Here is a 56436-nt window from a genome sequence, read left to right on the forward strand (position 1 = left end):
CGGTTACATTCCGAACCCGGAAGCTAAGCCTCACAGCGCCGATGGTACTGCAGGGGGGACCCTGTGGGAGAGTAGGACGCCGCCGAACAATCATTGCTGAAGAACCCCCATCCGGTTTCCGGATGGGGGTTCTTCGCGTTTCCCGGGACTTTCTCCCGGCGTGCTTTCCCGGATCGTTTCCCGGAAGCCGGCCGGCTCCCCGTCGCGTGACCCCGTGCGACGACCATATGACCCCCGAGTGACCCCCGCCGAGTGGCTGGTCCACCGTCAATATGTCGCTAAAACCGCCCGATCGGTGGACTGATCAGCGGAAAATCGCTGCTCACGCCGTAGTCTCGAAGGGAGGGGGAACAGATGTCCGGGGGTGGCTCCCGGGCATGGCCGGATCAAGAATGGTGCTCATGGGACGAGGCAGGCTGCGCATCTACCTCGGGGCGGCCCCCGGGGTCGGCAAGACGTACGCCATGCTCGCCGAGGCGCACCGGCGGCACGAACGCGGCACGGACGTCGTGGTGGCGTTCGTCGAGGACCACGGCCGCCGGCGTACCGCGGACATGGTCGCCGGGCTGGAAGTCGTGCTGCGGCAGCAGGTGGTGCACCGCGGCGCGAGGTTCTCCGAGATGGACCTGGATGCCGTCCTCGCCCGCCGTCCGCAGGTGGCGCTGGTGGACGAGCTGGCTCACACCAACGTCCCCGGCTGCCGCAACGAGAAGCGCTGGCAGGACGTCGAGGAGCTGCTGGCGGCCGGGATCGACGTGATCTCCACCGTCAACGTGCAGCACCTGGAGTCGCTGGGTGATGCCGTGGCCGGCATCACCGGGGTGCGTCAGCGCGAGACCGTCCCGGACGAGGTGGTCCGGCGGGCCGATCAGATCGAGCTCGTCGACATGTCCCCGCAGGCGCTGCGGCGACGGCTGGCGCACGGGAACGTGTACGCGCCGGAGAAGATCGACGCCGCGCTCGCCAACTACTTCCGCCCGGGCAACCTGACCGCGCTGCGCGAGCTGGCGCTGCTCTGGACCGCCGATCGGGTGGACGAGTACCTGCAGAAGTACCGGGCCGAGCAGGGCATCGAGGGCACCTGGCAGGCCCGGGAGCGGATCGTGGTCGGCCTGACCGGCGGGCCCGAGGGGGCGACGCTGATCCGTCGGGCGGCCCGGATCGCGGCCCGGGTCTCCGGCGGTGAGCTGCTCGCCGTGCACATATCCCGTTCGGACGGCCTGGTCGGCCCCGGCTCGCCGCAGACGCTGATCGAGCAGCGGGCGCTGGTGGAGAGCCTCGGCGGCTCGTTCCACGCCGTGCTGGGCGACGACCCGGCCGGCGGTCTCCTGGACTTCGCCCGCGGTGTGAACGCCACCCAGATCGTGCTGGGCACCAGCCGCCGGCCCGGCTGGCAGTACCTGTACGGGCCGGGCGTCGGCACCACGGTGACCCGGGAGGCCGGGGACATCGACGTCCACATGGTCACCCACGAGCACGCCGGGCACGGACGCGGCAGGATTCCCGTCCGCCGGACCACCGACCTGGGCCGGACCCGCACCGTCGCCGGCTGGCTGATCGGCCTGGCCGGTCCGCCGGTGCTGGCGGTCGTGCTGACGGCGATCGGCGGGCTGGGGCTCTCCACCGACATGCTGCTGTTCCTGTCGCTGACCGTGTGCGCGGCGCTGGTCGGCGGGCTGCTGCCGGCGGTCGGTTCGGCGCTGGTCGGTTCCTCGGTGCTGAACTACTACTTCACGCCGCCGCTGCACACCTTCACGATCAACGAGCCGCAGAACATCATGGCGGTGGCCATATTCACCATCGTCGGCATCTCGGTGGCGTCCGTGGTGGACCTGGCGGCCCGGCGGACGCACCAGGCTGCCCGCAGCCAGACCGAGGCGCAGACGCTCAGTGCGCTGGCCGGCACTGTGCTGCGGGGCGCGCCGAACGGGGACGGGGTCCTGACCGCGCTGATGGAGCAGGTCCGGGAGACCTTCGGGCAGGAGAGCGCCGCGCTGCTGGAGCGCCCGGATCCGCTCGGCCCCTGGGTGCCGGTGGCCACTGCCGGGCCGCGGCCGCCGGAGCGGCCGGAGGAGGCCGACGTGGACGTCCCGGTCGGCGACAGCCTGGCGCTGGTGCTGCGCGGCCGGGTGCTGCCCGGCGCGGACCGGCGGCTGCTCGGGGCCTTCGCCGCGCAGGCCGCGGTGGTGCTGGAGCGCCGCCGACTGGCCCGGGAGGCCGCCTCGGCCCGCCGGGAGGCCGAGGGCAACCGGATCCGGACCGCCCTGCTGGCCGCCGTCTCGCACGACCTGCGCACCCCGTTGGCGGGGATCAAGGCCTCGGTGAGTTCGTTGCGTGCGGCGGACGTCGACTGGGACCCGGAGGACGAGGCCGAACTGCTCGCCGGGATCGAGGCCGGGGCCGACCGGCTGGACCACCTGATCAACAACCTGCTCGACATGAGCCGGCTGCAGACCGGGACGGTCACCCCGCTGATCCAGGAGACCGACCTGGACGAGGTGGTGCCGTTCGCCCTCGGCGGGGTGCCGCCGGAGTCCGTCCGCCTGGACGTCCCGGAGACGCTGCCGATGATCCGGGCCGACGGCGGGCTGCTGGAGCGCTCGCTGGCCAACCTGGTGGAGAACGCCGTCAAGTACAGCCCGGACGGCGTCAAGGTGCTGATCAAGGCCGACGCGCTGGAGCAGCCGGGGCTGCCGGGCCGGGTCGAGCTGCGGATCGTCGACCGCGGGCCGGGCGTGCCCGAGGACGCGAAGGAGAAGATCTTCGCGCCGTTCCAGCGCTACGGGGACGCGCCGCGCGGCGCCGGGGTGGGCCTCGGGCTCGCGGTGGCGCGCGGTTTCGTCGAGGCGATGGACGGTAGCGTCACCGCCGAGGACACCCCGGGCGGCGGACTCACCATGGTGGTCAGCCTGCCGGCCGTCGAACGGCCGCCGGAGCCGGAGGAGCCGGGTGAGCCGCACGGCGACGGGAGCGGTCCGCTCTCGGAGCTGATCACATGAGATCCGGCGGCCCGCCCGCCGCCCCGTGCCGCACGCAGTGCCGCACGCCAGTTCCACAGCCCCCAAGTCCGACAGCCCCAAGTCCGACAGCCCTGAAAGGCGGAGCCCGTAAATGACCCGGGTCCTCGTCGTGGACGACGAACCGCAGATCGTCCGCGCGCTGGTGATCAACCTCAAGGCCCGCAAGTACGAGGTGGACGCGGCCCACGATGGCGCGAGCGCCCTGGAGCTGGCCGCGGCCCGCCACCCGGACGTGGTCGTCCTCGACCTGGGCCTGCCCGACATGGACGGGGTCGAGGTGATCCGGGGCCTGCGCGGCTGGACCCGGGTGCCGATCATCGTGCTGTCGGCCCGGCACGCCTCGGACGAGAAGGTCGAGGCCCTGGACGCCGGTGCCGACGACTACGTCACCAAGCCGTTCGGCATGGACGAGCTGCTCGCCCGGATGCGGGCCGCGGTGCGCCGGGCCGAGCCGGTGGCCGGGGAGGCGGACTCGCTGGTCGTCACCGAGAGCTTCACCGTCGACCTCGCCGCCAAGAAGGTCAACCGGGACGGCGCGGACGTGCGGCTCACCCCGACCGAGTGGCACCTGTTGGAGGTCCTCGTCCGCAATGCCGGGCGACTGGTCAGCCAGACCCAGCTGCTCCAGGAGGTGTGGGGCCCCGCCTACCGCACCGAGACCAACTACCTGCGGGTCTACCTCGCCCAGCTGCGTCGGAAGCTGGAGCGCGACCCCTCGCACCCGCGCCACTTCATCACCGAACCGGGAATGGGATACCGGTTCGAGAGCTGACCGCCGTTGCCCCCGGCGGCTGAACGACCTGCCGCCGGGGGCCCGGAAACCGGTACCCTTCCGACATGAGTGGTGACAACAGCAGCGGCCAGCCGCAGGGGCGGTTCCGCCGCATGCTCAGCCGGCTGACCTCCTCGACCGAGGAGCTGGAGGCCGAGGACCTGCGCCAGGAGAGCGCCGCGGAGTCGGGGTGCACGCCGATCGCCGGCTGCGCGGACCGCGCCCTGGTCACCGTCGCGGGCACGCTGCGCACGGTGACGCTGCGCCCGCGGGCCGGGGTGCCGGCCCTGGAGGCCGAACTCTTCGACGGCACCGAGGCCCTGGACGTGGTCTGGCTCGGCCGTCGCTCGATCGCGGGCATAGAGCCCGGCCGCAGGCTGGTCGCCAGCGGCCGGATCGGTCACGCGCGCGGGCGCCGCGTGCTGTTCAACCCCCGCTACGAGCTGCGTCCGGTCGGACACGGGAGCGAATGAGCGTGAGCAACCAGCCCGGCGGCGATGCCGCCCAGCTCGACCTGTCCCACGACGCGGCGGCCCGGGACGCCGCCCGCAAGGCCGAGGAGGCCGCCCGTCAGGCCGCCTCCAAGGAGGCCGCCGACACCGTCCTGAAGGCCTTCGGCGGCGTGCGCGGCATGATCGACATGACGCTGCCCGGCCTGGTCTTCATCGTCACGTACAACCTCACCCACCAGGTCAGCACCTCGGCGTGGGCCGCGCTCGGCCTGAGCGCGCTGTTCGTGGTGGCCCGGCTGGCGAAGCGGGAGACCATCCAGCACGCCTTCAGCGGGGTGTTCGGCGTCGCGCTCGGCGCCTGGATCTCGATGAAGAGCGGCCGGGCCGAGGACTTCTACCTGCCCGGCCTGCTCTGGAACGTCGGCTACTGCATCGCCCTGGCGACCTCCGCGCTGGTGCGCTGGCCGATGATCGGTGTGATGCTCGGCCCGATCACCGGCGAGATGTTCACCTGGCGCAAGGAGAACCCGGGCCGGCTCGCCGCCTACACCAGGGCGACCTGGGCCTGGGTGGTGATCATGGGCCTCAAGCCGGTGATCCTCTTCCCGCTGTACTTCACCCACAACGTCAACCTGCTGGGCTGGCTGAAGGTCGCCCTGGGCATCCCGCCGATGCTGCTGGCGATGTACGTCACCTGGCAGATCCTGCTGAAGGCGCCGCCGCCGATCAAGGCGCAGCTGGACGACGACGACGAGGAGGAGCCGGCGAAGTAGCCGCCTCCGCACACGGCCGAGGGCCCGCACCCATCAGGGTGCGGGCCCTCGGCCGTGGTTCCGTCGTCACTGGGCGCCGGTGGTGGCCGACAGCAGCTCCTCCAGCTCCTCCTCGCGCTCCTGCGCGGCGACGAAGAGCAGCTCGTCGCCGCCCTCCAGGGTGTCGTCCTTGCCCGGCACCAGCACCCGGCCCTCGCGGATGATCGTCACCAGCGCGGTGTCCGGCGGCCAGGCCACGTCGCCGACCCGGGTGCCGACCAGCTCGGTGTCGGAGGCCAGGGTCAGCTCGACCAGGTTGGCGTTGCCCTGGCTGAAGCGCATCAGGCGGACCAGGTCGCCGACGCTGACGGCCTCCTCGACCAGGGCGGACATCAGGCGCGGCGTGGACACGGCCACGTCCACGCCCCAGGACTCGTTGAAGAGCCACTCGTTCTTGGGGTTGTTCACCCGGGCGACCACCCGCGGCACCGCGTACTCGGTCTTGGCGAGCAGCGAGACGACCAGGTTGACCTTGTCGTCGCCGGTCGCGGCGATCACCACGTGGCAGCGCTGCAGGGCGGCCTCGTCCAGCGAGGTGATCTCGCAGGCGTCGGCCAGCAGCCACTCCGCCATCGGCACCCGCTCCACCGAGATGGAGTTCGGGTTCTTGTCTATCAGCAGAACCTCGTGGCCGTTCTCCAGCAGCTCGCCCGCGATCGAGCGGCCCACGGCACCGGCCCCGGCAATGGCGACCCGCATCAGTGACCCTCCTCCTTCGGCCCCTGCGCGAACGCGGCCTCGACGGCCGTCAGGTCGGCCCGGCGCAGCATCACCTGCACCAGGTCGCCCTCCTGCACCACCATCTGCGGCGTGGGCAGGATGCCCTCGCCGAGTCGGGTGACGAACGCCACCCGGGCGCCGGAGGCCTCCTCCAGCTCGCCGAACCGGTGGCCGATCCAGCGCGGGTCGTACGCGACCTCGGCCAGCTGCACGCCGCCGCTCGGGTCCTGCCACAGCGGCTCGGCGCCGCTCGGCAGCAGCCGGCGCAGCATCTGGTCGGCGGTCCAGCGGACCGTCGCCACGGTCGGGATGCCCAGGCGCTGGTACACCTCGGCGCGGCGGGGGTCGTAGATCCGGGCGGCGACGTTCTCGACGCCGAAGTTCTCCCGGGCCACCCGCGCGGCGATGATGTTGGAGTTGTCGCCGCTGGAGACCGCGGCGAACGCGCCGGCCTCCTCGATGCCCGCCTCGCGCAGGGTGTCCTGGTCGAAGCCGACACCGGTGACCCGGCGCCCGTTGAACCCGGCGCCCAGTCGGCGGAAGGCGGTCGGGTCCTGGTCGACCACGGCCACCGAGTGGCCCTGTTTCTCCAGCGCTCTCGCGAGGGCCGAGCCCACGCGGCCGCAGCCCATGATGACGATGTGCACCGGCGCTACCTCACCCGTTCCGTCGGGGTACTGACCTGCGCAAACACCGTTCATCTCCCTTTCCCGCCCGGTCGTCCGGGGCGAGCGTTCTCGTGGGGCGCCGGCCCCGGCAACACCTCACAACCCGAGTGTTGCCCACCGACTCGTATCCGACACGCTAGCCGGTCCGTAGAACGCAGTCGCGACGAAGGGGGGGACAAACGGCGGAGCCTTGACCGGGGAGCCCCTACGATTCCTTAACGTGCCTATGCCGAAAGACCTCCCGAAACGCATCCTGATCGGGCGCGCGCTGCGCAGCGACAAGCTCGGTGAAACGCTGCTACCGAAGCGGATCGCGCTACCCGTTTTCGCCTCGGACGCGCTCTCCTCGGTCGCGTACGCCCCCGAGGAGATCCTGCTCACCCTCTCCGTCGCGGGCGTCTCGGCGATCCACTTCTCCTGGCAGATCGGCGTCGTCGTGGCGATCGTGATGCTCGCCGTGGTCGCCTCGTACCGGCAGAACGTGCACGCCTACCCCAGCGGTGGCGGTGATTACGAGGTCGCGACCGTCAACCACGGGCCGGCCGCCGGTCTGGTCGTCGCCAGCGCGCTGATGGTCGACTACGTGCTCACCGTGGCCGTGTCCACCACCTCGGGCGTCGCCAACGTCGTGTCCGCCGTCCCCGCGCTGCGGGGCCACGAACTGACGCTGTCGGTGATCGTGGTCGTCGTGCTGATGGGCATGAACCTGCGCGGTGTGCGCGAATCCGGAACCGCCTTCGCCGTTCCCACCTACGCCTTCATGATCGGCGTCATAGGCATGGTCGGCTTCGGGTTCTTCCGGCACTTCGTGCTGGGCCAGGACATGCCCGCCGAGAGCGCCGGTTTCACCCTCACCCCCACCCCCGGCAACGAGTCGGTGGCCGGATTCGCCCTGGTGTTCCTGCTGCTGAAGTCGTTCTCCTCCGGCTGTGCCGCGCTCACCGGTGTGGAGGCGATCTCCAACGGCGTGCCGGCCTTCCGCAAGCCCAAGAGCAAGAACGCCGCGACCACGCTGCTGATGATGGCGAGCATCGCCGTGGTGATGTTCATGGGCATCATCTGGCTGGCCCGCCTGACCGGCGTCCAGATGGCCGAGAACCCGGCGGAGCAGCTCGGCGGCGCGTCCGCCGACTACCACCAGAAGACCGCGCTCGCCCAGATCAGCGAGGCCGTGTTCAGCAACTTCACGCCCGGCTTCTACTTCGTCGCCGCCGTGACCGGCCTGATCCTGGTGCTGGCCGCCAACACCGCCTTCAACGGCTTCCCGGTGCTCGGCTCGATCCTGGCCCAGGACCGCTACCTGCCCCGCCAGCTGCACACCCGCGGCGACCGGCTGGCGTTCTCCAACGGCATCATCCTGTTGGCGATCGCGGCGATCCTGTTCATCTTCGCGTTCGACGCCGACCCGAACCGGCTGATCCAGCTCTACATCGTCGGTGTGTTCGTCTCGTTCAACATGAGCCAGTCCGGGATGATCCGGCACTGGACGCGGCTGCTGCGCACCGAGACCGACCCGGCCGAGCGCCGCCGTATGCAGCGCAGCCGGGCGATCAACGCCTTCGGCCTGGTGATGACCATGGCCGTGCTGATCGTCGTCCTGGTCACCAAGATCGGCCACGCCTGGATCGCGATCGCGGCGATGGTCGTGCTGTTCGTGATGATGAAGGGCATCCGGCGCCACTACGACCGGGTCTCCGAGGAGCTCATCGCCGCGGAGGAGCCCGACGACGTGGTGCTGCCCACCCGGGTGCACGCCATCGTGCTGGTCTCCAAGCTGCACAAGCCGGCGCTGCGGGCCCTCGCGTACGCCCAGCTGGCCCGCGCCCACACCCTGGAGGCCGTCACGGTCAACGTGGACCCGGCCGACACCGCGGCGCTGCGGCAGGAGTGGGACGAGCGCGGCATCGATGTGCCGCTCAAGGTGCTGGACTCGCCGTTCCGCGAGATCACCGGACCGGTCCTGGACTACGTGAAGAACCTGCGGCGCAGCAGCCCGCGGGACGTGGTCGCGGTCTACATCCCCGAGTACGTGGTCGGCCACTGGTACGAGCACCTGCTGCACAACCAGAGCGCGCTGCGGCTCAAGGGGCGCTTGCTGTTCAAGCCCGGTGTGATGGTCACCTCGGTGCCCTGGCAGCTGGAATCCTCCGAGCGGCGCAAGCCGCAGAAGGCCTGGTCGGCGCCGGGCGCCGTCCGGCGTGGCGAGCCTCGGGCGCCGAAGGCCGTAAAGTCGAAGGATTCCGTCTCCACCGGTGCGAGTGCCGGTGACTCCTCCGAGCTCAGCAAGGACTCCTCCCAGTGACCCGCAACACTCCGCCCCGCTCCTCGGGCTCCTCCGGCAAGGGCTCCCGCCGGGGCGGCTCCCAGCCCGGGCAGGTCGCCCGGCCGCGCTGGGGCCGGCCGTCCCGTCCGGAGGCCACCGACCGTGACGGCCTGACCGCGCGCACCGCGCCGATCGTCCCCGGGGAGCAGGTGCCGTCGGAGGACCGGAAGCCGGGCCGGGACACGGCGGGGAAGGGCGCGGGGAAGGGCGCTGCCGAGAAGGGCGCCGGCAAGGGCCAGGGTGGCAAGGGCGCCGGGAAGGGCGCGGCCGGTGCCGCTGGTGCGGGCGGTGCCGCCGGTGCCGCTCGGAAGGCGCCGCGCAAGCAGGCGGTGCGGCCGCCCAAGGCGCTGCGCACCGCCGCCGCGCGGGCGCCGCGGCCCGAGGCACCGACCGGGGAGCCGCTGGCCGGACAGCGGTACGAGGTCGAGGTCGGCCCGGTCGCGCACGGCGGCGGCCACTGCGTGGCCCGGCACGAGGGCCGGGTGCTGTTCGTGCGGCACGCGCTGCCCGGCGAGAAGGTCGTCGTGCAGGTGACCGACGGCACCACCACCTCGCGGTTCCTGCGGGCCGACGCGGTGGAGGTCCTGGAGCCCGCCAAGGACCGGATCGAGGCGCCCTGCCCGTTCTCCGGCCCCGGCAAGTGCGGCGGCTGCGACTGGCAGCACGTGACCCCCGGTGGGCAGCGCAAGCTCAAGGCGTCGGTGCTGACCGAGCAGCTGGCCAAGCTGGCCGGGCTCACCCCGGCCGAGGCGGGCTGGGACGGCAGCGTCGAGCCGGTCGGCGGCAAGCTCCCGGCCGGACAGGTGCCGGCCTGGCGCACCCGGGTCCAGTACGCGGTGGACCCGGAGACCGGGAAGGTCGGCCTGCGCAAGCACCGCTCGCACGAGGTGCAGCCGGTGGACCGCTGCCTGATCGCCGCCGAGGGCGTCAGCGAGCTGGGCATCGAGTCCCGCGACTGGCCGGGCGTGGCGAGCGTCGAGGTGATCGCCGCGACCGGTTCCTCGGACCGCCAGGTGGTGCTGACCCCGCGCGACGGCGCCCAGCTGCCGCTGGTCGAGCTGGACAAGCCGGTGTCGATCGCCCGGATCGACGACCAGGGCGACGTGCACAAGGTGCACGGGCGCAGCTTCGTGCGCGAGCGGGCGGCCGGGCGGACCTGGCGGGTCAGCAACGGCGGTTTCTGGCAGATCCACCCGGAGGCGCCGGACACCCTGGTCGACGCGGTGCTGGACGGCCTGGACCCGCAGTGGGGCGAGAACGCGCTCGACCTGTACTGCGGCGTCGGCCTGTTCGCGGGTGCGCTGGCCGACCGGGTCGGCGAGGAGGGCGCGGTGCTCGGCATCGAGTCCGCCAAGCAGGCCGTGGTCGACGCCCGGCACAACCTGGCCGCGCTGGACAACGTGCGGATCGAGTGCGACCGGGTCGAGACGCTGCTGCCGCGCACCGGCATCACGGCGACCGACCTGATCGTCCTGGACCCGCCGCGCTCGGGCGCCGGGCGCGAGACCGTCGCGCACCTGGTCGGCCTGGAGGCGCGCCGGATCGCGTACGTGGCCTGTGACCCGGCGGCGCTCGCCCGCGACCTGAAGTTCTTCCGCGAGGGCGGCTACCGTCCGGTGTCGCTGCGGGCCTTCGACCTGTTCCCGATGACCCACCACTTCGAGTGCGTGGCGATCCTGGAGCCGACCGGGGAGTGACCCGTTCGGCCGGTGTCCGGTCGGACCCAGGAGGCGGTGCCCGCTCGACGGGTGCCGCCTCCTCGTCGTTGCGGGGCGCGGTGGGGCGGTCGTGGTCGCTGGTCGGGCTCGGTCAGGTCGGGGCGGGTCGAAACCGCCGGCCGTGGGTCGGGCCGGGCTGGGGCGGGTCAGGCGCGTCGTGGTCGCGGGACGGGGCGGTCAGGGCTCGTTGCGCTCCTCCTCGTCCACGCTGTGCGGGAGGTGGATGCCGTGCTGGGAGGCGAGCCGGAGGAGCGAGGCGATCCGGCCCTCGTACGCCTGGACGCCGTCGGCGTCCCCTTCGGCCCGCGCCGCCGCGAGGTCCCGTCGGGCCTGGGCGAGCTGCTCGCGCAGCTCCTGGTCGAACATGGCTGTCATTGCCGGCCTCCACACCGGTCGGTGCCGCTCAGTGGAACGCTCAGGGGAGATCAGAGTCCCGGATGGTGAAGGACTCTTCAAGTCTCGCTCGTCCTGCCGGGGGTGGGGCGGCGGTGGGCGGGTATGGAAGATGGGCGGTCCCCCCGCGGCCACGGACGGCCACGGACGACCGCGGGGCGGCCACGCACGGTCGCGGGGCGGCTCCGGCCGCGGCTCGGACGACGGTGCCGGTGAAGGTTCCGGTGACGGCTTCGGTGAAGGTTTCGGTGACGGGGAGGTTGCGAGGGGGCGTGCGGCAGGTGTGCGGGCGGTGGGCGTGCGCCCTTGTTGTGCTAGCACTTCGGCGCTAGCTTGAAGGGCATGGCCAAGAAGCAGCTGAACGTCCGCGTGGACGCCACGACCGCGGAGATGGCCCGGGAACGGGCGGAGCAGCAGGGGATCAGCATGAACCAGTACATCGAGCGCCTGGTCCAGCAGGACATGGGCGAGTCCGGACGCGCCTTCGTCGACGCGGCGGCGCAGTTCATGAAGGAGTACGAGACCGCGTTCCTCGCCGAGTTCGGGGAGCCGGGCGACCTCCAGGACGTGCGCCGTTGAACCTGGAGGTCGACCTCTCGTGGCTGCTCATGACCGCCGAGCAGTACACGCCCGGTGATCCGCAGGTCACCGACTACGGCTCGCTGCTCGCGGCCGTCACCCGGCACCAGGCCGAGATATTCGACATCGCGGTCTACCCCGAACCGCAGGACCGTGCCGCCGCACTGATGCACCAGCTGATCCGGGTGCCGGCCCTGGAGAAGACCAACGAGCTCTTCGCGACCGCCGTCGCGTACGCCTACCTCGTCGCCAGCGGCTGCACCATCGCCACCACCGCCCGCGAGGTGCGCAGCCTCTCCCGGGCCATCCGCGAGGGGCGGCTCGGGGTGTCCGGCGTCTCCGAGCGGCTGGCGGCGTGGGTGGTCGACGAGGCCGAGGGGGAGGGCGTCAGCGGTACGGACGAGGAGGACGAGGACGACGACTGACCGCCGCCCGCGCCGTCCCGCCGTCCGCGTCCTGTTCCCGGCCGTCCCCACGTGCCGTGCCGGGGGGCGTGTTCGCTGCGCCCCGCGGCCCGGCCGTGGTCCTCAGGCCCGGGGTGACGCTGCCTCCGCGATCAGGGCCGTCGCGAACGGGCGGAAGCCGGCCCGGCGGTAGATCCGTGCGACGTCCTCGTCGGAGGCGGACAGGAAAACCGTCCGTACGCCGTTGGCCCGGGCGTGCGCGACCAGGGCCGCCGTGACCGCGAGCCCCAGGCCGCGCCGACGGGCGGAGGGCAGGGTGCCCACGCCGACCACCTCGCCGACCGGGCCCACCGGGTTGTACTGGCCGGAGCACAGGACGGTGCCGTCCTCCAGCGCGGCGGCCTGCACGGTGACGCCGTCGGAGATCCGCTGCGCGATCCGCGCCACCCCGCCGTCGGCCGTCAACGTGGCCGTGCTCGCCGCCAGTTCGTCCGCGCCGGCCGCGCCGATGGCGGTGCCCGGGGCGCCGAAGGCCACGTGTGGGACGGCCACCGCCTGCGCCAGCTCGGGCGCGTCCGCGGCCAGCACCCGCACTTCGGTCCGCTCCGCCGTGATCGGTGCCGCAACCGACTCGTCCTGCGGACCCAGCACCAGCAGCGGGTGCTCGTGCACCGTCAGACCCGCCGCCTCGACGGCCGCGCGCAGGGCGGGGTTCTGCTCCGCCACCCACTCGAAGGCCTCCGGCGCGCCCAGCTCGCGCTGCCGCTCCAGCACCCGGCGGACGTCCTCGGCGGTGGCGGCCGGGCCGTCGTGGCCGAGCGTCGGGCGGGCGTAGTAGTGCCATCCGGTGTCCGCCGCGCGGACGAAGAGGGTCAGCGGGCCGAAGTCCTCGGCTCGGGCGGAGCTGCGCGGCGCGGCGTCGTAGTAGCGCTCGATCTCGTCGAGCAGCGGGCGGTCGGGAGCTTGATCGGCAGGAGTCACGGCGTGCATCCAAGCAGGGACCCGGGCGTGCCTGCCACCGGTTTTGCGGCGTGTTCCGCGGCGTGCCGGTCCGGCCGGCGGGGGTCGTGCGTCGCGCCCCGGACGGCGATTGTTGCCGAACGCTTACCGGCCCGCAGCGATCTTGTGCGCACACAGCGTGCATGCTGATGCTTTTACAGCTCTGCCGAGGGGGACGGCGGACGTCTGCACTCGGCGAGGCAAGGGGGAAGACAGGCCCATGAGGCTCTGCTTTCTGGTGGAGGAACACTACCGGCACGACGGCATGCCGCTCGACGTGGCGCGTCAGCTCACCGCGTGGGGGCACCGGGTGGACGTGCTGCGCCCCGGGGACTCGCTGCTGGCGATCTCCGAGGCCGTCCGGGCCGGCAGCCACGACGCCTGGGTGCTCAAGACCGTCTCCGGCGGCCCCGGGCTGACCCTGCTGGAGGCGGCCGCAGCCGTCGGCCTCACCACGGTGAACGACGTGCGCTCGATCCGCGGCGTCCGGGACAAGGCACTCGCCGCGGTGATCGGCAGCACCCGCGGGCTGCCGGTTCCGATGACGTACGCCGCCGCGCGGTGGGAGCGGCTCGCGGAGATCCCGGCCGCCGAGTACCCGCTGGTGGTCAAGCCCGCGGACGGCAGCTCCGGGCGTGCCGTCCGGCTGGTGCACAGCCCCGACCACCTGCTGGAGGTCGGGCCGGAGCTGGTCGGGGAGGGGCTGCTGATCGCGCAGCCGTACGTGCCGAACTCCGGCACCGACCTCAAGGTGTACTGCGTCGACGGCGAGCTCTTCGCGACGGAACGTTCCTCCCCGCTGCACCCCGGGCAGGGCGTGCGGGAGCGGCAGGTGCCGCTGCCGGGGAGCGTCGCGCGGATCGTGGCGCAGGTCGGCGAGGTCTTCGGGCTGGACCTGTACGGGGTCGACGTGCTGCTCGGGCCGGACGGGCCGGTGGTGGTCGACATCAACGACTTCCCGAGCTTCCGGCAGGTGCCGGACGCCGTGGCACGGGTCGCCCAAGCAGTACTGCGGCTCGCACGCAGCGGGACGGCCGTCTCGGTGCCCGGCGCGCCCGCGGCCGCGCTGGTGTCGGCGGGCGGTGCGCCGTACGGGCAACTGGGCCAACTGGGCTTCGGTGAAGGGGACTTGCTGTGAGGATCGGGCTGATCGCCGGGGATCCGGGGCACCCGGTGCTGGCGGCGACGGCCGCGCTGCTGGTGGAGCGGGGCCACGAGGTGGTGGCCGTTCCGCCCGCCGGGCCTGCGGGGGAGGCCGCGGAGGCGGAGGGGCTCGGGCCGACGGGGGAGGCCGCGCCCGCGGAGGAGCTCGTGCCGGCCGGGGAGCTCGCCGACGTCTACCTGCTCAAGGCCCGTACGCCCCGGGCGATGGCGCTGGCCGGCGAGTTGGAGCGCCGGGGCGCGCCGGTGGTCAACTCGGCGGCGGCGACGGAACTCTGCCAGGACCGGGTGCGGATGGCCGGCCTCGCGCGGGCCGCCGGACTGCCGTTCGCGGCGACGGCCGCCGCCGGACTGCTGGGCGAACTCGCCGCACCCGCCTACCCGTTCGTGCTCAAGAGCCGGCACAGCCGACGGCACGACCTGGTCGCGCGGGTCGACGGCCCGGCCCGGCTCCGCGAGCTCGCCGAGCGTTGGGCCGACGAGCCCGTCGTCACCCAGCCGTTCGTCCCCGGGACGGGGTGGGACCAGAAGCTGTGGGTGATCGACGGGCAGGTGTTCGCCGCCCGGCGACGGTCCGAGCTCGCCTCCGGGTCGGGGGAGCCGGGGCAGGCCGCGGACTGGGAACCGCCCGCCGAGCGGGCCGCGCTCGCGCTGCGGGTGGGTGAGGTGTTCGGGCTCGACGTGTACGGGGTCGACCTGCTCGACGGGCCCGCCGAGCCCGTCATCGTGGACGTCAACGCCTTCCCGGGGGTCCGGGGCAGGCCCGGCGCGCCCGAGGCGCTCGCCGCGCTCGCGCTGCGGGTCGCGGCCGAGCGGGCGCGGCCACTCGCGGGGCAGGGGCACGGGCAGGGGCGGTAGGCGGCACGGGAGGTGGGCGGGGCGCGCGGTAGGCGGGGCGGGGCGGGGCGGGGCGTCGGGCCAGGTGCCGGGCCGCTTCGCGCGCGGTCGGCCCGGGGCGGTGGGCGGCCCGGGTCGTTAGGCTGGCTGGCGCCCCGACCCGCCGGGGCGTACGGCGAGAGAAGACGGAACGTTGCTGCAGGACATCGAGCGCTACCTGGCCTGCCCCCTCTGCGCGCAGCCCCTCACCCGGCACGACCGCAGCCTGCGCTGCCCCGCCGGGCACAGCTTCGACCTCGCCAAGCAGGGCTACGTCAGCCTCCTCGCCGGCGACGCCCACACCGGCACCGGGGACACCGCCGAGATGGTCGCCGCCCGGGCGGACTTCCTCGCGGCCGGGCACTACCGGCCCATCGCGGACGCCCTGGCCGAGGCCTCCGCCGCGGCACCCGCCGACGAGCCCGACGGACTGGTCGCCGACCTCGGCGCCGGCACCGGGCACTACCTGGCCCACGTCCTCGACGCCCTGCCCGACCGGGTCGGCGCCGCCCTCGACATCTCCAAGTACGCGCTGCGCCGCGCCGCCAAGGCGCACCCGCGGATCGGCGCCGTCGTCTGCGACGCCTGGCGCCCGCTGCCGCTGCGCGACGCCTCCGCCGAGCTCATGCTCAACGTCTTCGCCCCGCGCAACGGGCCGGAGATCCGCCGGGTGCTGCGCCCCGGCGGAACGCTGCTGCTGGTCTCGCCCACCGCCCGCCACCTGGGCGAACTCGTGGACGCGCTGGGGCTGCTGTCGGTGGACGAGGAGAAGCAGCGGCGGATCGACGAGAAGCTCGGGCCGTACCTGACGCCGGCGGGGCGGCGGGAGGTCGAGTTCACGCTGCGGCTCGACCCGCAGGACGTGCGCACCGTCGTCGGCATGGGGCCCAGCGCCTGGCACACCGATCCGGAGCGGCTCGGTGCCGCGCTGACGGCGCTGCCGGACCCGGTCGAGGTGACCGCCTCGGTGACGGTGGCCGCCTACCGGCGCTGAGCGCTGCGGCGCGCGCCCCGGGCCGCTCCGAGCACCTCGGGGCTCGGAACGCTCCTGGGCGAGGCGAGGCGAGGCGAGGCGAGGCGAGGCGAGGCGGGGCGAGGCGAGGCGAGGCGAGGTGCTCCGAGGCGCTGCGCTCCGAGGCGAGGCCAGGCGCGGCGCGGACGGGACGCGCGGTCATCGCGTCGGGGTGAGGCGCCACGTTGGGATGAATCTGCTGAGCAGGCACGTTTCTGCCGGTCGGCCTGAGGCTAACGTCCGACGGGTGAACCGCGACGCCACCAGGCCCGCCGGGCCGGCCCCCGTTCGACCGGACGCCCCGGGGCCCGACCGCTCGCCCGTGCCACGCCCCACCGTCGAGGAGCTCCGGCTCACCTCGTTCAAGTCCTACCGGCGCGCGGTCCTGCCCCTCGCGCCCCTCACCGTGCTGCACGGGCCCGCCGGGGTCGGCAAGTCCAACGCCCTCGACGCGCTGGCGGTGCTGTCCCGGCTCGCGCTCGGCGAGGAGATCGCCGACTCGCTGGACGGGCTGCCCGACCGCACCGGTCCGCTCGCCCTGCCCGTCCGGGGCGGCCTGGACGGCTGCGTCCCGCACGGGCGGGACGCGATCATCCTCGGCTGCACCGTCCGGTCACCGCACGGCCGGATCCGGCTCGACGTGGTGATCCGCACCGACGGTCCGGTCCGGATCGCCCGGGAGTCGCTCACCCTCGACGGCCGCACGCTCGTGGACACCGGCGAGCAGGACGTCCGCCACCGGCGGGTCAACGTCTGCTGGCACAACGACACCCGGCAGGGCGACATCCGGGCGCCCTTCCCCAGCGGCACCATGATCACCGCACAGCTGCCGCTGCGGGTCGCGGGCTCGTCCGCCGGCGAGTGCCTCGTCCTGGCGGCCGCCGAGGACCTGCTCACCGCGCTGCGCGAGGTGTTCCCGCTGCACCCCGTCCCCGCGCTGATGCGGGGCTGGGCCCGGGCCGACCCGCAGGCCCGGCTGCGCGGCAACGCCGCGAACATCTCCGCCGTCATCGCCCGGCTGGGCAACGAGTGCCAGCGCCGGTACGGGCAGTTGCTGCGCGTGGTGCAGTCCGCCGCGCCGCACCCGCTGCTCGGGCTCACGGTGGCCGAGCGCGAGAGCGACGAAGGCGTGCGGCGCGTCCTGGCCGTCTTCGACGAGGGCGTCCTCGGGCGGACCGGGGCCGATCAGGCCTCCGACGGCATGCTGCGCCACCTCGCCTTCGCCGCGGTGCTGCTGACCGGGGCGGGGGTGCTCGACCTCGACGTGGCCGCCGAGGTGCCGTGGGCGCACCGGCAGCTGACCGTGCTGGCCGAGGACCTGGGGGCGGGGCTCTCCACCGAGCAGGCCGCCTCGCTGCTGCGGCTGGCGCGGGACATGGCGGAGCGCAGCCAGCTGCGGGTGCTGGCCGCGCTGCAGGAGCCGGCGGCGGTGCGGGAGGCGCTGGGCGGAGCGGGCGGGGCGAGGCCGGGCGAGGTGCGCTCGGGGGGCACGGGCTCCGGGGACGCGCGCTCCGGGGAGGTGCGGCCGGGCGCGGCGGCGGTGGTCGAGTGCCGGCGGGATCCGGACTCCGGGTTCACCGTCCTGCGGCCGGAGGCGGCCCGGGTGCCCGTCCAGGGCGGACGCGGGGAGGCGGCCGACGGGGTCGCGGAGGGGGAACGGCCGGGTGCGGACGGGGCCGGGTCGGCGGCGGGCGGCGATGGGGTAGACCTGGAGGGGTGAACGAACGAGTGACGGGACCGGGGGAGCCGACCCTGGAAGCCCTGCAGGCACGGCTGGTGGACTTCGCGGCGGCCCGGCGGTGGGAGCCCTTCCACACGCCGAAGAACCTGTCGGCGGCGCTGAGCGTGGAGGCGGGCGAACTGCTGGAGATCTTCCAGTGGTTGACGCCCGAGCAGGCCGCCGAGGTGATGTCGGAGCCGGAGCGCGCGCACCGGGTCCGCGACGAGGTCGCGGACGTGCTGGCCTACCTGCTGCAGTTCTGCACGGCGGTCGGGGTGGATCCGCTGGCGGTCCTCGCGGCCAAGATCGAGCGCAACGAACACCGCTTCCCGGTGCCGGACGGATCGGCCGACGTCAACCCGGAGGTGGACGACCAACCCTTGTGAGGGACGGAAGTCATCCACAACCCGGGAGTTTTCCACAGCTTCCGACAAGGCGGATGCGAGCCCGCGCCCTTCCTCGCACGCTGTCGCCGTGACCATCCGGCCGCCCGCTCGGCGGCCCGGTCGACGGCGACAGCGAGCGAGAGGAGCGGTGGCCATGGAGGCGCTGCGACTGATCAGGACGGCCCGGCACGCCCTGGCCGAGGCCAGGCACGTACCGGATGTACTGGCCGAGGCGCGGCAGGCCGCGCTGCTGACCGAGGCGGTGGGCGCCCGGCTGGCGGAGTCGGAGGACGAGGAGCTGACCGGCCTGGGCCGGCAGCTCTCCGAGGCCGGGGCGCACGCGGCGGTCTGTCTGGACCGCTCGGTCGTCCGGGCTGCCCTGGTGAGCGGTGGCCGGGCGGCGCGGCTCACCGAACTCGGGGAGCCGGCAACGGCCTTGGGGGCGCTGGACGGGCTGCTGCACGAGGTCGGGGAGACGCTCGTGGTGCTGGCCTGCGGGGCCGACACCGAGGGCCTCTACTGGACGTGCATCGACGGGGTCGACGCGGTGTCGGAGTGCAAGGACCTGGCCGGGCGGCTGCTGGAGGCGGCGGGCCGGGCCGAGGGGCCGGCGTGCACGGCGCTCGGCGGGGCCGTGCCCGAACGCGCCGACTGCGCTTCGCCGTTACTCGTCCGGCTCGACCCGCCGGGCGGCGGAGGCGTACCGGAGCGTGCCGGTCCGCCGGACGACCTCGGTCCGCCGGACGACGCCGGCTCGCCGGGCGAGGGCAGGAGCGAGGGCGGGCCGACAGGGCCGGCACGGACGGCCGGCTACCGGGCGCCCGGCGCGGCCGGGGTCCCGGAGGTGTCCGTGCCGGTCGGGTAGGCGCCGGGGTAGGCGCCCGGGTGCCGGAGGGCGCTGCCCGGAGTAGCGGAAAGGGGTGCCGTCCGAGACGGCGGAAGGAGGATCGGAAGAGGCGCCAGGGGGAGAACCCACCCCTTGCCACTCTCAACATATAGCGCACCGGGGGTCTTGCGGCAAGGCCCCCGTGGTGGCGCACAATCGCAGGCCTCAGATCGGAGCTGATGCCATGACCCCCCTCACCACCAGCGCGTTCGACCTCCCCGACCGTCTCGCCGCCAAGGCCGACCCGGCGCTGATCGGAGGCGACGAGCGGCACTTCACGGCCGTCGCGCAGAGCCTGGAGCAGGCGATCGCCGAGCTGTCCGACCGCCTCGACACCCTGCGCCGGGCGCCGGGCGGCCTCGGCCGGGAGGCGATGGACCGGGACGTCGAGGTCCACAAGCTGACCGGTCGGCTGCGCGCGCTGCGCCGCTTCGGTCTGGACCTGTGCCTGGGGCACGTCGTCGGCGCGGACGACCCCGAGCCGGTGTACATCGGGCGGCTCGGCCTCACCGACAGCGAGGGACGCCGGCTGCTGGTCGACTGGCGCTCGCCCGCGGCCGAGCCGTTCTTCGCGGCGACCCACGCCGACCCGATGGGGCTGGCGAGCCGCCGCAGGTACCGCTGGACCGGCGGCCGGATCAGCGACTACTGGGACGAGGTGTTCACCGTCGAGGCCCTGGAGGGGCACGCCGCGCTGGACGACCAGTCCGCGTTCATCGCGAGCCTGGGCGGCAACCGTTCGGCCCGGATGCGGGACGTGCTGGCCACCATCCAGGCCGACCAGGACGCCATCATCCGGGCCGGCTCCCGCGGTGCCCTCGTGGTCGACGGCGGCCCGGGCACCGGGAAGACCGTCGTCGCGCTGCACCGCTCCGCCTACCTGCTCTACTCCGACCCGCGGCTCGGCCACCGGCGCGGCGGTGTGCTGTTCGTCGGCCCGCACCAGCCCTACCTGTCCTACGTCGCGGACGTCCTGCCGAGCCTCGGCGAGGAGGGCGTGCAGACCTGCACCGTGCGGGACCTCGTCGCCGAGGGGGCGACGGCCGGGGCCGAGGCCGATCCGGAGGTGGCCCGGCTGAAGTCCTCGGTCGACATGGTGCAGGCGATCGAGAAGGCCGTCCGGTTCTACGAGGAGCCGCCCGCCGAGGGGATGGCGGTCACCACCCACTGGTCCGAGCTCTGGCTGAGCGCCCAGGACTGGGCGGACGCGTTCGACGCGCCGGAGCCGGGCACCCCGCACAACGAGGCGCGCGAGCAGATCTGGGACGAGCTCGCCGCGATCCTGCTGGACAAGCTGGACGCGGACGAGGAGGAGGTGCCGCCCGAGCAGTTCCGCCGGTCGCTGCGGCAGGACCGCGAACTGGTGGAGACCCTCAACCGCGCGTGGCCGCTGCTCGAAGCGGCCGACCTGGTCGGCGACCTCTGGTCGGTGCCCGCCTACATGCGGATGTGCGCGCCCTGGCTCGACCCGGAGGAGGTCCGCAAGCTGCGGCGCAAGGACGCGCCCCAGGCCTGGACGCTGTCGGACCTCCCGCTCCTGGACGCCGCCCGGCACCGGCTCGGCGATCCGGAGGCGGCCCGGCGGCAGCGCCGGCGCGAGGCCGCGGTCGCCGCCGAACGCGCCCGCATGGCCGATGTCATCGGTGACCTGCTCCAGGCCGACGACGACGGCGAGGGCGCGGTGACGATGCTGCGCGGACGGGACCTCCAGGACACCCTGGTCGACGAGACCGCCCTGCCCGTCGCCGACCCGGAGCCGCTGGCCGGTCCGTTCGCGCACATCGTCGTCGACGAGGCCCAGGAACTGACCGACGCGCAGTGGCAGATGCTGCTCCTGCGCTGCCCGTCCCGGAGCTTCACCATCGTCGGGGACCGCGCGCAGGCCAGGCACGGCTTCGCGGAGTCCTGGCAGGAACGGCTGGAGCGGATCGGGCTCGACCGCACCACCGTCGCCTCGCTGAGCATCAACTACCGGACACCGGAGGAGGTCATGGCCGAAGCCGAGCCCGCCATCCGGGCCGCGCTGCCGGACGCCAACGTGCCGACCTCCGTCCGCAGCAGCGGCGTCCCCGTCACGCACGGGTCGGTGGCGGAGCTGGACGCGGTCCTGGACGGCTGGCTCGCGGAGCACGCGGAGGGGGTCGCCTGCGTGATCGGCGCACCGGACTTCCGGGCCCGGCCCAGGGTCCGGTCGTTGACCCCGGAGCTGTCGAAGGGGCTGGAGTTCGACCTGGTCGTCCTCGTCGACCCGGAGGCGTTCGGCGGGGGAGTCGAGGGAGCCGTCGACCGCTACGTCGCGATGACCCGGGCGACCCAGCGGCTGGTGATCCTCAGGAGTTGATGAGACCGGAGAGGCCGGAGTGACGGAAGGGTAAGGAAGGGAGGCCGGAGGAACGAAGGGAGACGAGGGGCCGGAACGCCCGTCGCCCGGTCGAGTGACACGGCTGTCGGCCGACGGCGTCCGGAGGCCAGACTGGGGCGATGGACGAGGAGGAGGAACCGCTGGCGTCATGGGCGGCCAGGCGGGAGCAACGACTGCGGCCGGTCGGTCAGTTGCGGGCCGTACGGCTCGTGGACGAGCGCTCGCGGGGTGCCCACGTGGCACCGCGCGAGCCGAGGCTGATCGTGCGCTGGGACGGGTACCAGTGGCTGCCGGAGACGGTGGCCGAGGACTACGCCGCCGCCCAGCGGATCCTGCACGGGATCGAGGGCGACGGCCGGGTGCACCTCGCCCACCGGGCGCAGCGGCCGGAGAAGGCGCCGGGGCGGCACCGCAAGCCCCGCGGGGTGTGAGGCGTCGCCGGACGCGTTGACCTCGTCGGAGCCCCGGGCAACCCCGCCGGAGCCCCGGGAACGCGAGCGGGGCCTGGGCAACGCTGGCGACCCCCGGGAACCGCGACCGACGCCTGGTGACCGCGACCGGAGCCCCGGGAACGCGAGCGGGGTCCGGCGCCGCCCGGCGCCGGACCCCGATGGTCGCTGCCCGCAGGTCAGTTGTGGGCGTGCAGGTCCGCGTTCAGGCCGCCCCAGGAGCCGGAGCGGGCGATGACCTCGACCGCGCCGGTCTGCGAGTTGCGACGGAACAGCAGGTTGTCCTGGCCGGACAGCTCGACGGCCTTGGCCACCGTGCCGTCCGGCGTGGTGACCCGGGTGCCGGCGGTGACGTAGAGGCCGGCCTCGACCACGCAGTCGCTGCCGAGCGAGATGCCGATGCCCGCGTTGGCGCCGAGCAGGCAGCGCTCGCCGACCGAGACGACCTGCTTGCCGCCGCCGGACAGGGTGCCCATGATCGAGGCGCCGCCGCCGATGTCGCTGTGGTCGCCCACGACGACGCCCGCGCTGATCCGGCCCTCGACCATGGAGGTGCCCAGCGTGCCGGCGTTGAAGTTGACGAAGCCCTCGTGCATCACGGTGGTGCCGACGGCCAGGTGCGCACCGAGCCGGACGCGGTCGGCGTGGGCGATGCGCACACCGGCCGGGGCGACGTAGTCCGTCATCCGCGGGAACTTGTCGATCCCGTAGACGGCCAGCTGGCCGCCCTGGGCGCGCACCGCGAGGCGGGTCTGCTCGACCTTGTCCACCGGGACGGGGCCGATGCTGGTCCACGCGACGTTGGCCAGCAGACCGAAGATGCCGTCCAGGTTCTGGCCGTGCGGCTTGACCAGGCGGTGGCTGAGCAGGTGCAGGCGCAGGTACACATCGTGCGTGTCGAGCGGCTTCTCGTCCAGCGAGGCGATGGTGGTGCGCACGGCGACCACCTCGACGCCGCGGCGCGCGTCGGCGCGCAGCGCCTCGGCCGCGCCGGCGCCGAGCTCGGCCTCGGCCTGCTCGGCGGTCAGGCGGACGGTGCCGGCCGGGCCGGGCTCGGCGGCCAGCGCGGGGGCGGGGTACCAGGTGTCGAGGACGGTGCCGTCGGCGGCGATGGTGGCCAGACCGGTGGCCACGGCGCCGGTCGCCGGGGAGGTGGATTCGAGCGAGGTGGATTCAGCAGTCACATCGTGCACGTTAGCCAATGCGGGGCCCCGGTGCCGAACACGCCCACCGTGCGGACGTGCCCGACGGACGTCCCGGCCACCGGGGTGCCGGACGGGAAAACCCGGTGCTCAGGGCCGGGACGCTGGGCAATACTTCGGCGGGTGTTCATGTCGATCTCCACCACCGGCAGCGCCGAGAGCCCGGCGACGGATCTCGGGTTCCTGCTGCACAAGCATCCCGGCAAGGTCCAGCGGTTCGCCACGTCGCACGGTGAGGCCCACGTCTTCTACCCGCAAGCGGGGGACGAGGTCTGCACGGCGGCGCTGCTGCTGGACATCGACCCGGTCGCACTGGTCCGCAAGGGCCGGGGCGACGGCAAGGGGCGCGGCGGCTCGCCCGACTTCGCGCTCGCCCAGTACGTCAACGACCGGCCGTACGCCGCGTCCTCGCTGCTCGCGGTGGCGCTGCGGACGGTGTTCCGGTCCGCGATGAAGGGCGCCTGCCCGGTCCGCCCCGACCTTCCGGGGCAGGCCCGTCCGCTGCGGATCGAGCTGCCCGCCGTGCCCGCGAACGGCGCGGGCGAGGGCGGCGGTCCGGGCATGGTGACCCGGCTGTTCGAGCCGCTGGGCTGGCGGGTCGAGGCGGCGGCGATCCCGTTGGACGAGGCGTTCCCGGAATGGGGCGACTCCCGGTACGTGCGCGTCGCGCTCTCCTCCGACACCGTGCGGCTCGCCGACGCGCTCCAGCAGCTCTACGTGCTGCTGCCGGTGCTGGACGGCGCCAAGCACTACTGGGTCGCCCCGGACGAGGTGGACAAGCTGCTCGCCGCCGGCGAGGGCTGGTTGGCCGTCCACCCGGAGCGGGCCCTGATCGCCCGCCGCTACCTCGCCCGGCGCTGGTCGCTGACCAGGGCCGCGATGGAGCGCCTGGAACTGGCCCGGCTCGCGGAGGCGGACGACCGCGAGGTCGAGGAGATCGACAACGCGGTCGACGACCGGCCCGCGGAGGAGCACGGCGGGGCCCACGGCACCGAGAACGGAGCGGAGAGCGCCGCGGCGAACACCGCGGAGGACGGCGTCGAGAACACCGCGGAGCCCGTGCAGCCCCGTCCGCCGTCCCTCGCCGAGCAGCGCCGCACCGCGATCCTCGACGCCCTGCGCGAGACCGGCGCCGCCCGCGTCGCCGACCTCGGGTGCGGCCAGGGCGAGTTGATCGGCGAACTGCTGAAGGACGCCCGTTTCACCGAGATCCTCGGCGTGGACGTGTCCGTGCGGGCGCTGCAGGCGGCGAACCGCAAGCTGCGCCTGGAGCGCCTGCCCGCGCGGCAGGCGGCCCGGGTGAAGCTGGCGCAGGGTGCGCTGACGTACACCGACGCCCGACTGAAGGGCTTCGACGCCGCGGTGCTGTGCGAGGTGATCGAGCACCTGGACCTGCCGCGCCTGCCCGCCCTGGAGTACGCCGTGTTCGGTGCCGCCCGGCCCAGGGCCGTCGTGGTCACCACGCCGAACGCCGAGTACAACGTCCGATGGGAGACCCTGCCGGCGGGCAGCGTCCGGCACGCCGACCACCGCTTCGAGTGGTCCCGCGCCGAGTTCCGTGCCTGGGCCGAGAAGGTCGCGGCCGCCTACGGATACGCCGTGGTGCTGCGCCCGGTCGGGCCGCAGGACGAGGAGGTCGGCGCACCGACCCAGCTCGCCCTGTTCACCACCGCGACCGAGCCCGCGGCCGTCACCACCCCGGCCACCGGCGACGCAGACACCCGCATTGCCGCCACCCCCGGACCGTCCGCGCCCGCCGGACCGGCCGCCCCCGAACCGCCTACGACCAGCGACCAGACGACGCCCGAAGGAGGCGAACCCCGATGACCGACGCCGCAGCCGACGGAACCACCGAGAGCACGACCCCCCGCCGCCTCCCCGTCACCGACGTCTCCCTCGTCGTCCTGATCGGCACCAGCGGAGCGGGCAAGTCCACCTTCGCCCGCCGCCACTTCCTGCCCACCCAAGTCGTCTCCTCCGACTTCTGCCGCGGCCTGGTCGCGGACGACGAGAACGACCAGTCCGCCTCCGCCGAGGCCTTCGACCTCCTCCACTACATCGTCGGCAAGCGCCTGGCGGCCGGCCGGCTGACCGTCGTGGACGCCACCAACGTCCAGCCCGAGGCACGTCGCCAGCTGGTGCGGATCGCCCGCGAGCACGACGTGCTGCCGATCGCGATCGTCCTGGACGTCCCGCCGGGGGTGTGCGCCGAGCGCAACCGTTCCCGCCCGGACCGCCAGTTGCCCGCCCACGTGATCCCGCGGCAGAACCGCGAGCTGCGCCGCTCCCTGCGCGGGCTGGAGCGCGAGGGCTTCCGCAAGGTGCACATCCTGCGCGGCGAGGCCGAGGTGGCCTCCGCCGAGATCGAGCTGGAGAAGCGCTACAACGACCTGCGCCACCTCACCGGCCCGTTCGACATCGTCGGCGACATCCACGGCTGCCGGTCCGAGCTGGAGACCCTGCTCACCCGCCTCGGCTACACCCTGACCCGGGACGAGCGGGGCCGCCCGGTGGACGCCGCGCACCCCGCGGGCCGGACCGCCGTCTTCGTCGGCGACCTGGTCGACCGCGGCCCCGACACCCCGGGCGTGCTGCGCCTGGTGATGGGCATGGTGGCGGCCGGCCACGCGATCTGCGTGCCCGGGAACCACGAGAACAAGCTCGGCCGGTCGATGGACGGCAAGAAGGTCACCGTCTCGCACGGCCTGCAGGAGTCGCTGGACCAGCTGGCGGGCGAGTCGGAGGAGTTCAGGACCGAGGTCCGAGCGTTCATGCGCGGTCTGGTCAGCCACTACGTGCTGGACGGCGGCGCCCTGGTGGTCTGCCACGCCGGTCTGCCGGAGCGGTACCACGGTCGCAACTCGGGCCGGGTCCGCTCGCACGCGCTGTACGGGGAGACCACCGGCGAGACCGACGAGTACGGCCTGCCGGTGCGCTACCCGTGGGCGGAGGAGTACCGCGGCCGGGCGCTGGTCGTCTACGGCCACACCCCGGTGCCGACCGCGAGCTTCGTCAACAACACCATCTGCCTGGACACCGGCTGCGTCTTCGGCGGCAGCCTGACCGCGCTGCGCTACCCGGAGCGCGAGCTGGTGAGCGTCGAGGCGGAGCGCGAGTGGTACGCCCCGGTGCGTCCGATGATCACCGACGCGCCGGGTGCCCGCGAGGGCCGCCCGCTGGACCTCGCCGACGTGGCCGGGCGCCGGATCGTCGAGACCGGCCTGCACGGGCGGGTCGCCGTCCGGGAGGAGAACGCGGCGGCCGCGCTGGAGGTGATGAGCCGCTTCGCGCTGGACCCGCGGCTGCTCGCCTACCTGCCGCCGACCATGGCGCCGAGCCCCACCTCCCGCCGGGACGGCTACCTGGAGCACCCGGAGGAGGCCTTCCTCGCCTACCGCGCGGACGGCGTGCGGCACCTGGTGTGCGAGGAGAAGCACATGGGCTCGCGCGCGGTGCTGCTGGTCGCCCGGGACGGCGCCGCACTGGAGCGCCGCTTCGGGGTGGCCGGCCCCGGCGCGATCTGGACCCGCACCGGTCGCGCCTTCCTCCACGACGACGGGCTGACCGCCGCGGTGCTCGACCGGGTGCGGGAGGCCGCCGAGCGCGCCGGCCTCTTCGAGGAGCTGGGCACCGACTGGCTGCTGCTGGACGCCGAGCTGATGCCGTGGTCGCTGAAGGCGGTGGAGCTGCTCCGCCGTCAGTACGCGGCGGTCGGCGCGGCGGCGGGCGCCGCCCTGCCGGAGGTGCTGTCCGCGCTGGAGCGGGCGGCCGGGCGCGGCCTGGACCTGGCGGACCTGACCGCCCGCCAGCGGCAGCGCTCCGCCGACGCGACCGCGTTCACCGAGGCGTACCGGCGCTACTGCTGGCCGACCGAGGGCCTGTCGGGCATCCGGCTGGCGCCGTTCCAGCTGCTGGCCGCCGAGGGGGCGAACCTCGTGGTGCGCCCGCACGACGAGCACCTGGCCCGGATCGACCGCCTGGTGGCCGCCGACGCCGACGCCGCCGCCACGGAGGGGAAGGAGCCGGTGCTGCACCGCACCGGCCGGATCCTGGTGGACACCGAGGACGAGGCCTCGACGGCTGCCGCCACCGCCTGGTGGGAGGAGCTGACCGGGGCGGGCGGCGAGGGCATGGTGGTCAAGCCGCTGGCCTCGCTGGTGCGGACCTCGCGCGGCGAGGGCCGTCCGGGTGGCCTGGTGCAGCCCGGGGTGAAGGTCCGCGGCCGGGAGTACCTGCGGATCATCTACGGCCCGGACTACACCGAGCACCTGGACCGGCTGCGGCAGCGCTCGCTGGGCCACAAGCGCTCGCTGGCGTTGCGCGAGTACGCGCTGGGCCTGGAAGCGCTGGACCGGCTGGCGGCCGGGGAGCCGTTGTGGCGGGTGCACGAGCCGGTGTTCGCGGTGCTGGCGCTGGAGTCGGAGCCGGTCGACCCGCGCCTGTAGCCGTGCCGCGGCCCCGCCGGGGGAGCAGGGTGGAGGGGAGTCCCGAAGAGCGGGGCTCCCCTCCACCGCCCCGTTCCTGTATAGAAATTCCGAACATCGTATACACTTGCCAGCCTTCCCCCTCGTCCCGTCACCCCAGGAGCCCGGCATGGCCTTCAACCTCCGGAACAGGCACTTCCTCAAGGAGCTCGACTTCACGCCCCAGGAGTTCCGCTTCCTGGTGGACCTCGCCGCCGGGCTCAAGGCGGCGAAGTACGCGGGCACCGAGCAGCCCCGGCTCCGCGGCAAGAACATCGCGCTGATCTTCGAGAAGACCTCCACCCGCACCCGCTGCGCCTTCGAGGTCGCCGCCCACGACCAGGGCGCCACCACCACCTACCTGGACCCGTCGGCCTCGCAGATCGGCCACAAGGAGTCCATCAAGGACACCGCCCGGGTGCTCGGCCGGATGTTCGACGGCATCGAGTACCGCGGCCACGGCCAGGAGGTCGTGGAGGAGCTCGCCGCGCACGCCGGCGTCCCGGTCTGGAACGGCCTCACCGACGAGTGGCACCCCACCCAGATGCTGGCCGACGTGCTCACCGTCACCGAGCACACCGTCAAGCCGCTGACCGACGTCGCCCTCGCCTACCTCGGCGACGCCCGCTCCAACATGGGCAACTCGCTGCTGGTCACCGGAGCCCTGCTCGGCATGGACATCCGGATCGTCGCCCCGCGGGCGCTGTGGCCGACCGAGGACGTGCAGAAGTCGGCGCAGGCCCTGGCCGAGTCGACCGGCGCCCGGATCACCCTGACGGAGGACGTGGCCGAGGGCGTGGCCGGCGTCGACTTCCTCTACACCGACGTCTGGGTCTCGATGGGCGAGCCCAAGGAGGTCTGGGCCGAGCGGATCGAGCTGCTCAAGCCCTACCAGGTGTCCATGGAGACCGTCCGGGCCACCGGCAACCCGGCCGTGAAGTTCCTGCACTGCCTGCCCGCGTTCCACGACCTCGGCACGGTGCTCGGACGGCAGATGTACGAGGCGACCGGCATGACCGAGCTGGAGTGCACCGACGAGCTGTTCGAGTCGCCGCACTCCATCGTGTTCGACCAGGCCGAGAACCGCCTGCACACCATCAAGGCTGTCCTGGTCGCCACCCTCGGCTCCTGAAGCCTCGGGCCTGGGGCCCGGACCCGCAGGAGCCCGGGCCGCGAGACCTCGTGGGGGTCAGCGCTCCAGCTTGACGCAGGCCACCCGGTCGCCCGCCCCGCGCGGGCCGGCGACCGGGGTGCCCGCGTGCAGCACCAGCGAGCGCGCCTCCCCCGGCCGCGGCTGCCAGTCCACCACGGTGGTGGCGGTGCCCTTGCCACGCCCGTCGGTGCGCAGCACCAGCCGCAGCTCGTTGCGCTCGTTGGCGTACGCCGGGTCGGTGGACGGCTGCACCGGGTCCGTCACGTCCTGGTAGTGCGGCCCGGAGGACGCCGGGTCGGCCCCGCAGCCGCCGGTGTGCAGGTGCGCCGGGAACCGGTGGTCGGGGGCGAGCCCGGACACCGTCAGGGTGAGCACCGTCCGCCCGGGCGCCGAGCGGTCGGTGACGACCACGGCGTGCGAGCCGTACGGCACCAGGTCGGCCGCGTAGCTGACGGCGGACGGCGGGACGAAGGCGGTGGCCGGGTCGAAGTCGGCCTCGACGACGGAGACCGGCGAGGCGGCGGGGGCGAGCAGGGCCAGCGGCAGCAGGGCGGCGGCGAGCGGAGCGGTCATCGGTCGGGCCTTCCACGGGGCAGGGCGACGGTCACCCTGCTAACGGCACCGGCCCGCGCAGGACACCGCACGCAGGACACCGCGCACCGCACGCAGCACAGCCCACACCGCGCGCAGCGCACCGCACCCGGGCCAACCGCGGGAAGGACGCCGCCCTCAGGCCGGCTCGCGCCGGATCCCCCGGATCTCGCAGCGCGGCCCGCTGGCCCGCATCAGCCGCAGGTCGGCCGTGACCAGCGGCGCCCCGTACCGCTCGGCGACCGCGACGTACGCGGCGTCGTCCGGGGTCAGGTTGTCCTTGAGCTCCCAGATGCGGCCGAGCAGCGGCGCCACCTCGACCTTGCGGATCGCCACCGCGGCCAGCTCGCCGGTGAGTTCGGCGACCCGCGCGGCGGTCAGTTCCTTCGCCAGGTAGAGGCCGCGCAGCGACTGCATCACCTCGACCACGATGTGCTCGGGCGCCACCCACTCGCTGTCGGAGGCGAGTTCGGCCCGCGCGGCGGCCCCGCGCGGGCCCTCGTCGGCCAGCGCCAGCACCAGCGCGGACGCGTCCACCACGATCATCGGAGGCCCCCTCTGCCTGTCACGTCACGGGCCACCGTACCGGCCCCGGACCCGGCCGGCGGAGGCGGACGGGGCGCGGGCCCGTCCCGCCGGCCGCGGTGGATCAGCGCCCGAGCAGGAACCCGGCGAGCACCGAGGCTGCGTTGGCGGTGGCGGAGGCGGCCCAGGGCGCCGCGGTGCGCGGCGGCAGCCCGGTGAGGGGCGCGAGCAGGGCGCCCTCGACCAGGCAGACGCCGGCCTCGCCGAGCCCGAACGCGGTCCAGTACGCTGCGGCGGGCCCGGCGGCATACGGCCGCAGGGACCCCCAGAGCAGCGGGTGCGTCAGCAGGTTGACCAGGACGGCGGCACCGGCGGCCCGGGACGGCCGCAGCCCGCCCGCCCGGGTGAGCGCGACGGTGTAGACGGGGACCTCGACCAGCAGGGTGAGGGCCAGGGCGAGGACGTAGGGCACGGCGGGGATCGTGCCACGGGGAGGGGACCATGGCCACCGGGGTCGTAACCGCACCGGCGTCGCCGGCCGCGCCGGTCTGGCCCGGGCCCGGGCCGGCCGTCCGGCTGGGCGCCGCGCCGTTCGCGGGGTTCGCGCTGTCGGCCGCCCTGGCGCTGGTGACCGCCCTGCGGGCGCCGACCGGGCTGGCGGTGCTGGGCCTGGCGGCCTTCGGCCTGCTGCACAACGTGCTGGAGCTGCGCTACGTGGCGGGCCGGTTCGCCGTCGTCCTGGCCGGCCCGCTGCTGCGGCTGCTGCTGGCGCTGGTGACCGGCATCGTGCTGTGCCGCCTGCTGCCGCCCTCCCGGGCCGCCCAGACGGTGGAGATCCTGCTCGCGTACGGCCTGCTGGCGGCGGCCTGCCGGTACGGGCTGCGCGGCCGGCCGCGGCTGCTCGCCGGGAGCGCGGTGCTGCTGGCCGGGGCCGGTGCGGCTTCGCTGTCCTTCCCCGCGTACCACTTCGTGGTGCTGGCCCACCTGCACAACGTGGTGCCGCTGCTGTTCCTGGCCGAGTGGTCGCGCCGGCTGCCGCGGGGGCGGTGGGCGTTCCTGGTGCTGCAGTCCGGCTGGGTGCTGCTGGTGCCGGCCCTGCTGCTGAGCGGCCTGCTGGACGGGCTGCTGTCGCAGCGGCCCGGCGGCTGGACGGACCGGCTGGCGGCGGCCTACACCCCGCCGGCGCTGCTGACGCCGGAGGCGGGCCTGCGCTTCCTGGCGGTGTTCGCCTTCCTGCAGACGATGCACTACGTCGTCTGGGTCTGGTTCCTGCCCCGGTACGCGCCGGAGGCGGCGGAGCGGTTCGACGCCCGGGTGCCCGCGCTGCGCGGCGGGCGGGCGTGGGCGCTGGGCGCGGGGGCCGGCGCGCTGCTGGCCCTGCTGTTCGCGCTGGACTACGCCCAGGGCCGGTCGCTGTACGCGGCGCTGGCCGCCTATCACGCCTACCTGGAGTTCCCGGTGCTGTTGATGCTGGTGCTGGGCCTCGGCGCGGGCCGCTCGGAGGCCGGGCGGCCGCCGGGTGGACCGCAGGAGAACGCAGAAGGAGCGGAGGTGAAGACATGAGGACGATCCTGCTGGCCGACATCGCCCCCTCGCCGACCGACGGTTCCGGTGGTGAGCTTGTGGTGGTGCTGCTGATGGCGGCGGCCGTGGTGGCGGGAGCGGTCTGGCTGATCAGGCTGGAGCGCAAGCGGCGCGGCCCGGACGACCAGTGAGCCACGGCATGCACTATGGTTTATCTCGACATCGAGATAACTGCCCCTTACGATATATCTCGACATCAAGATACTTGCCGAGAGGCGCTCACCGGCGATGCGGGCAAGGCGAGCCTAAGTAAGGCTGACCTTACCACCGCGTGGCGGCCGGATATCGCACGAAGCACCCAGAAGGAGTCAGTCGTGTCCGCGAACAGCTTCGACGCCCGCAGCTCGCTGCAGGTGGGCGACGAGTCGTACGAGATCTTCAAGCTCTCCGCCGTCGAGGGTTCCGAGCGGCTGCCGTACAGCCTCAAGGTGCTGCTGGAGAACCTGCTCCGCACGGAGGACGGCGCGAACATCACCGCCGACCACATCCGGGCCCTCGGCGGCTGGGACGAGAACGCCCAGCCGAGCCAGGAGATCCAGTTCACCCCGGCCCGCGTGATCATGCAGGACTTCACCGGCGTGCCGTGCGTGGTCGACCTCGCCACCATGCGTGAGGCCGTCAAGGAGCTGGGCGGCGACCCGGCCAAGATCAACCCGCTGGCCCCGGCCGAGCTGGTCATCGACCACTCGGTCATCGCCGACAAGTTCGGCACCAAGGACGCGTTCACCCAGAACGTCGAGATCGAGTACGGCCGCAACAAGGAGCGCTACCAGTTCCTGCGCTGGGGCCAGACCGCCTTCGACGAGTTCAAGGTCGTCCCGCCGGGCACCGGCATCGTCCACCAGGTGAACATCGAGCACCTGGCCCGCACCGTCATGGTCCGCGGCGGCCAGGCGTACCCCGACACCTGCGTCGGCACCGACTCGCACACCACCATGGTCAACGGCCTGGGCGTGCTGGGCTGGGGCGTCGGCGGCATCGAGGCCGAGGCCGCGATGCTCGGCCAGCCGGTCTCCATGCTGATCCCGCGCGTCGTCGGCTTCAAGCTGACCGGCGAGCTGCCGGCCGGCACCACCGCCACCGACCTGGTGCTCACCATCACCGAGATGCTGCGCAAGCACGGTGTGGTCGGCAAGTTCGTCGAGTTCTACGGCGACGGCATCGGCTCCATCCCGCTGGCCAACCGCGCCACCATCGGCAACATGTCGCCGGAGTTCGGCTCGACCTGCGCGATCTTCCCGATCGACGCCGAGACCATCAACTACCTGCGTCTGACCGGCCGCGACGAGCAGCAGCTCGCCCTGGTCGAGGCCTACGCCAAGGAGCAGGGCCTCTGGCACGACCCGTCGGTCGAGCCGGTCTACTCCGAGTACCTGGAGCTGGACGTCTCCACCGTCGTCCCGTCGATCTCCGGCCCGAAGCGCCCGCAGGACCGCGTGATCCTGGCCGAGGCCGCCGAGAGGTTCGCCGAGGCGCTGCCGACCTACTCCGCCGAGGCCTCGAAGCCGACCGCCGTCACCGCCCCCGACGGCTCGACCTACGAGATCGACAACGGCGCGGTCGTGATCGCCTCGATCACCTCCTGCACCAACACCTCCAACCCCTCCGTCATGCTGGGCGCCGCCCTGCTGGCGAAGAAGGCCGTGGAGAAGGGCCTGCACGTCAAGCCCTGGGTCAAGACCACCCTGGCGCCCGGCTCCAAGGTCGTCATGGACTACTACGAGAAGGCCGGCCTGCTCCCGTACATGGAGAAGCTGGGCTTCAACCTGGTCGGCTACGGCTGCGTCACCTGCATCGGCAACTCGGGCCCGCTGCCCGAGGAGGTCTCGGCCGCCGTCAACGAGTCCGACCTCGCGGTCGTCTCGGTGCTCTCCGGCAACCGCAACTTCGAGGGCCGGATCAACCCCGACGTCAAGATGAACTACCTGGCCTCCCCGCCGCTGGTGGTCGCCTACGCCCTCGCCGGAAACATGAACGTCGACATCACCAAGGACGCCCTGGGCCAGGACGCCGACGGCAACGACGTCTTCCTCGCCGACATCTGGCCGTCCGAGCAGGAGGTCGCCGACACCGTCGCCGGCTCCATCGACGAGGCCATGTTCGACAAGGGCTACCAGGACGTCTTCGCCGGCGACCACCGCTGGCAGTCGCTCCCGGTCCCGACCGGCAACACCTTCGAGTGGGACGCCGAGTCCACCTACGTCCGCAAGCCCCCGTACTTCGAGGGCATGGCCAAGACCCCGAGCCCGGTGACCGACATCGCCGACGCCCGCGTCCTGGCCAAGCTGGGCGACTCGGTCACCACCGACCACATCTCCCCGGCCGGCAACATCAAGCCGGGCACCCCGGCGGCGCAGTACCTGACCGCCAACGGCGTGGAGAAGCGCGACTTCAACTCCTACGGTTCCCGTCGTGGCAACCACGAGGTGATGATCCGCGGCACCTTCGCCAACATCCGCCTGCGCAACCAGATCGCGCCGGGCACCGAGGGCGGCTACACCCGCGACTTCACCCAGGCCGACGCGCCGGTGTCGTTCATCTACGACGCCTCGCAGAACTACCAGGCCGCCGGCACCCCGCTGGTCGTCCTGGCCGGCAAGGAGTACGGCTCCGGCTCGTCCCGCGACTGGGCCGCCAAGGGCACCGCGCTGCTCGGCGTCAAGGCCGTCATCGCCGAGTCCTACGAGCGCATCCACCGCTCGAACCTGATCGGCATGGGCGTCCTGCCGCTGCAGTTCCCGGAGGGCGAGAACGCCGACTCCCTCGGCCTGACCGGCGAGGAGACCTTCTCCATCACCGGCGTGACCGAGCTCAACGAGGGCCGCACCCCGAAGACCGTCAAGGTCAAGGCCGCCCGTGACGGAGAGCCCGGTAAGGAGTTCGACGCGGTCGTCCGCATCGACACCCCCGGTGAGGCGGACTACTACCGCAACGGCGGCATCCTGCAGTACGTGCTGCGCTCGCTGATCAACGGCTGAGCTCCGGCATAGCGCCCGAAGGGGCCGGACCGCACCACGCGGTCCGGCCCCTTCCGCATGCCGCACCGGCCCTGCGCACCCCACCGGCCGGACCGGCCCCCTTGTGCGGTGAGCGGCGGATGGACTAAACCTCTGTCCCATCTGGTCCAGACCATTTGACGCCGCTTCAGAGAACAGGTCCGGTATGCCCACTCGCGCCTCAGCCCTGCTCGCCACCGCCACCGTCGCCGCGCTGCTCGCCGCCACCGCCCCCGCCTCCGCCTCCGACGGGCGGCACGGCCCGAAGCCGAACGGCCAGCGGGTCGGCTACTTCACCCAGTGGGGCGCCGACAGCTCCGCCAAGCGGGTCCAGGAGACCGGCCAGGCGGCCAAGCTCACCGTCATCAACTACGCCTTCGGCAACGTCTCCGCCGACGGCACCTGCTTCCAGACCAACGACGCCGGCCAGGGCGACGCCCACGACGACTACCAACGCGCCTTCTCCGCCGCCGAGTCGGTGGACGGCGTGGCCGACGCCCCGGAGCAGGAGCTGAAGGGCCACTTCAACCAGCTGCGCAAGCTCAAGGCGAAGAACCCGCAGCTGCGCACGGTCATCTCGCTGGGCGGCTGGAGCTGGTCCAGGTACTTCTCGGACGCGGCCGCCACCGACGAGGCCCGCAAGAAGTTCGTCTCCTCCTGCATCGACCTCTACCTCAAGGGCGACGTCCCGGTCCTGGCCGGCTCCCCGGAGGGCGGCAGGGGCGCCGCCGCGGGCGTCTTCGACGGCATCGACATCGACTGGGAGTACCCGGGCGGCGGCGGGGACGCGGGCAACGTCGTCCGCCCCGAGGACGGCCGCAACTTCACCCTGCTGATGCGGGAGTTCCGCCGCCAGCTGGACGCGCTGAGCGGGAAGAAGGGCAAGCACTACCTGCTGACCGCCGCCGTCGCCGCCAACGAGACCGTCGCCGACCGGCTCGAACTGCCCGAACTGAGCCGGTCGGTGGACTGGCTCAACCTGATGGCCTACGACCTGCACGGCCCCTGGGAGGGCAAGGGCCCGACCGGCCACCAGGCCAACCTCTACTCCGACCCGGCCGACCCGGACCCCCGGCAGCGCAGCGCCGACCAGGCCGTGACGCACTACCAGGAGCGCGGCCTGCCCGCCGGACAGCTCGTCCTCGGCGCCCCGCTCTACGGCCACGGCTGGACGGGCGTCGCCGCCGGCCCGCGCGCCGGCCTCTTCCAGAGCGCCACCGCGGCCGCGTCCGACCGCTCCTACCGGGAGGTCGAAGCGCTGCCGGGCACGGTCCACGTGGACCGCGACCACGGTGCGTCCTGGAAGTACGACGGCACCACCTTCTACAGCTACGACACCGCCGAGGTGCTCACCCGGAAGGCCCGCTACGCGCGGTGGAACGGCCTGGGCGGCGTGATGGTCTGGTCGCTGGACGGGGACGACGCCCGGGGCAGCGCCATCGCCGCCCTGGACCGCGGCCTGCGCCGCGACTGACGTCCGCGCACCACTGACGTCCGCGCACGACCCTCGCGACCGCGCACGACCCTCGCGACCGCGCACGACCCTCGCGACCGCGCGAAGGGCCCGCCGTGACGAGCACGGCGGGCCCCCGGGTTCCGCGGGCTCAGGCCCGGTCGCAGGCCTGCGCCCGCAGCGCGCGGGCCAGGTCGTCGCGGCGCTCCAGCACCAGGCGGCGCAGCGCCGGCGCGGCCTGCGGGTGCCCGTCCAGCCAGGCGTCGGCCTCGGCCAGGGTCTGCTCGTCGGTCTGGGCGCTCGGGAAGAACCCGCTGACGAAGCGCATCGCGATCTCGATGGTCCGCTCGGCCCAGATCCTCTCCAGCAGCTTGAAGTACGGGGCCGCGTAGAGGGCGGTCAGGTCGCGGTGGGCGGGCAGCGCGAAGCCCGCGATGTCGGCCTCGACCAGGGCGTTCGGCAGCTCGTCCGAGTCGACGACGGCCGACCAGGCGGCGGCCTTGGCCTCCGGCGTGGGCCGGGCGGCCAGGCACTGGGTGTACTGGCGCTTGCCGCTCGCGGTGTTGTCGGCGGCCAGCTCGGCGTCCAGCTCCTCGTCGGTGGCCTGGCCGGCGGCGGCCAGGGCCAGCCACAGCGACCAGCGCAGTTCCTGGTCGACGTCCAGGCCGTCGATCCGGGCGCTGCCGGCCAGCAGGCCGCGGACCAGGCCGAGGTGCTCGGCGCCGCCCGCGGTCTGGGCGAGGAAGCGGGCCCAGGCCAGCTGGTGGTCGCTGCCGGGGACGGCGTCGCGCAGCTCGCGCAGGGCGCCGTCGGCGAGCAGCCGGCCGCCCTCGCCGCGCCAGGCCGGGTCGGCGTACAGGTCGACGGCGGTCTTGGCCTGGGCGTGCAGCGACTGCAGCACGCCGATGTTGCCCTCCTGGCCGGCGAAGCGCAGCACCAGGGCGACGTAGTCGCGGGCCGGCATCAGGCCGTCCCGGGTGAGGTTCCAGACGGCGGACCAGGCCAGCGCGCGGGCCAGCTGGTCGTCGATGTCGCCGAGGCCGGTGCGCAGGGCCTCCAGGGAGTCCTCGTCGAAGCGGATCTTGCAGTAGGTCAGGTCGTCGTCGTTGAGCAGGACGAGCGCCGGACGGGGCTTGCCGGCCGCCGCGGTGACGACGGTGCGGGCGCCGGTGACGTCCAGCTCGATCCGCTCGGTGCGCACCAGGGCGCCGTCGGCGTTCCGGTCGTACAGGCCGACCGCGACGCGGTGCGGGCGCAGCACCTCCCCGTCCTGCAGGACGGCCAGTTCGGTGATCCGGCCCTCGGCGTCGCTGGTGACCTGCGGGGTGAGCGCGTTGACTCCGGCGGTCTGCAGCCAGGCGGCGGCCCAGGCCTTGAGGTCGCGGCCGCTGGTCTCCTCCAGGATGTCCAGCAGGTCGGTGAGCTCGGTGTTGCCGAAGGCGTGGCGCTTGAAGTAGCGGCGGGCGCCCTCGAAGAAGGCCTCCGAACCGGCGTACGCCACCAGCTGCTTGAGGACGGAGGCGCCCTTGGCGTAGGTGATGCCGTCGAAGTTGAGCTTGGCGTCCTCCAGGTCCCGGATGTCCGCGGTGATCGGGTGCGTGGTGGGGAACTGGTCCTGCCGGTAGGCCCAGGCCTTGCGCTGGTTGGCGAAGGTGACCCAGGCGGAGGAGTAGCGGGTGCGGGCGCCGATCAGGCCGTAGGAGCCCATGAAGTCGGCGAAGGACTCCTTCAGCCACAGGTCGTCCCACCAGCGCATGGTGACCAGGTCGCCGAACCACATGTGCGCCATCTCGTGCAGGATGACGTTGGCCCGGCCCTCGTAGGCGGCGTCGGTGACCTTCGAGCGGAAGACGAACTCCTCGCGGAAGGTGACGCAGCCGGGGTTCTCCATCGCGCCGATGTTGTACTCGGGCACGAACGCCTGGTCGTACTTGCCGAAGGGGTACGGGTAGTCGAACTCCTCGTGGAAGAAGTCGAGTCCGAGCTTGGTGACGCCGAGGATCTCGTCCGCGTCGAAGTACGGCGCGAGGGACCGGCGGCACATGGCGGAGAGCGGGATCTCCAGGGTGCTGCCGTCGGCGAGCTCGCGGCTGTAGTGGTCGCGGACGACGTGGTACGGGCCGGCGACGACCGCGGTGAGGTAGGTGGAGATCGGCTTGGTCGGCGCGAACTCCCAGGTGCGGGCGCCGTCCTCGCCGGTGACGTCCTCGTGCGGGGCGTTGGACCACACGTCCCAGGCGGCCGGGGCGGTCACCGTGAAGGTGAACGGGGCCTTCAGGTCGGGCTGTTCGAAGGTCGCGAACACCCGGCGGGCGTCGGCCGGCTCGTAGTGGGTGTAGAGGTAGGTCTCGCCGTCCACCGGGTCGACGAAGCGGTGCAGGCCCTCGCCGGTGCGGCTGTAGGCGCAGTCCGCCTCGACGGTCAGCACGTTCTCGGCGGCGAGGCCCTCGACGTGCACCCGGGCGCCGTCGTAGGCGGTGGCCGGGTCGAGGGCGCGGCCGTTGAGGGTGACCGAGCGGACGGCCGGGGCGAGCAGGTCGAGGAAGGTGTCCGCGCCGGGCTGGGAGCAGCGGAACGTGATCGTGGTGGTGGAGCGGAAGGTCGAGGCCGCCCGGTCCGGGGCCGAGGTCACGTCCAGCCGGACCCGGTAGCCGTCCACGGCCAGGATGCTGGCCCGCTGCTGGGCTTCGTCGCGGCTGAGGTTCTTGCCCGGCACGGCGGTACTCCTTTGTCCGGCTCGCACGGTGGTGCGCGTGTGGGTGGTGCGGTCTCGGTGCGCGGTGTCGTCCGTGCACGCGGCACCATCCTGTCACGCTCCGGGCCGCCGGTACCATTGCACAGACCGACGCGTCCGCGGTGGAATCAGCGGCGTCCGGCGGGTGTTGGGCTACACGGGGAAATCACCCCTGCCCGGATCACCTCACGAAGGACGACACGCAGTGACTGCTGCCGCTGAGCGCAAGACCGCCGACTTCTGGTTCGACCCGGCCTGCCCGTGGGCGTGGATGACCTCCCGCTGGCTGATCGAGGTTCAGCAGCTGCGTCCGGTCGACGTGCGCTGGCACGTGATGAGCCTGTCGGTGCTGAACGAGCACCGGGACCTCCCGGACAACTACCGCGAGCTGCTGAACAACGCCTGGGGCGCGGTGCGGGTGTGCATCGCCGCCGCCGAGAAGCACGGCGAGGAGGTGCTCGGCCGGCTCTACACCGAGCTGGGCGTGCGCTTCCACAACCAGGGCCTCCCGCAGAACCGCGAGACCATCGAGGCCGCCCTGGTGGCCGCCGGCCTGCCCGTCGAGCTGGCCGACGCGGCCGGCACGGACATCCACGACGAGGCCCTGCGCGCCTCCCACAAGGAGGGCATCACCCTGGTCGGCGAGGACGTCGGCACCCCGGTGATCGCCGTCGAGGGCGCGGACGGCGAGCGGGTCGCCTTCTTCGGCCCGGTGGTCACCCCCGCTCCGAAGGGCGAGGCCGCGGCCCGGCTGTGGGACGGCACCCTGCTGGTGGCCTCCACCCCGGGCTTCTACGAGATCAAGCGCACCCGGACGGCCGGCCCGTCCTTCGAATAGCCCCGCAGTCGCAGTCGCCGTCGGTGCAGTCCTTGCCGTCGACGACTGCGGCGACGCGAAAGGGCCCGGTACCGCTTGCGGTACCGGGCCCTTTTCGGTGTCCGGGCTCAGCGGGCGGCGGCGTCCCGGCGCTGCTTGAGCAGTCCGGCGCCGGCCAGCGCCGCGACCAGCACCCCGGCCGCGTACAGCTGCTCCCGGTTGCCCTCGGTGGTGGTCATCAGCGCGAGGATGCCGGCCACGGCGGCCATCGCGACCCACGTCAGGTACGGGTAGCCCCACATCTTCACGGTGAGCAGCTCGGGCGCCTCGCGCTCCAGCCGGCGGCGCATCCGCAGCTGGACCACGCAGATGAACAGCCAGACCACCAGGATCGCCACACCGGTGGTGTTCATCAGCCAGGTGAACACCGTCTCCGGCCAGAACTTGGCGGCCAGCACGGCGCCGAAGCCGAACAGGCAGGAGGCCAGCACGGCCCGGCGCGGCACCCCGCCGCTGACCTTGGCCAGCGCCTTGGGGCCCTGGCCGCGGCCGACCAGCGAGTACGCCATCCGGGAGGCGCCGTAGATGTTGGCGTTCATCGCCGACAGCAGCGCGACCAGCACCACGACCTGCATGATCGCCCCCGCGCCGGGCACCCCGAGGTGGCGCAGCACGGTGACGTACGGGCCGTCGGTGACGACCGACGGGTCCTTCCAGGAGACCAGGGTGACCACCAGGGCCATCGAGCCGATGTAGAAGATCGCGATCCGCCACACCGCGGTGCGCACGGCGTTGGCGACGTTCTTCTTGGGGTCGTCGGACTCGGCGGCGGCGATGGTGACGGTCTCCAGTCCGCCGTACGCGAAGACCGAGGCGAGCAGGCCGACGATCAGTCCGCTGACGCCGGTGGGCAGGAAGCCGCCGTGGCCGGTGAGGTTGTCGGCGCCGGGGGCGCCGGGGCCGATCACCCCGGCGATGCCGAGCCCGCCGAGGACCAGGAAGGCGATGATCGCGGCGACCTTGATCGTGGCGAACCAGAACTCGAACTCGCCGAAGTTCTTCACCGCGGTGAGGTTGCTGGCGCAGAAGAAGACCATGAACAGGGCGACCCAGACCCAGGAGGAGACGCCCGGTATCCAGCCGTTGACGATCTTCCCGGCGGCGGTGGCCTCGGCGGCGACGCCGCAGCAGAGCATCACCCAGTACATCCAGCCCGCGGTGATCCCGGCCCAGGGGCCGATCTCCTTCTCGGCGTGCACCGAGAACGAGCCGGAGGCGGGGCGGGCCGCGGACATCTCGCCGAGCATCCGCATGATGAGCATGACGAGCAGGCCGGAGAGCACGAAGGCCAGGATGATCGCCGGGCCGGCGGCCGCGATGCCCGCGCCGGAGCCGACGAAGAGGCCCGCGCCGATCACCCCGCCGAGGGCGATCATCGACAGGTGGCGCTGCTTCAGCCCGTGCGAGAGCTGCTGGCTTCCCGGCGCCGACTCGGTGGCGTCGGTGGTCCCGGGCGCCGTGGGCGCGGAGGTGGGGGCCATAGGGGTGCTTCCAGACTGTGCGGTATGCGACATGAGTTGTCCAATATCCGGGGACACCTCTGCCCATGCCAAGAATGTCCGGCCCGGGCCCACATTGCGGACCGGGCGGGCACGCCGGGTGCCGTCGCGGTGACCTTGAGTCACTTCGGGCCGGATCCGACAACGCCCGAGGGCGGGGCTTTGTCCGAAACCGTGCCGCTCGCGCAGTGGATCACCACGTAGGTTCACAGGTGTTCACCCACTTGGAGCCCACGGAGGATCCCCCGATGGCCACCGCCACCACCCCGATACCGCACCGCGCCGTCCTCGCCGACCTGCTGCCCGCCGCCGCCACCCGCATCGGCGGCCAGGTCCGCGACCTGGCCCTGGTGGCCGGCGGCGCCGCGCTGACCGGCGTGGCCGCCCAGCTGTCGGTGAACGTCCCCGGCTCGCCGGTGCCGGTCACCGGCCAGACCTTCGCCGCCCTGCTGGTCGGCACGGCGCTCGGTGCCCGCCGCGGCGCCGCCTCGCTCGCCCTCTACCTGCTCGCCGGCGCGGCCGGCCTGCCCTGGTTCGCCGAGGGCACCTCCGGCTGGGCGATGCCCTCGTTCGGCTACGTGCTCGGCTTCGTCCTCGCCGCCGCCCTGACCGGCGTGCTGGCCCGCCGCGGCGCCGACCGCACCCCGGTGAACACCGCCGTCACCATGGCCCTCGGCAGCCTCGCCGTCTACGCGGTCGGCGTCCCGTACCTGGCCCTCGCGCTGCACGTGCCGCTCACCCGCGCCGCCGAGCTCGGCCTCTACCCGTACCTGGTCGGCGACGCCCTCAAGGCCGCCCTCGCCGCGGGCGCCCTGCCGCTGGCCTGGAAGCTCCTCGGCCGCCGCTGAAGCCCTCGCTGACCCCCGCTGAAGCCCCGCTGAAGCCCCGCTGAAGCCCCCGTTGTCGGGCCCGGGCGCACGCGCATGCCACACTCATGCCATGCGCGTGTACCTGGGCTCCGACCATGCCGGATACGAACTGAAGAACCACCTCGTGGAGTGGCTGAAGGGGGCCGGCCACGAGCCGGTCGACTGCGGGCCGCACATCTACGACGCCGAGGACGACTACCCGCCGTTCTGCCTGCGCGCCGCCGAGCGCACCGCCGCCGACTCCGAGGCCCTGGGCATCGTGATCGGCGGCTCGGGCAACGGTGAGGCGATCGCCGCCAACAAGGTCAAGGGCGTCCGGGCCGCGCTGGCCTGGAGCACCCAGACCGCCGAGCTCGGCCGTCAGCACAACAACGCCAACGTGATCTCCATCGGCGGCCGCATGCACACGCAGGAGGAGGCCACCGAGTTCGTCGAGATCTTCCTCAACACCCCGTACAGCGGCGAGCCGCGGCACACCCGCCGGATCGAGATGCTGAGCGAGTACGAGACCACCGGCGAGCTCCCGCCGATCCCGGCCCACCACCCCCAGGGCTGATCCACCCACCCCTCCTCCCACGGCCGGCCGCGCACCCCGCGCGGCCGGCCGCCGCCGTCCCGGGCGCCCCGACGGACCCGTCCGACCTGTGGGATCGGCCACAGCACCCGGCGCGCGGACCAGCCCGTGCGCGGGGTGCACACGCCACCCGCCCGTTCCGTACGCCCAATCGGCGCAGGCCTCCTGACGGCGCGCCCGCAACCGTTCCGATCGGCCGAAACCCGCTGAGCGCCCCGCGCACCGGCGCACCCGCCCGCGTCCGGGCCGTCGACGCCGGGCCGTGCCCGTGGATAGGGTCGGTCCCCATGGCTGGCAGACCGCCGGGCGCACCGCCCCAGACGACTGCGACGAGGCCCGGCGCCACCCCCGCGTCCGAGCCCGTGACGGCCCGGTTGCGCAAGAGGCTCCGCCGGGTCCGCCGAAGGCTGCGCACGGCCGGTGTGGACTACTTCCGCGGCGGCGCCGCCGACTGGCCGGTGCTCTGCGCGCTCGCCCTGCTCGTCCCCCTGCTGATCCTGCTCAACATCTGGCTCCCCGACTGGGCCCCGCCCACCTCCCTGGTCCTGCCGATCCTGGCCGGCGCCCTGCTGCTGCGCCCGGGCAGCCTGGTGGTGCTCTACGCGCTGGCCGCGCTCGGCCTGTCCGCCGAGTCCGTGATCCACACCGGCCAGCGGGTCGCCAGCGACAACCCGGAGGCCTACGTCTACGGCGTCACCCCGGGCGCGGCCCTGGTGGTCGGCGCCGCCGGGGTGGGCGGCCTGCTGCTGGCCCAGTTCCGGGCCCGGGTCGGCGTGCCCTGGTGGGGCGGCTCCACGATGCTCTTCGACCTGCGCGAGCGGCTGCGGGTGCAGAGCCGGGTGCCCGCGCTCCCGGTCGGCTGGCACGCGGACATGGCGCTGCGCCCGGCCGGCGGCCAGTCCTTCTCCGGGGACTTCGTGGTCGCCGCCCGCACCGGCCCCGGCCAGCGCCTGCTGGAGGTGGTCCTCGCGGACGTCTCCGGCAAGGGCATGGACGCCGGCTCCCGCGCGCTGCTGCTCTCCGGCGCCTTCGGCGGCCTGGTCGGCTCGCTGCCCGCGCACGACTTCCTGCCCGCCGCCAACGGCTACCTGCTGCGCCAGTCCTGGGAGGAGGGCTTCGCCACCGCCGTCCACCTGGTGCTGGACCTGGACACCGGCGAGTACGAGCTGCTGTCGGCCGGGCACCTGCCGGGCATGCAGCGCGTCGCGGGAGCCGGCCGCTGGGAGGTCAAGGAGGCCGACGGCCCGCTGCTCGGGATCTACGACGGCGCCAAGTTCGAGGGCGTGCGCGGCCGGCTCAACCGGGGCGACGTGCTGATGCTGTGCACCGACGGCATGGTCGAGGCGCCGGGCCGGGACCTCACCGAGGGCATGGACCGGCTGATGGGGGAGGCCGACCGGCTGGTGCCGGGAGGCGGTGCGGGCGCGGGCGCCGGGGCCGCCGCCGCGCTGATCGAGACGGTCGCGCGGGACATCAACGACGACCGCGCGGTGCTGCTGCTCTGGCGCGACTAGCGCGGCAGGGCGCCGCCGGGCGCGGCCGGGGGAGGCGGGCCGGTCGCGCGTGAGCCGTCGACGGCCCGGCAACGGGTGACGCGGCGGCACATGCCGGGGGCAGTGACTGTCAAGTCCGGCAGCTGATCTTCGGCCAAATCGGACGGCCCGTCGGCGGACCGGACCAGCGGCTTCCGTTAACCGCCCCCGACCGTCTCCCGGCCGCTCAGCACGGCCCCGCCGACGATTCGTCAGGACGACTCGGCTATCGTCCCGGTCGGCGGAAACTCGTCCCGCAGCGCAGGATATCGGCGTTGGGCCGACTGTCAGACCTTTACGCAATCGGCACGGTCGACCACACTGAGTCCGGGCGGGACTGTTCAGGATTCGGGGGATAGGGGGCGTCACGTGCGGCACGACAGACAGCGGTCGATCGTGGGCTCCCTCACCGGCGGTGTGTCGGACGGTCCGCGATTCCGCCTCGGGACCGTGGGACATGCCGGGGTCCGGCTTTCGCTGGTGTCGCCGGGTGGTGGCACCCCGCTATGAAAACGAGGAAGTGAGTCCGGGTGGCACTCTCCGTCTCCGCGCTGGTCCTGTTCGCGATCCTGAGCATCATCTTCATCCGCAACAAGCAGATGAAGATCCCGCACGCGATCGTCGCCGCCCTGTTCGGCTTCATGCTGCACGAGACCACGGTCGCGACCTCGATCAACTCCCTGCTGGCCAACCTCGCGCACAGCATCTCCAGCATCACCGGAGGCTGACCCGACCGGGCCGTCCGCACCCCCGCCCGGGGGTCACCGGCCGGCCCGTCTGGCCTGCCGCCAGCGAGCGAACAAACCCCGGGGCCGCGCTGCCGCCGGGGCCGGAACGCGCATCGGTGCGGGTGCCACGGCACCCGCCGGCGCGGCCTGCGCCGGTTCCTCCCGTTCGGCCGTCAGCAGGACGAACAGCCGCGCCCAGCACAGCCGTTCACCCCGTGGCCAGTCCAGCGCGCGCAGCGCCGCCGAGGCCGCCTCGGACACCTCGCCGCCCACCCGGACCTCGGCGACGTCGTCCCCCGCCTTCCCGCCCAGGAAGAGCTTCACCCCGACCGGGCCCGGCCCGGACAGCTCCGAGCGCAGCGCGGGCGCCAGCGCCGGCAGCACCCGGTTCTCGGCGAGCCAGCCCGCCAGGTGCTCGTTGCCGAAGCCGAACACCGCCGCCGGCCCCTGGACCGCCCGCCAGCCCGGGAGTTCGGGCAGGTCCGGGTGGTCGGCGTGCACCCCGCGGCCCTCCGCCAGCTCGACCAGCACCGAGGCGGTGGTGGTCGCCCACATCTTCACCGCGTTGGCGAGCTTCTCCTCCTCGGTCTTGCCGAGACCGGCCGCGCAGTCCCACACCACCGGCGCGTCCGCCCGGCCGAGCCGCAGCACGAAGCCGAGGTCCACGTGCCCGGTGCCGTCGTGCCCCGGGTGCTCACGCACCGCCACCGCCGTGGTGCCCGGGCCGCGCACGACCTCGCCGTCCAGGCGGAACACCTGGCCCAGCCGCGCCATCTCCCGCACCACGCAGTGCTGTATGACGGCCAGTCGCTCCTGCGGACGCACCGGGACTCCTCCACCTCGGGAGCGCGGCCGCTGAGCTCGCGCTCGAACTGCGCTCGAACGGGCCCGAGGCTATCGGCCCGGCACCCAACCGGGAAACCATCCGGACCGCCCGGCCCTCCGGTCGCGGAAACGTCCTGTATGCCCCACTTTGGGCAGCGGAACCCGAACGCCTTCCGCCCGGAGAACCCGCATGCCCCGCACCACCGACCCGACACTCCCCCCGCCCCCGGTCAGACCGCTCCCGCTCCGGCCGCTGCCGTCCGGGCCGGACGGCGCCGCCCTGGTCGCCGAGATCGAGGCGTACCTCGCCTCGCTGCCCGCCCCCGCCCGCACCCCTGCCTGGTACGTCCGCCCGTACGGCAGCACCCCGAGCCCCTGGCAGGCCGGCCACCCGGCGCCCCGCGCCACCCTGCTCGACCGGGCGCTGCGCCGCCCCGCCCGCCCCGTCCCGGTCACCGCGGCCGACCACCTCCGGCTCGCCTCCCGCTACATCGGCGCCCACGGCTGGCTGCAGGGCGCGATGTGGGACCAGGCCGGCCGGGTCTGCCTGCTCGGCGCCCAGGCCGCCGTGCTGGCGCACGGCTACGGCACCCCGGCCACCGTCCGCACCGCGCGGGTCCAGCTGATGGAGGTGCTGCACGGCACCGGCCGTCCGGCGCGCTCCCCGGACGAGTTCAACGACCGCCCCACCACCCGTGAGGGCGACGTCCACCAGTTGCTCGACCGGGCCGCCGCCCGGGCCGCCCGCCTCGGGCTCTGAGCGGCGCGGGCACTGAACGGCGCGGGGGGTGCCGTCGGGGGCCCGGGCCCCCGACGGCACCCGGAAACGCAGCCGGCCCCGGCGCGCGAGTGCGCACCGGGGCCGGGCGGAGAGCGGGCGACGAGAATCGAACTCGCGTGACTAGTTTGGAAGACTAGGGCTCTACCATTGAGCTACGCCCGCACGATCCCCCGGCCGTGACGGCCGGAAGTTCGGGCAACAGCGTACCTGGTCCGGCCGCCCGCGTGCACACCCCGTTTCGCACACCGCGTTTCCGCCCCCCGCGCCCGCGCGGAACCCGGCGCCGTCGCGCCCGCGCCCGCGCCCGAATAGTCGGCGAGCCGAACAGGCCCGCCGTGTACGCTTCCTCTCGGCACCACGGGGTGTGGCGCAGTTTGGTAGCGCGTCCGCTTTGGGAGCGGAAGGCCGTCGGTTCGAATCCGGTCACCCCGACAGTGCGGCAGGGTCTCGCCCACCGGGGCGGGGCCCTGTTCTGTTCGGCCGGTACGGTGGCGTCTGGCGTCCGCCTTTCGTGGTACCGGTAGGATGGGGCGCTGGCGGTAGTCCCTGTGGCGTCAACCCAGGTCAACCGCACGAGGGCGAGGAGTCAAGCTCACCGTCCACCCCACGGGAGATGCAGCTCCAACCGCCCATCGCCCGTCTCGTCCGACCCACCCGTACGGCTCCGGCCTGGCGGCGGGGACGGGCGGAGACAACCTGACCGCAAGCCCCTAGGAGACCTAACCGTGAAGAGCGCCGTCGAGACTCTGAACCCGACCCGGGTTCGACTCACCGTCGAGGTGCCCTTCGAGGAGCTCAAGCCCAGCCTCGACGCGGCGTACAAGAAGATCAACCAGCAGGTCACGGTTCCGGGCTTCCGCAAGGGCAAGATCCCGGCTCGCGTCATCGACCAGCGCTTCGGCCGTGGTGCCGTGCTGGAGGAGGCCGTCAACGACGCCCTGCCGCGCTTCTACACGCAGGCCGTCGACGAGGGCAAGATCGAGGTCCTCGGCCAGCCCGACATCACCAACATCGAGGGTGTCGAGAAGATCGCCGACGGTGGTGACCTCAAGTTCACCGCCGAGGTCGACATCCGTCCGGAGATCACCCTGCCGGAGTTCTCGTCCATCGAGGTGACGGTCGACCCGATCGTCGTCTCCGACGAGGACGTCGAGAAGTCCCTGGAGCAGCTGCGCGAGCGCTTCTCCTCGGTCAAGGACGTCGAGCGCGCCGCCGCTGCCGGTGACATCGTGGTCGTCGACCTGGTCGCCAAGGTCGACGGTGAGGTGCCGGAGGACGGCACCGCCACCGGCGTGAGCTACGAGATCGGCTCGGGCCGCCTCATCGACGGCATCGACGAGGCCGTCGTCGGCCTGTCCGCCGGCGAGGAGAAGACCTTCGAGACCGAGCTGAAGGGTGGCACCCAGGCGGGCAAGACCTCCGAGGTCACCGTCACCGTCACCACCGTCCAGGAGAAGGAGCTGCCGGAGCTGGACGACGAGTTCGCCCAGCTGGCCAGCGAGTTCGACACCCTGGAGGAGCTGCGCGGCGACTCCCGCAAGCGCCTGGAGCGCATGAAGGAGTACGACCAGGCCACCCAGGCCCAGGAGAAGGTCCTGGACGCCCTGCTCGCGCTGGTCGAGATCGAGTACCCGGAGAAGCTCCTCAAGGACGAGATCGAGACCCGCAAGCACAACGTCGAGCACCACCAGCTGGAGCCGATGGGCCTGAACATCGACACCTACCTGGAGACCCAGGGCAAGTCCCGCGAGGAGTGGGACGCGGAGATCGAGGAGCAGGCGAAGAAGGGCATCAAGACCCAGTTCGTCCTGGACCAGATCGTCGCCGACGAGGAGCTGGGTGTTAACCAGGAGGAGCTGACCGAGCACCTCATCCGCCGCGCCGCCGGCTCGGGCCTCACCCCCGACCAGTTCGCGCAGCAGGTCGTCCAGGGCGGCCAGGTGCCGATGCTGGTCGGCGAGGTCGCCCGCGGCAAGGCGCTGGCCACCGTGGTCGAGGCCGCCAAGGTCGTCGACACCGAGGGCAACGAGATCAACTTCGACGACGAGGACGAGACGGGCGAGACCGTCGAGGCCGCCGCCGAGGAGAGCGCCGAGGAGAAGACCGAGGCCTGAGCCCCGGCAGCCCCCTGAGGGCACGCAGCTGGCCCGGACGCCGTCATGGTGTCCGGGCCCGCTGTCTTCCCGCCCGCGGCACGCCGCGACCCTGCGCTCACAGCGAACAGTTCTGCGTGAGGGATTCTGCGGCCGGGCCTGCGCGTTAGGGTCCTTGGACAGCAACAATCACGACGTGATACCCGGAAGCTGTGCGACATCGCGAGAGCCGCGGAACGGCCCTCCAAATCGACTGAGCAGGTGGCTAAGTGACGTTCCCGCAGATGCAGATGCCTGGCCCGATGGCGCCGCACGCCGCCGCTGGTGACGTGCTCGGCGGCCTTGGCGACCAGGTCTACAACCGGCTGCTCAACGAGCGGATCATCTTCCTCGGCCAGCAGGTCGACGACGACATCGCCAACAAGATCACCGCCCAGCTGCTGCTGCTGGCCGCGGACCCGGAAAAGGACATCTTCCTCTACATCAACTCCCCGGGCGGCTCGATCTCGGCCGGCATGGCGATCTACGACACCATGCAGTACATCAAGAACGACGTCGTCACCATCGCGATGGGCATGGCCGCCTCGATGGGCCAGTTCCTGCTGACCGCCGGCGCCAAGGGCAAGCGCTTCTCGCTGCCGAACGCCAACATCCTGATGCACCAGCCCTCCGCGGGCCTCGGCGGCTCCGCCACCGACATCCGCATCCAGGCCGAGCAGCTCCTGCGCACCAAGAAGCGGATGTCCGAGCTGATCGCCTTCCACAGTGGCCAGTCCTTCGAGCAGATCACCCGGGACTCCGACCGCGACCGCTGGTTCACGCCGGAGGAGGCCCTGGAGTACGGCCTGATCGACGCGATCATGCACAGCGCCGCGGACGTCCCCGGCGGCGGCGGCACGGGCGCCTGAGCCTCGGCCCGGCCCACGAGACCACAGCCCCAACGCCCCGGAGGACAAGAATCCCCATGAACATCCCCAGCCTGTCGGCCGCCCAGGCCCGCGTCGAGGACATGCGCGCCGAGGGCCGCTACATCGTCCCGCGCTTCGTCGAGCGCACCACCCAGGGCATCCGCGAGTACGACCCGTACGCCAAGCTGTTCGAGGAGCGCATCATCTTCCTCGGCTCGCAGGTCGACGACGTCTCGGCGAACGACATCATGGCGCAGCTGCTGTGCCTGGAGTCGATGGACCCGGACCGCGAGATCCAGATGTACATCAACTCGCCCGGCGGCTCGTTCACGGCCCTGACGGCCATCTACGACACCATGCAGTACGTGAAGCCGGACATCACCACGGTCTGCATGGGCCAGGCGGCCTCCGCCGCGGCCGTGCTGCTCGCCGCCGGGACCCCCGGCAAGCGGATGGCCCTGCCGAACGCCCGGATCCTGATCCACCAGCCGTACACCGAGACCGGCCGCGGCCAGGTGTCCGACCTGGAGATCCAGGCGAAGGAGATCTTCCGGATGCGCGAGCAGCTGGAGCAGATGCTCTCCAAGCACTCCAACAAGTCGGTGGAGCAGGTGCGCGAGGACATCGAGCGCGACAAGATCCTGACCGCCGAGGAGGCCGCCGAGTACGGCCTGGTCGACCAGATCATCTCCACCCGCAAGACCTCGCTGACCTCCTGAGGTCGGCTCCCTCCGGGCCCCGAGGGGCGGGAGGGGCCCATCGGGGCGGGACGCGCACCCCTGCGCGTCCCGCCCCAACCCATCGGCGGGCCCGTGTCACGGCATCTGTTCGGTATCAATTCGCCCAGGGCGTAGGGCAGACCTGGCGAAGAGGACGGAATCACGGGCCCGGCAGAGTACCGTCGGATAGCGAGACCGAGCGCCGTCGGCGTTGACGGTCCACAGCACCAGGCCCCGGAACCCCTGCGGGGCCCCTGGCGAAGGGGAAGCACCTCGTGGCACGCATCGGAGACGGTGGCGACCTGCTCAAGTGCTCGTTCTGCGGCAAGTCGCAGAAGCAGGTGAAGAAGCTGATCGCCGGCCCAGGCGTGTACATCTGCGACGAGTGCATCGACCTGTGCAACGAGATCATCGAGGAGGAACTCGCCGAGACCTCCGAGGTGCGCTTCGAGGAGCTCCCGAAGCCCCGTGAGATCTACGAGTTCCTGGACCAGTACGTGGTCGGCCAGGACCTCGCCAAGAAGGCGCTGTCGGTCGCGGTCTACAACCACTACAAGCGCGTCCAGGCCGGCGAGGCGGGCCGCAGCGGCGGCAACGGCCGCGAGGACGCCATCGAGCTGGCCAAGTCCAACATCCTGCTGCTGGGCCCCACCGGCTCCGGCAAGACGCTGCTGGCGCAGACCCTGGCCCGGATGCTCAACGTGCCGTTCGCGATCGCGGACGCCACGGCGCTGACCGAGGCCGGCTACGTCGGCGAGGACGTCGAGAACATCCTGCTCAAGCTGATCCAGGCGGCCGACTACGACGTCAAGAAGGCCGAGACCGGGATCATCTACATCGACGAGATCGACAAGGTCGCGCGCAAGAGCGAGAACCCGTCGATCACCCGGGACGTCTCCGGCGAGGGCGTGCAGCAGGCCCTGCTGAAGATCCTGGAGGGCACCACCGCCTCGGTGCCGCCGCAGGGCGGGCGCAAGCACCCGCACCAGGAGTTCATCCAGATCGACACCACCAACGTGCTGTTCATCGTCGGCGGCGCGTTCGCCGGCCTGGAGCGGATCATCGAGGGCCGCGCGGGTGCCAAGGGCATCGGCTTCGGCGCCAACATCCGCTCCAAGCGGGAGTCGGACGCCAGCGACCACTTCCGCCAGGTGATGCCCGAGGACCTGGTGAAGTTCGGCATGATCCCCGAGTTCATCGGCCGCCTGCCGGTGATCACCAGCGTGCACAACCTGGACCGCGAGGCGCTGCTGCAGATCCTCACCGAGCCGCGCAACGCGCTGGTCAAGCAGTACCGCAAGCTCTTCGAACTCGACGGTGTGGAGCTGGAGTTCTCCCGGGACGCGCTGGAGGCGATCGCCGACCAGGCGATCCTGCGCGGCACCGGCGCGCGCGGGCTGCGGGCCATCATGGAGGAGGTGCTGATGTCCGTGATGTACGAGGTCCCCTCGCGCCAGGACGTCGCCCGCGTGGTGGTCACCGGGGACGTGGTCTCCAAGCACGCCATCCCCACCCTCGTCCCGCGCGACATGATCAAGCGCGAGCGCCGCGAGAAGAGCGCCTGACCCGGGGCCGTCACACCGAAGGGCCCCGCACCGGATCCGGTGCGGGGCCCCTCGCGTGCGTGCGCCGGCCGGCGCGGGTGCTACCTGGCGACGACCATGGCGTCGCGGATGGTCCGGGTCTTGGCGGCCGCCTGCTCCGCGGTGAGCGCCTGGCTGCTGCCGCCGCTCAGGCTGAGCTTGGTGAAGGAGACCCGACCGGTGGTGGACTTGTCCGCCCACACGCAGATCGTGGGGCCGGGCTTGCCGAGCATGGTCGACGTCCCGCAGGAGAGCTTCGCCGAGGAGTTGTTGGCGTCCTGCGCCGGGAAGTCGGTCATCGACACGGACAGGCCGCCGCTGTCCTTCTTGGAGTCCTCGATGATCTGCCCGGGGTCGTTGAGGTCACCGTAGACGCCGATCACCGAGAAGGTGTCCATCGCGTCCGAACCCTTGCTGTAGCTGGCGACCAGGACGTGGAGGTCCGTGCCGAGCTTGGACGCCTCGGGCTTGCTCATGTCGGCGGCCTGTTCCTTGGACGACTTCTGGACGTAGCCGTCGGCCAGGGTCTGCGGCGAAGTGATCTTGTACTTGCCGCCCGAGTCGCTGCCGCCGAGGAACTTCCACGCGGCGAAGCCGCCGCCGCCCAGCACCAGCGCGCCGACCACCAGGCCGATGACCAGGCCGCCCTTGCCCTTCCGCGGCGGAGCCACCGGGTAGCCCGGCTGCCCGTACGGGGCCTGCGGCGGCGCGCCGTACGGCTGCTGGGGAGCGCCGTAGGGCTGCTGCGGCGGGTAGCCGTACTGGGGCTGCGGAGCGCCGTAAGGCTGCTGCGGGGCGCCGTACTGCGGCGGCGGCCCCCCGTAGGGCTGCTGCGGCGGCTGTCCCTGCGGATACTGCTGTCCCTGGCCGTACATCTGCGTCTGTGCTCCCCCGCCGCACCCGCGGCCTGTCTCGGTGTGGAGTCGTTCCGTGCACGTCCGGTCAACCGGACGAGTGCCCGGGCACGCTACCGCACGGCGCCGGACACGGGCCCGTTCGGGCGTGGCGCGTCCGCGGACCGAAAGCGGTTCGTAACCCGCCCCCCCGGTTACGTAAACTGTGCGTCGTGACCGACACGACGAACCAGCACCCCGTGAGCACCTCCGCCGGGGACGAAGCAGCAACCCTCCCGACGACCTACACCCCCGCGGACGTAGAGGGCGAGCTGTACGAGCGCTGGGTGGAGCGTGGGTACTTCAGCGCCGACGCGAAGAGCGACAAGCCTCCGTTCACCATCGTCATCCCCCCGCCGAACGTCACCGGCAGCCTGCACCTGGGCCACGCCTTCGAGCACACGCTGATCGACGCCCTGGTCCGCCGCAAGCGCATGCAGGGCTACGAGGCCCTGTGGCAGCCCGGCATGGACCACGCCGGCATCGCCACCCAGAACGTGGTCGAGCGCGAGCTCGCCAAGGAGGGCAAGTCCCGCCACGACCTGGGCCGCGAGGCCTTCGTCGAGCGCGTCTGGAAGTGGAAGGCGGAGTCCGGCGGCCAGATCTCCGGCCAGATGCGGCGCCTGGGCGACGGCGTCGACTGGTCCCGTGAGCGCTTCACGATGGACGAGGGCCTGTCCCAGGCCGTCCAGACCATCTTCAAGAAGCTCTTCGACGACGAGCTGATCTACCGCGCCGAGCGCATCATCAACTGGTGCCCGCGCTGCCTGACGGCCATCTCCGACATCGAGGTGGAGTACCAGGACGACGACGGCGAGCTGGTCTCGATCCGCTACGGCGAGGGCGAGAACTCCATCGTCGTCGCCACCACGCGCGCCGAGACGATGCTGGGCGACACCGCGGTCGCCGTCCACCCGGAGGACGAGCGCTACAAGCACCTGGTCGGCACCGAGATCGAGCTGCCGCTGACCGGCCGCCGCATCCCGATCGTCGCCGACGCCCACGTCGACCCGGAGTTCGGCACCGGCGCCGTCAAGGTGACGCCCGCGCACGACCCGAACGACTTCGAGATCGGCCAGCGCCACGGCCTGCCGAACATCGCGGTCATGGACGAGCACGCCGTCATCACCGTGCACGGCCCGTTCCTCGGCCTGGACCGCCTGGAGGCCCGCTCGGCGATCGTCGCCGCGCTGCGCGCCGAGGGCCGGATCGTCGCCGAGAAGCGCCCGTACGTCCACTCGGTGGGCCACTGCTCGCGCTGCAAGACCACCATCGAGCCGCGGCTGTCCATGCAGTGGTGGGTCAAGGTCGGCCCGCTCGCCAAGGCCGCCGGCGACGCCGTCCGCGACGGCAAGGTCAAGATCCACCCGCAGGAGATGGAGAAGCGGTACTTCGACTGGGTCGACAACCTGCACGACTGGTGCATCTCGCGCCAGCTGTGGTGGGGCCACCGCATCCCGGTCTGGTACGGCCCCAACGGCGAGGTCGTCTGCGTCGGCCCCGACGAGCAGCCGCCGGCCGGCGAGGGCTGGCACCAGGACACCGACGTCCTGGACACCTGGTTCTCCTCCGGCCTCTGGCCGTTCTCCACGCTCGGCTGGCCGGAGCAGACCGAGAGCCTGGCGAAGTTCTACCCGAACTCCGTCCTGGTCACCGGCTACGACATCCTGTTCTTCTGGGTCGCCCGGATGATGATGTTCGGCCTCTACGCGATGGACGGCACCCCGCCGTTCCACACCATCGCGCTGCACGGCATGGTCCGTGACCAGAACGGCAAGAAGATGTCGAAGTCCTTCGGCAACGTCGTCAACCCGCTGGACTGGATGGACAAGTACGGCTCCGACGCGCTGCGCTTCACGCTGGCGCGCGGTGCCAACCCGGGCGTCGACGTGCCGATCGGCGAGGACTGGGTCCAGGCGGCCCGCAACTTCGCCAACAAGATCTGGAACGCCACCCGCTTCGCGCTGATGAACGGCGCCACCGTCGAGGGCCCGCTGCCCGCGCCGGAGGAGCTGACCGCGGCCGACCGCTGGATCCTGTCGCGCCTGAACAGCACCGTCGCCGAGGTGGACGGGCTGTACGAGGACTACCAGTTCTCCAAGCTCTCCGAGGCGCTGTACCACTTCGCCTGGGACGAGGTGTTCGACTGGTACGTCGAGCTCTCCAAGACCACCCTGGCCAAGGGCGGCCCGCAGGCCGACGCCGCGCGCCGGGTGCTCGGCGAGGTCCTGGACGTCACGCTGCGCCTGCTGCACCCGATCGTGCCGTTCGTCACCGAGACGCTGTGGACGACGCTGACCGGCGCCGAGTCGGTGGTCATCGCCGACTGGCCGAAGGACAGCGGCTTCCGCGACGCCGCGGCCGAGGCGGAGATCGCCACGCTGCAGCAGGTCGTCACCGAGGTCCGCCGCTTCCGCACGGACCAGGGCCTCAAGCCGGGCCAGCGCGTCCCGGCCGCCCTGGAGCTGGACGGCACCGCGCTGGCCGCCCACGAGGACGCGATCCGCTCGCTGCTTCGGCTGACCGCCCCCGAGGAGGGCTTCTCGGCCACCGCCTCGCTCCCGGTCGCCGGCGCCACCGTCTCGCTCGACCTCTCCGGCACCATCGACGTCGCGGCGGAGCGCAAGCGCCTCGCCAAGGACCTCGCGGCCGCCGAGAAGGAGAAGGCCCAGACCACCGCCAAGCTCGGCAACGAGGCGTTCCTCGCCAAGGCGCCGGACGAGGTGGTCGCCAAGATCAAGGGCCGCCAGGAGGCCGCCGAGGCGGACATCGCCCGGATCACCGCCCAGCTGGCGGCGCTGCCGCAGGGCTGAGCCCGTACCGCCCGCAAGGGGCCGCACTCCGCGACGCGCGGGGTGCGGCCCCTCGGCGTTTCGCGGGTTCCCCGCCCGGCGGCGCGTCGGGGGGCTTTCGTTACGCCTAATAGCGCAGCAACATTGCTCCCTTCCGGCGAATATTCATCCTGGACCGGGTGAGGTCCTATTCCGAGCGAATTGATTCCGGTCTTGCCCGCGCGCGTTCGCGGAAGTTTGCAGGTCGGATGTGTACGGTGTGCACGGAGTTTCCGAAGGCGTTTCTGCTGAGCGTTCCTGCGGGGTGTTCCCGATGGGGCGACGGACGGGAGGGCATGGCGTGGTGGTGACCGAGGAGTTGGCCGACGAACTGCCTGCCGAGGCGGTCGATGAGGCCAAGGCCAGGGCGGCGACCCTGTTGCTCGCCTTCCGGCACGGCAACCAGGTCGCGTTCGACCACGAGCTGGAAATGCTCTTCGCCGAGCACGCCGGGCGCGAGGTGACCACCCTGCTCGCCTGGATCGCCGCCGAGGCCGTCCGCAAGGCCTACGCCCCCGAGGTGGGCGACCGGGTGCTGCGGTCGATGGCCCGGCGCGCTCCGGCCGACACCGGCGCGGTCGCGGTGGACGAGGAGAGCGCCAACGCCGCCCGGCTGATCGAGGCGGTCGCGGCCGGCGAGGTGGCCGAGGTCCGCGGGCTGGTCGCCTCGACGGCCGACACCACCTTCCTGCTGGGCGGGCTGCTGCAGGGCGTGGCGATGATGCTGCCGCTGCTGCCCGAGGGCGAACTGGCCGAAATCACCGCCGAGTTGCGCCGCCGGCACGGCGGCGCCGCCCACGTGCCGGAGGCCCGGGCCGGGGTCTGACCTGCGGCGCGGCCGGGGCATCGCCGAGGCGCGCGGGAGCTGATGGTCGACAAGTCCCCTCCGGTGAAAGGGACTTGATCCGGTCGGGCCCGTCGGTGCCTCAGGCCGCCAGCAGCGGCGCCGCGGGCTCGGCGAAGTCGGCGGCCCCGGCGAGCGCGGCGGTCAGCGCGGCGATCCGGGCGGAGGCGAGGCCGTCGCCGTACGGGCTCGGGGTGGCCGCGAGCCGGGCGAGGCGCTCGGGGGTGTCGGAGAGCCAGGCGCGGGCCAGCTCGCCCAGCTCCTCGCCGGGCTGCACCAGTGCGGCGAAGCCGGCCGCGACCGCCTCCGGGCGCTCGGTGGAGCGGCGCACCACCAGCAGCGGCCGGCCGAGCACGGTGCACTCCTCCTGCACGCCGCCGGAATCGGAGACCAGCAGCGCCGCACGGCTCGCCAGTCCCAGGAAGTCGCCGTAGCCGACCGGGCCGGTGACGGCCAGCCGCTCCAGC

General features: G+C 72.9%; 48 protein-coding genes, 2 tRNA genes and 1 rRNA gene (1 of these 51 only partly in view). 37 read left to right on the forward strand and 14 right to left on the reverse strand.

The window, feature by feature from the left end; all coding sequences use genetic code 11:
* The 5 genes from rrf to ACIGG8_RS28560 form a co-directional block, all read left to right on the forward strand.
* Nucleotides 1-88 (forward strand): 5S ribosomal RNA (gene rrf, locus ACIGG8_RS28540); the annotation flags it as partial.
* Between the two features lie 313 nt (nt 89-401).
* A complete protein-coding gene (locus ACIGG8_RS28545) occupies nt 402-2999 on the forward strand; it encodes an ATP-binding protein (RefSeq protein WP_396551670.1) in 2598 nt (865 codons plus the stop codon).
* Between the two features lie 112 nt (nt 3000-3111).
* The gene (locus ACIGG8_RS28550; RefSeq protein ID WP_049657530.1) at nt 3112-3792 is read left to right on the forward strand and encodes a response regulator; all 681 of its coding nucleotides are present in this window, start codon (nt 3112-3114) and stop codon (nt 3790-3792) included.
* 65 nt (nt 3793-3857) lie between these two features.
* Nucleotides 3858-4265: an OB-fold nucleic acid binding domain-containing protein gene (locus ACIGG8_RS28555; protein ID WP_350526050.1), complete on the forward strand. Its 408-nt coding sequence runs from the start codon at nt 3858-3860 to the stop codon at nt 4263-4265.
* 2 nt (nt 4266-4267) lie between these two features.
* The gene (locus ACIGG8_RS28560) at nt 4268-5017 is read left to right on the forward strand and encodes a DUF3159 domain-containing protein (RefSeq protein WP_396551671.1); all 750 of its coding nucleotides are present in this window, start codon (nt 4268-4270) and stop codon (nt 5015-5017) included.
* Nucleotides 5018-5083: 66 nt separating this feature from the next.
* Here the strand turns inward: ACIGG8_RS28560 and ACIGG8_RS28565 are convergent, their stop codons facing one another.
* Both ACIGG8_RS28565 and ACIGG8_RS28570 read right to left on the reverse strand, forming a co-directional pair.
* Nucleotides 5084-5755, reverse strand: a complete 672-nt coding sequence (locus ACIGG8_RS28565; RefSeq protein ID WP_350526052.1) for a TrkA family potassium uptake protein — start codon at nt 5753-5755, stop codon at nt 5084-5086.
* Complete coding sequence (locus ACIGG8_RS28570) at nt 5755-6423, reverse strand: TrkA family potassium uptake protein (protein ID WP_350526053.1); 669 nt, start codon at nt 6421-6423, stop codon at nt 5755-5757. Before ACIGG8_RS28570 ends, ACIGG8_RS28565 begins: the two co-directional genes overlap by 1 nt.
* 247 nt (nt 6424-6670) lie before the next feature.
* Between ACIGG8_RS28570 and ACIGG8_RS28575 the strand changes: the two genes are divergently transcribed.
* The gene (locus ACIGG8_RS28575; RefSeq protein ID WP_396551727.1) at nt 6671-8746 is read left to right on the forward strand and encodes an APC family permease; all 2076 of its coding nucleotides are present in this window, start codon (nt 6671-6673) and stop codon (nt 8744-8746) included.
* A 368-nt stretch (nt 8747-9114) separates the two neighbouring features.
* Nucleotides 9115-10464, forward strand: a complete 1350-nt coding sequence (locus ACIGG8_RS28580; protein ID WP_396551728.1) for a class I SAM-dependent RNA methyltransferase — start codon at nt 9115-9117, stop codon at nt 10462-10464.
* Between the two features lie 198 nt (nt 10465-10662).
* Here ACIGG8_RS28580 and ACIGG8_RS28585 read toward each other — a convergent pair whose 3' ends face one another.
* Nucleotides 10663-10860: a hypothetical protein gene (locus ACIGG8_RS28585; RefSeq protein ID WP_396551672.1), complete on the reverse strand. Its 198-nt coding sequence runs from the start codon at nt 10858-10860 to the stop codon at nt 10663-10665.
* A 360-nt stretch (nt 10861-11220) separates the two neighbouring features.
* On the opposite strand from ACIGG8_RS28585, the gene ACIGG8_RS28590 reads away from it, so the two are divergent.
* Both ACIGG8_RS28590 and ACIGG8_RS28595 read left to right on the forward strand, forming a co-directional pair.
* Nucleotides 11221-11457, forward strand: a complete 237-nt coding sequence (locus ACIGG8_RS28590) for a toxin-antitoxin system HicB family antitoxin (protein ID WP_350526055.1) — start codon at nt 11221-11223, stop codon at nt 11455-11457.
* Nucleotides 11454-11882 carry a fic family toxin-antitoxin system, toxin component gene (locus tag ACIGG8_RS28595; RefSeq protein ID WP_350526056.1) on the forward strand — a complete coding sequence of 143 codons (429 nt, stop codon included), beginning with the start codon at nt 11454-11456 and terminating at the stop codon, nt 11880-11882. The genes ACIGG8_RS28590 and ACIGG8_RS28595 overlap by 4 nt, the downstream gene beginning before the upstream one ends.
* 102 nt (nt 11883-11984) lie before the next feature.
* Here ACIGG8_RS28595 and ACIGG8_RS28600 read toward each other — a convergent pair whose 3' ends face one another.
* Nucleotides 11985-12851, reverse strand: a complete 867-nt coding sequence (locus ACIGG8_RS28600; protein ID WP_396551673.1) for a GNAT family N-acetyltransferase — start codon at nt 12849-12851, stop codon at nt 11985-11987.
* A gap of 229 nt (nt 12852-13080) precedes the next feature.
* Here ACIGG8_RS28600 and ACIGG8_RS28605 point away from each other — a divergent pair, with 229 nt between their 5' ends.
* The 8 genes from ACIGG8_RS28605 to ACIGG8_RS28640 all read left to right on the forward strand — a co-directional run bounded on the left by ACIGG8_RS28605 (nt 13081) and on the right by ACIGG8_RS28640 (nt 21694).
* The gene (locus ACIGG8_RS28605) at nt 13081-13998 is read left to right on the forward strand and encodes a RimK family alpha-L-glutamate ligase (protein WP_396551674.1); all 918 of its coding nucleotides are present in this window, start codon (nt 13081-13083) and stop codon (nt 13996-13998) included.
* Nucleotides 13995-14879, forward strand: coding sequence for a RimK family alpha-L-glutamate ligase (locus ACIGG8_RS28610; protein WP_396551675.1), 885 nt, complete (start codon nt 13995-13997; stop codon nt 14877-14879). Before ACIGG8_RS28605 ends, ACIGG8_RS28610 begins: the two co-directional genes overlap by 4 nt.
* Nucleotides 14880-15051: 172 nt before the next feature.
* Nucleotides 15052-15891, forward strand: coding sequence for a putative RNA methyltransferase (locus tag ACIGG8_RS28615; protein WP_396551676.1), 840 nt, complete (start codon nt 15052-15054; stop codon nt 15889-15891).
* A gap of 340 nt (nt 15892-16231) precedes the next feature.
* The gene (locus ACIGG8_RS28620; RefSeq protein ID WP_396551677.1) at nt 16232-17629 is read left to right on the forward strand and encodes an AAA family ATPase; all 1398 of its coding nucleotides are present in this window, start codon (nt 16232-16234) and stop codon (nt 17627-17629) included.
* Nucleotides 17626-18015: a nucleotide pyrophosphohydrolase gene (locus ACIGG8_RS28625; protein ID WP_396551678.1), complete on the forward strand. Its 390-nt coding sequence runs from the start codon at nt 17626-17628 to the stop codon at nt 18013-18015. The genes ACIGG8_RS28620 and ACIGG8_RS28625 overlap by 4 nt, the downstream gene beginning before the upstream one ends.
* 154 nt (nt 18016-18169) lie before the next feature.
* The gene (locus tag ACIGG8_RS28630; protein ID WP_396551679.1) at nt 18170-18880 is read left to right on the forward strand and encodes a DUF6099 family protein; all 711 of its coding nucleotides are present in this window, start codon (nt 18170-18172) and stop codon (nt 18878-18880) included.
* Between the two features lie 205 nt (nt 18881-19085).
* A complete protein-coding gene (helR, locus tag ACIGG8_RS28635; protein ID WP_396551680.1) occupies nt 19086-21242 on the forward strand; it encodes an RNA polymerase recycling motor ATPase HelR in 2157 nt (718 codons plus the stop codon).
* A gap of 140 nt (nt 21243-21382) precedes the next feature.
* Nucleotides 21383-21694, forward strand: coding sequence for a DUF6087 family protein (locus ACIGG8_RS28640; RefSeq protein ID WP_396551681.1), 312 nt, complete (start codon nt 21383-21385; stop codon nt 21692-21694).
* 197 nt (nt 21695-21891) lie between these two features.
* Here the strand turns inward: ACIGG8_RS28640 and dapD are convergent, their stop codons facing one another.
* Complete coding sequence (gene dapD, locus ACIGG8_RS28645; protein WP_396551682.1) at nt 21892-22896, reverse strand: 2,3,4,5-tetrahydropyridine-2,6-dicarboxylate N-succinyltransferase; 1005 nt, start codon at nt 22894-22896, stop codon at nt 21892-21894.
* Nucleotides 22897-23037: 141 nt separating this feature from the next.
* On the opposite strand from dapD, the gene ACIGG8_RS28650 reads away from it, so the two are divergent.
* The 3 genes from ACIGG8_RS28650 to argF all read left to right on the forward strand — a co-directional run bounded on the left by ACIGG8_RS28650 (nt 23038) and on the right by argF (nt 28509).
* The gene (locus tag ACIGG8_RS28650) at nt 23038-24741 is read left to right on the forward strand and encodes a 3' terminal RNA ribose 2'-O-methyltransferase Hen1 (RefSeq protein WP_396551683.1); all 1704 of its coding nucleotides are present in this window, start codon (nt 23038-23040) and stop codon (nt 24739-24741) included.
* Nucleotides 24738-27359 (forward strand): polynucleotide kinase-phosphatase, encoded by a 2622-nt coding sequence (locus ACIGG8_RS28655; protein WP_396551684.1) that lies wholly within the window; start codon nt 24738-24740, stop codon nt 27357-27359. The genes ACIGG8_RS28650 and ACIGG8_RS28655 overlap by 4 nt, the downstream gene beginning before the upstream one ends.
* Nucleotides 27360-27507: 148 nt before the next feature.
* Nucleotides 27508-28509, forward strand: coding sequence for an ornithine carbamoyltransferase (gene argF, locus ACIGG8_RS28660; RefSeq protein ID WP_396551685.1), 1002 nt, complete (start codon nt 27508-27510; stop codon nt 28507-28509).
* Between the two features lie 57 nt (nt 28510-28566).
* Here the strand turns inward: argF and ACIGG8_RS28665 are convergent, their stop codons facing one another.
* The 3 genes from ACIGG8_RS28665 to ACIGG8_RS28675 form a co-directional block, all read right to left on the reverse strand.
* Nucleotides 28567-29103: a superoxide dismutase family protein gene (locus tag ACIGG8_RS28665; protein WP_396551686.1), complete on the reverse strand. Its 537-nt coding sequence runs from the start codon at nt 29101-29103 to the stop codon at nt 28567-28569.
* 156 nt (nt 29104-29259) lie between these two features.
* Entirely contained in the window at nt 29260-29667 is a 408-nt protein-coding gene (locus tag ACIGG8_RS28670) for a type II toxin-antitoxin system VapC family toxin (RefSeq protein ID WP_350526070.1), read from the reverse strand.
* 103 nt (nt 29668-29770) lie between these two features.
* Entirely contained in the window at nt 29771-30118 is a 348-nt protein-coding gene (locus ACIGG8_RS28675; protein ID WP_396551687.1) for a hypothetical protein, read from the reverse strand.
* A 29-nt stretch (nt 30119-30147) separates the two neighbouring features.
* On the opposite strand from ACIGG8_RS28675, the gene ACIGG8_RS28680 reads away from it, so the two are divergent.
* The 4 genes from ACIGG8_RS28680 (at nt 30148) to ACIGG8_RS28695 (ending at nt 35700) form a co-directional block, all read left to right on the forward strand.
* Entirely contained in the window at nt 30148-31209 is a 1062-nt protein-coding gene (locus ACIGG8_RS28680) for a hypothetical protein (protein ID WP_396551688.1), read from the forward strand.
* Nucleotides 31206-31361, forward strand: coding sequence for a hypothetical protein (locus ACIGG8_RS28685; RefSeq protein WP_350526073.1), 156 nt, complete (start codon nt 31206-31208; stop codon nt 31359-31361). The genes ACIGG8_RS28680 and ACIGG8_RS28685 overlap by 4 nt, the downstream gene beginning before the upstream one ends.
* 183 nt (nt 31362-31544) lie before the next feature.
* Nucleotides 31545-34208 (forward strand): aconitate hydratase AcnA, encoded by a 2664-nt coding sequence (gene acnA, locus ACIGG8_RS28690; RefSeq protein ID WP_396551689.1) that lies wholly within the window; start codon nt 31545-31547, stop codon nt 34206-34208.
* A 184-nt stretch (nt 34209-34392) separates the two neighbouring features.
* Entirely contained in the window at nt 34393-35700 is a 1308-nt protein-coding gene (locus tag ACIGG8_RS28695; protein WP_396551690.1) for a glycoside hydrolase family 18 protein, read from the forward strand.
* A 130-nt stretch (nt 35701-35830) separates the two neighbouring features.
* Here ACIGG8_RS28695 and pepN read toward each other — a convergent pair whose 3' ends face one another.
* Entirely contained in the window at nt 35831-38395 is a 2565-nt protein-coding gene (pepN, locus tag ACIGG8_RS28700) for an aminopeptidase N (RefSeq protein WP_396551691.1), read from the reverse strand.
* A gap of 223 nt (nt 38396-38618) precedes the next feature.
* On the opposite strand from pepN, the gene ACIGG8_RS28705 reads away from it, so the two are divergent.
* A complete protein-coding gene (locus ACIGG8_RS28705; protein WP_396551692.1) occupies nt 38619-39251 on the forward strand; it encodes a disulfide bond formation protein DsbA in 633 nt (210 codons plus the stop codon).
* A 107-nt stretch (nt 39252-39358) separates the two neighbouring features.
* Here the strand turns inward: ACIGG8_RS28705 and ACIGG8_RS28710 are convergent, their stop codons facing one another.
* Nucleotides 39359-40771, reverse strand: coding sequence for an amino acid permease (locus ACIGG8_RS28710; RefSeq protein ID WP_396551693.1), 1413 nt, complete (start codon nt 40769-40771; stop codon nt 39359-39361).
* 266 nt (nt 40772-41037) lie between these two features.
* Here ACIGG8_RS28710 and ACIGG8_RS28715 point away from each other — a divergent pair, with 266 nt between their 5' ends.
* The 4 genes from ACIGG8_RS28715 (at nt 41038) to ACIGG8_RS28730 (ending at nt 44492) form a co-directional block, all read left to right on the forward strand.
* Nucleotides 41038-41637 (forward strand): biotin transporter BioY, encoded by a 600-nt coding sequence (locus ACIGG8_RS28715; RefSeq protein ID WP_396551694.1) that lies wholly within the window; start codon nt 41038-41040, stop codon nt 41635-41637.
* A gap of 91 nt (nt 41638-41728) precedes the next feature.
* Entirely contained in the window at nt 41729-42214 is a 486-nt protein-coding gene (locus ACIGG8_RS28720) for a ribose-5-phosphate isomerase (protein WP_350526079.1), read from the forward strand.
* Between the two features lie 392 nt (nt 42215-42606).
* Nucleotides 42607-43746 (forward strand): PP2C family protein-serine/threonine phosphatase, encoded by a 1140-nt coding sequence (locus tag ACIGG8_RS28725; RefSeq protein WP_396551695.1) that lies wholly within the window; start codon nt 42607-42609, stop codon nt 43744-43746.
* Nucleotides 43747-44294: 548 nt separating this feature from the next.
* Nucleotides 44295-44492: a hypothetical protein gene (locus ACIGG8_RS28730; protein ID WP_030058274.1), complete on the forward strand. Its 198-nt coding sequence runs from the start codon at nt 44295-44297 to the stop codon at nt 44490-44492.
* A gap of 33 nt (nt 44493-44525) precedes the next feature.
* Here the strand turns inward: ACIGG8_RS28730 and ACIGG8_RS28735 are convergent, their stop codons facing one another.
* The gene (locus tag ACIGG8_RS28735) at nt 44526-45317 is read right to left on the reverse strand and encodes a DUF6348 family protein (protein ID WP_396551696.1); all 792 of its coding nucleotides are present in this window, start codon (nt 45315-45317) and stop codon (nt 44526-44528) included.
* A gap of 190 nt (nt 45318-45507) precedes the next feature.
* Here ACIGG8_RS28735 and ACIGG8_RS28740 point away from each other — a divergent pair, with 190 nt between their 5' ends.
* Nucleotides 45508-46077: a hypothetical protein gene (locus tag ACIGG8_RS28740; protein ID WP_396551697.1), complete on the forward strand. Its 570-nt coding sequence runs from the start codon at nt 45508-45510 to the stop codon at nt 46075-46077.
* Nucleotides 46078-46189: 112 nt separating this feature from the next.
* On the opposite strand, the gene ACIGG8_RS28745 is transcribed toward ACIGG8_RS28740, so the two are convergent.
* Nucleotides 46190-46260, reverse strand: a tRNA-Gly gene (locus tag ACIGG8_RS28745).
* A 196-nt stretch (nt 46261-46456) separates the two neighbouring features.
* Here ACIGG8_RS28745 and ACIGG8_RS28750 point away from each other — a divergent pair.
* From ACIGG8_RS28750 to clpX, 5 genes are all read left to right on the forward strand, one after another.
* Nucleotides 46457-46530 (forward strand) — tRNA-Pro (locus ACIGG8_RS28750).
* A gap of 293 nt (nt 46531-46823) precedes the next feature.
* On the forward strand, nt 46824-48212 hold the full coding sequence (gene tig, locus ACIGG8_RS28755; RefSeq protein WP_350526083.1) for a trigger factor: 1389 nt from the start codon (nt 46824-46826) through the stop codon (nt 48210-48212).
* Nucleotides 48213-48481: 269 nt separating this feature from the next.
* Nucleotides 48482-49099, forward strand: coding sequence for an ATP-dependent Clp protease proteolytic subunit (locus tag ACIGG8_RS28760; protein ID WP_046386806.1), 618 nt, complete (start codon nt 48482-48484; stop codon nt 49097-49099).
* 56 nt (nt 49100-49155) lie between these two features.
* Nucleotides 49156-49818: an ATP-dependent Clp protease proteolytic subunit gene (locus tag ACIGG8_RS28765; protein WP_329931164.1), complete on the forward strand. Its 663-nt coding sequence runs from the start codon at nt 49156-49158 to the stop codon at nt 49816-49818.
* Nucleotides 49819-50093: 275 nt separating this feature from the next.
* The gene (clpX, locus tag ACIGG8_RS28770) at nt 50094-51383 is read left to right on the forward strand and encodes an ATP-dependent Clp protease ATP-binding subunit ClpX (protein WP_045696864.1); all 1290 of its coding nucleotides are present in this window, start codon (nt 50094-50096) and stop codon (nt 51381-51383) included.
* An 80-nt stretch (nt 51384-51463) separates the two neighbouring features.
* On the opposite strand, the gene ACIGG8_RS28775 is transcribed toward clpX, so the two are convergent.
* Nucleotides 51464-52276 carry a hypothetical protein gene (locus tag ACIGG8_RS28775; RefSeq protein ID WP_396551698.1) on the reverse strand — a complete coding sequence of 271 codons (813 nt, stop codon included), beginning with the start codon at nt 52274-52276 and terminating at the stop codon, nt 51464-51466.
* Between the two features lie 191 nt (nt 52277-52467).
* On the opposite strand from ACIGG8_RS28775, the gene ACIGG8_RS28780 reads away from it, so the two are divergent.
* Together ACIGG8_RS28780 and ACIGG8_RS28785 are read left to right on the forward strand one after the other, a co-directional pair.
* Nucleotides 52468-55107: a valine--tRNA ligase gene (locus ACIGG8_RS28780; protein ID WP_396551699.1), complete on the forward strand. Its 2640-nt coding sequence runs from the start codon at nt 52468-52470 to the stop codon at nt 55105-55107.
* Between the two features lie 319 nt (nt 55108-55426).
* On the forward strand, nt 55427-55951 hold the full coding sequence (locus ACIGG8_RS28785; protein ID WP_350525655.1) for a hypothetical protein: 525 nt from the start codon (nt 55427-55429) through the stop codon (nt 55949-55951).
* A 100-nt stretch (nt 55952-56051) separates the two neighbouring features.
* On the opposite strand, the gene wecB is transcribed toward ACIGG8_RS28785, so the two are convergent.
* Nucleotides 56052-56436: the 3' portion of a non-hydrolyzing UDP-N-acetylglucosamine 2-epimerase gene (gene wecB / locus ACIGG8_RS28790; RefSeq protein ID WP_396551700.1), read on the reverse strand. Its footprint extends 770 nt past the window's final position; the window shows 385 of its 1155 coding nt (coding positions 771-1155); its start codon lies off the right edge, out of view; the stop codon is at nt 56052-56054.

This window comes from Kitasatospora sp. NPDC085464 (genome assembly GCF_044541955.1).
Classification (GTDB): Bacteria; Actinomycetota; Actinomycetes; order Streptomycetales; family Streptomycetaceae; genus Kitasatospora.

Bases quoted from the DNA above. Each gene is read 5' to 3' on its own strand.
- ACIGG8_RS28545 (WP_396551670.1), top strand. From the start codon at position 402: ATGGGACGAGGCAGGCTGCGCATCTACCTCGGGGCGGCCCCCGGGGTC.
- ACIGG8_RS28550 (WP_049657530.1), top strand. From the start codon at position 3,112: ATGACCCGGGTCCTCGTCGTGGACGACGAACCGCAGATCGTCCGCGCG.
- ACIGG8_RS28555 (WP_350526050.1), top strand. From the start codon at position 3,858: ATGAGTGGTGACAACAGCAGCGGCCAGCCGCAGGGGCGGTTCCGCCGC.
- ACIGG8_RS28565 (WP_350526052.1), bottom strand. From the start codon at position 5,755: ATGCGGGTCGCCATTGCCGGGGCCGGTGCCGTGGGCCGCTCGATCGCG.
- ACIGG8_RS28575 (WP_396551727.1), top strand. From the start codon at position 6,671: ATGCCGAAAGACCTCCCGAAACGCATCCTGATCGGGCGCGCGCTGCGC.
- ACIGG8_RS28585 (WP_396551672.1), bottom strand. From the start codon at position 10,860: ATGACAGCCATGTTCGACCAGGAGCTGCGCGAGCAGCTCGCCCAGGCC.
- ACIGG8_RS28590 (WP_350526055.1), top strand. From the start codon at position 11,221: ATGGCCAAGAAGCAGCTGAACGTCCGCGTGGACGCCACGACCGCGGAG.
- ACIGG8_RS28600 (WP_396551673.1), bottom strand. From the start codon at position 12,851: ATGCACGCCGTGACTCCTGCCGATCAAGCTCCCGACCGCCCGCTGCTC.
- ACIGG8_RS28605 (WP_396551674.1), top strand. From the start codon at position 13,081: ATGAGGCTCTGCTTTCTGGTGGAGGAACACTACCGGCACGACGGCATG.
- ACIGG8_RS28630 (WP_396551679.1), top strand. From the start codon at position 18,170: ATGGAGGCGCTGCGACTGATCAGGACGGCCCGGCACGCCCTGGCCGAG.
- helR (WP_396551680.1), top strand. From the start codon at position 19,086: ATGACCCCCCTCACCACCAGCGCGTTCGACCTCCCCGACCGTCTCGCC.
- ACIGG8_RS28640 (WP_396551681.1), top strand. From the start codon at position 21,383: ATGGACGAGGAGGAGGAACCGCTGGCGTCATGGGCGGCCAGGCGGGAG.
- ACIGG8_RS28655 (WP_396551684.1), top strand. From the start codon at position 24,738: ATGACCGACGCCGCAGCCGACGGAACCACCGAGAGCACGACCCCCCGC.
- argF (WP_396551685.1), top strand. From the start codon at position 27,508: ATGGCCTTCAACCTCCGGAACAGGCACTTCCTCAAGGAGCTCGACTTC.
- ACIGG8_RS28665 (WP_396551686.1), bottom strand. From the start codon at position 29,103: ATGACCGCTCCGCTCGCCGCCGCCCTGCTGCCGCTGGCCCTGCTCGCC.
- ACIGG8_RS28670 (WP_350526070.1), bottom strand. From the start codon at position 29,667: ATGATCGTGGTGGACGCGTCCGCGCTGGTGCTGGCGCTGGCCGACGAG.
- ACIGG8_RS28680 (WP_396551688.1), top strand. From the start codon at position 30,148: ATGGCCACCGGGGTCGTAACCGCACCGGCGTCGCCGGCCGCGCCGGTC.
- ACIGG8_RS28685 (WP_350526073.1), top strand. From the start codon at position 31,206: ATGAGGACGATCCTGCTGGCCGACATCGCCCCCTCGCCGACCGACGGT.
- ACIGG8_RS28695 (WP_396551690.1), top strand. From the start codon at position 34,393: ATGCCCACTCGCGCCTCAGCCCTGCTCGCCACCGCCACCGTCGCCGCG.
- ACIGG8_RS28710 (WP_396551693.1), bottom strand. From the start codon at position 40,771: ATGGCCCCCACCTCCGCGCCCACGGCGCCCGGGACCACCGACGCCACC.
- ACIGG8_RS28715 (WP_396551694.1), top strand. From the start codon at position 41,038: ATGGCCACCGCCACCACCCCGATACCGCACCGCGCCGTCCTCGCCGAC.
- ACIGG8_RS28720 (WP_350526079.1), top strand. From the start codon at position 41,729: ATGCGCGTGTACCTGGGCTCCGACCATGCCGGATACGAACTGAAGAAC.
- ACIGG8_RS28740 (WP_396551697.1), top strand. From the start codon at position 45,508: ATGCCCCGCACCACCGACCCGACACTCCCCCCGCCCCCGGTCAGACCG.
- ACIGG8_RS28760 (WP_046386806.1), top strand. From the start codon at position 48,482: ATGCCTGGCCCGATGGCGCCGCACGCCGCCGCTGGTGACGTGCTCGGC.
- ACIGG8_RS28765 (WP_329931164.1), top strand. From the start codon at position 49,156: ATGAACATCCCCAGCCTGTCGGCCGCCCAGGCCCGCGTCGAGGACATG.
- ACIGG8_RS28775 (WP_396551698.1), bottom strand. From the start codon at position 52,276: ATGTACGGCCAGGGACAGCAGTATCCGCAGGGACAGCCGCCGCAGCAG.